Source organism: Mesorhizobium sp. WSM3859 (assembly GCF_002295065.1).
Lineage (GTDB): Bacteria > Pseudomonadota > Alphaproteobacteria > Rhizobiales > Rhizobiaceae > Mesorhizobium.
Window position 1 is genome coordinate 167,637 of the sequence record NZ_NSGG01000008.1, and the last position, 55,251, is coordinate 222,887.

Here is a 55,251-nt window from a genome sequence, read left to right on the forward strand (position 1 = left end):
TGCGGCCAGATTTCTGCGCTTCGAAGAGTGGCAGGCGTCCGCCATGGATGAGGTTGTGGACCAGGGCGGAGATGAACACCGTCTTGCCGGCGCGGGAGAGGCCGGTGACGCCAAGACGCAATGACGGAGAGAAGAGCCCGGCGGCACGGCCCGACAGCGTGTCGAGCGCAATCCTCGCCTCGTCGGTGAAAGTGGTCAGCGATGATGCCAAATCAGCCTCTGGTTGCGCGTCCGCGACCGATATAGGCGTTGAGCCGGGCGTTTGAAATGGCCTCAGAGGTCGGCAGGCGTGAGAAAGGCTTCGAGGTAGCCGTTGCCCTGCGCCGCTTCGGCAAGATTGCCGGGAAAGCGCAGCACGGCGAGGCCGGAGGTTGGAAAACCGTGCTTCATCATCCCGCGCGCTGCCTCGTCGCCGTCGCCCGACACTGCCATCGCCAGATCCTCGGTCATGGGATTGTGGCCGATCACCAGAAGCTGGTCGGCGCCGGCATTCTTGCGGATTATGTCGAGATAGCCGGCCGCATCCTCGCTGTAGAGCGTGTCGAAGAACAGCACCCGGCCGGTGTCGGTGCGCCCCGCCAGGCCTTCCAGCGTCTGCCTTGCCCGTTTGGCATTGGAGCAAAGCGTGACGTCCGGCACGTAGTTGCGGGCACGCATGGCTTCTCCGATCGCCTCGGCGTCCGCCATGCCCGATTCGTCGAGCGGGCGGTCGAAATCGCGCACGCCGGGCAGCGCCCAGCCGGCTTTGGCATGCCGCAACAGATAAAGTCTGCTCAACCGGACCCCCATGGCGCTGCCTTCCTGGCAAAGCGCGATTAGTCACCAGAACCACGTCATGCACAATGGCCGGCGCGAGCAACTGCAACGAATCATGTGCGAACTCGTTTTATGCCATTGAAACAACGTCGTTGCCGGAGCTGCCGATGCGAGACTAACAATTGCGTGAAACTGTCGCCGATAGCGCTTGTGCAGGCTCTTGTCCCCGAATATATAGGCGCCAAATTTGGGGTTGTTGGGTGAGTCGAATGAACGACATCGTTACCGCCGATTACGTACCCTCCGAAGACGAGCCGTTCATGAACGAACGGCAAAAATCGTACTTCCGCCAGAAGCTCATTACCTGGAAGAACGACATCCTTCGCGAAGCGCGTGAAACTCTCGAAATCCTGCAGCAGGAAAACGCCAACCATCCCGACCTGGCCGATCGCGCCTCCTCCGAAACCGACCGCGCCATCGAATTGCGCGCCCGCGATCGCCAGCGCAAGCTCATCTCGAAAATCGACTCCGCGCTCCAGCGCATCGACGAAGGCACCTACGGCTATTGCGAGGAAACCGGGGAGCCGATCGCGCTGAAGCGGCTTGATGCGCGTCCGATCGCGACGTTGTCGATCGAGGCGCAGGAGCGCCATGAGCGCCGCGAGAAGGTCTATCGCGACGACTGACGCGGCTGGAAAGCAAAGAACATCGAAAATGGCCGGGTTTCCGGCCATTTCTGTTTTCAGCTCCTGCGGGGAGGCTCCCTCACGCCATTGCCGTTAGGTCAGCGCTTGTGGCTGCCCAACTCGCCAAGCAGCTTGGTCATCTCGTCATCGAGCGAAGGTTTGGCCGCGGGCTTGCTGGGTGCCGGCTGCGAGTGCGTTTCGTCGAGAGAGGTCTCGAGTTCGTGCATCAGCGTGTCGTCGATGGAATCGTTTGAGGGCGGCGGCGTGTATCTCGTGCTGCCGTTGGTCGTCCCGTAGCCCGGCAGCGGCATGACTTTCGCCGTCGGCTGGCTCGGCGCCGCCGGCTTGGGGGCCGGAGCAGGCGCCGGGGGGCGCGGGCGTGTGGCGGCAACTGGCTGGGCCGCAGGCGGCGGCGCCTGTCTGGCAGGTGCGGGCGCAGGCGCCGGTTGCGGCGCGCGCGGGCGTGCGGCGGCAGTCGCCTGCTGCTGGCCGCTGTCGCCGGTCAGCGCCGGGCGGCGCGGTGCTGCCAGCCTGATATCGCGCTCGACCACGACATCCGTCGGCCCGCCGATCAGGATCAGGTGCTCGATGTCGTCGCGGCGCACCAGCACCAGCCTGCGATGGCTGTCGACGGCGGTGGCGTCCATCACCGCAAGGCGCGTCTTGCGGTTCCTGCCGCCGGCCACGAACGTGCCGAAGGTCAGGTTGCGCACTACCTTGATGACCAGCAGGACGACGACAAGCAAAATGAGCGCTGCAAACGTCCACAGTATTGCAGCGACATAACCCGGACCCGCCACATTATCCAGCCACTGCAGCATCGGTTGCACCCAATCGCCTCTTGAGGTGAGGCGACACTAGACCGCGGTGGCTGCCCGCTGCAAGTTCACATCACCCATCGTGAACAGTTTGAAACATGAATCATTGATTTTATCCGACATTTGCCGCCGGGGCCTTTTCCGTTACAGGAGAATGTGATTCAACCGGCCGTCCGCGCCGTCGGACACCGGAATCACGAGCAGGGGGAACATGGCCAAGGAAGCGCGCGGCGATTTCTATCCGGTACCGATCGTCGACCAGAACACGCGTCCGGGCGCCGTCACCAGGCTCATCGTCTTCATCGTCGTGCTGACCGGTGCCGCGATCGTCTTCGGACTTTTCCGCGAGCGCCTCGGCGACCCTTTCCTGCTCGGCATGCTCGGCGTGCTCGCCATGATCGGCGTCGGCTTCCTGTTCGCGACCGCGATCGGCTTCGTGCAGATCGCGCCACGCTCGACCGGCGACGAATTGTCGAAAGCCTTTGTCGACTCGATGTCGCAGGGCTTGCTGGTGACCGACACCAAGGGCCGCGTCGTCTACGCCAACCGCGCCTATGCCGACATGACGGGTGCAGCCTCGGCGGCCGATCTCAAGACCGTCGAAGGGCTGTTGTCGGATGTTCCCGAGGCCTCGATGACGATCTACAGGCTGGCGTCAGGCCTGCGCGACGGCCAGGCGGGCGACGGCGAGTTCCGGCTGGCGCAGTCGATCAAGCCCGGCGCCGAACCCGGCGCGCGCTGGTACCGGGCGCGCGCCCGCGCCTTCAGCATGCCCGGGCAAAGGCTGCCGATGCTGGCCTGGCAGCTCGCCGACATTTCGCAGGAACGGGCGGAGCAGGAGCGTTTCTTCCTCGACCTCCAGAAAGCCATCGACCATCTCGACCATGCGCCGGCAGGGTTCTTCTCGGCCGATCAAGAAGGCCGCGTGACCTATATCAACGCCACGCTTGCCGAGTGGCTGGGCATCGACCTTGCCTCCTTCACGCCCGGCGCCATCACACTGCCGGAAATCATCGCCGGCGACGGCATGGCGCTGGTCCGGTCGGTCAAGGCCGATCCCGGCACCACCCGCAACGCCGTCATCGACCTCGACCTCACCACCATGAGCGGCCAGGCGCTGCCGGTGCGCTTCATGCACCGGGTTTCGGCAAGCCGCGAAGGCGTGAACGGCCCAACCCGCACGATCGTGCTCAACCGCACCCAGGGCGAGGACGCTTCCGCGGAACTCAGGGCCTCCGAGGTCCGCTTCACCCGCTTCTTCAACTCGACGCCGATGGCCATTGCCGGCGTCGACGCGAGCGGGCGCATCCTGCGCACCAACGCGCCGTTCCTGCAGCTGTTTTCCTCCGTGGTCGACCGCGACGCCGTCGACCGGCGGGTGCGCTTCGAGACCATCATCCACGAGCGCGACCGGCCGGCCTTCGCCGCCGCCTTCGAAAAGGCCCGGCAGCGGCAGGCCGATATCGAGCCGATCGACTCCGTGCTGCCCGGCAATGAGGAGCGCCATATCCGTTTCTACGTGAACGCCGTGGCCGACAGCGCGGGCGGCGAGGGCGCCGAGGAATCGGCCATCGTCTATGCGGTCGAGACCACCGAGCAGAAGGCGCTCGAGGGCCAGATGGCGCAGAGCCAGAAGATGCAGGCGGTCGGCCAGCTTGCCGGCGGCATCGCGCATGACTTCAACAACGTGCTCACCGCCATCATCATGGCGTCTGACCTTCTGTTGACCAACCACCGGCCGTCGGATCCGTCCTTCCCCGACATCATGAACATCAAGCAGAACGCCAACCGGGCGGCCTCGCTCGTGCGGCAATTGCTGGCCTTCTCGCGCAAGCAGACGCTGCGGCCGGAAGTGCTCAACCTGACCGATGTCCTGGCCGATCTCAGGATGCTGCTCGCCCGGCTGGTCGGCAACGACATCAAGCTCAAGATCGACCACGGCCGGGATCTGTGGCCGGTCAAGGTCGATATCGGCCAGTTCGAGCAGGTGGTGGTCAATCTCGCCGTCAATGCGCGCGACGCCATGCCGAGTGGCGGCGACCTCACGGTGCGCACCCGCAACGTCACGGCGGATGAGTGCAAATCCTTCGCCTATCGCGAGCTGACGCCGGCCGATTATGTGCTCGTCGACGTGGAGGACACCGGCAGCGGCATCGCGCCCGACGTGCTGAAGAAGATTTTCGAGCCGTTCTTCACGACCAAGGAAGTGGGCAAGGGCACCGGCCTCGGCCTGTCGATGGTCTATGGCATCATCAAGCAGACCGGCGGCTTCATCTTCTGCGATTCCGAAGTCGGCAAGGGCACGGTGTTCCGCATCTTCCTGCCGCGCCACATCGCCGAGGTGAAGAAGCAGCCTGAGCCCGGCGAGGCGCCGGCAGCCGTGGCGGCGGCGCCGGCCAAGCCGGCTGACACCGCGAAGGACCTTTCCGGCTCGGCCACCGTGCTTCTGGTCGAGGACGAGGACGCTGTGCGCATGAGCGGTGTGCGGGCGCTGACCTCGCGCGGCTATACCGTGCATGAGGCGTCGTCAGGCGTCGAGGCGCTGGAAGTGTTCGAGGCGCTCGGCGGCAAGGTCGACATCGTCGTGTCCGACGTGGTGATGCCGGAGATGGACGGGCCGACATTGCTCGGCGAGCTCCGCAAGCGTCAGCCGGACATCAAGTTCGTGTTCGTTTCGGGCTATGCCGAGGACGCTTTTGCGAAGAACCTGCCGGCCGACGCGCATTTCGGCTTCCTGCCGAAACCGTTCTCGCTCAAGCAACTGGCGACGATCGTCAAGGACGTGCTGGAATCGTAGAGCGGTTTCGTGGTTCACGGTGAACCGCTCCATCTCTTTTGACTACGACGCATTTTCCTGGAATTGCTTTTAAAACAGCTACTGCTTGCACATTGCGGCGGCCCTGCCATGATGGCCACCGGATGGATCTATCATGGGGGTGGTAGCGCGTGACGCCGCATATCGAGGCGGGCAAGGGTGATTATGCCGAAACGGTGCTGTTGCCGGGTGACCCCGAGCGCGCCCGATGGATGGCGGAGACCTTTCTCGAAGCACCACGCTGCGTCAACCGCCGAAGGGGCGCGCTGGGTTTCACCGGCCGGTTCCGCGGCAAGCCGGTCAGCATCCAGGCGACCGGCATTGGCGTTTCATCCTTCCTGATCTACGCCCATGAATTGCTCGACTATCATGGCGTGAAGACACTGATACGCACCGGCACCAGCGGCGGCTTGTCGGAAGATGTGCCCCTGCGCGGGCTCGTCATCTCCAGCGAAGTGCGGGCAGAGAGCGCGATCAGCGGACAGGTGTTCGGCCTTTACCAGCCGGCGGGACCGGATCCGGCGCTCCATGCGCTGGCGCTGCGACGCGCGGCCGATCTCGGCATTACCTGCAGCGCCGGACTGACGATCTGCAGCGACGTGTTCCATCATCCCGACGGTCGCGCGCGGTTCGACGAGCCGATGGCGCTCGGGGCGCTGGCTGTCGATATGGAGACCAGCGCGCTCTATCGGATTGCCGCGCAGTTCGGCGCACGCGCCCTGTCGCTGCTCACCGTGGTCGATCATGTCGCCACCGGCGAACTGACCGACTATTCGGAGCGTCAGGCCCTCTTCACCGACATGACCCAGCTGGCGCTCGAAGTCGCGGCCGAGAGTTAGGGGGCTTCCCGCTTCAACGCGGCGTGCTCATCGGCGTTAGGCCGGTGGCCGCGCTTGAGGAGCTCGCGGCATCCTAAGGCGCGCTTCGGCAACATTGCGAAGACATGGTGAGCGCTGTTGCTGGTGACGGCCCGGGCTAGTGCGTCCGCTACCCGCCGAGAGCTATTTCTTAGTGCAGGTCGAGGCGGTGAAGGCGCCGTCCTGCTGCTTCATGATGATGTCGAAGGAGGGGCCGCTAGGGTCGTCGAGCGTGGCCTGAGTCATCGAGATCGAATTGCCGCCGCTGGTGTAGCCGCCGAGCGGACCAAGCCAGGTGATCTCGCCATTGGGGTTCATCTGGTAGTCGTAGGCTTGCGGCGTGGCGCCGAAGGTCACCGGGCCGCTATACAGGTTGCCCTTGATGGTGATCACGCCGAGGTCGAGGAACAGGCCGAGCAGGTAGACCTCGCAGTGATAGGCGCCGTCGGGCAACTTGCCGTCGGTGAAATCGGCTTGCGCGCCGCCGGCGGCGGACAGGAGAAACAGGAAGCTCAGGATCGTTCGCAAGGCCATGACGTCGCTCGTTTGCGCGGCGACCTTGCCCCATTTTGCCCTGACCCTGCAACAGGGTTGATCAGCCAGACTTTCGCCTATATGATGAAATTTGAGGCATTTTTACCATTTGGGCAGAAACTAGGCAGCGTTGCGTAAACTTTTCTCAATCTGGTCGCGGGCCGGCAGATCGGAAAGTTTCCCGGCTACCTGATAACCGGCTGTAATCTCATCGTTATCCCGCAATTCCGTTGAGCGCATTCCCGTCTGGCACGTCGCTTGCACAGTCTATCCTGCGTTGCAAACAATCACGCTTGGGAGAGTGTCATATGAGGGGTAACTTCGCGAAAATAACAAAAATCCTGTCGGCGGGCGTCGTCGCGGCCGGCCTGCTGGCGTCGGCTTCCGCCAAGGCGGCGGAAGACACGATCAAGGTCGGTATCCTCCATTCGCTGTCGGGGACCATGGCGATTTCGGAGACGACGCTGAAAGACGTCATGCTGATGCTGATCGACGAGCAGAACGCCAAGGGCGGTTTGCTCGGCAAGAAACTGGAAGCCGTGGTCGTCGACCCGGCGTCCAACTGGCCGCTCTTCGCCGAAAAGGCTCGTGAGTTGATTTCCAAGGACAAGGTCGCCGCCGTGTTCGGCTGCTGGACCTCGGTGTCGCGCAAGTCGGTGCTGCCGGTGTTCTCGGAACTCGACAACATCCTGTTCTATCCCGTCCAATATGAGGGCGAGGAGAGCGAGCGCAACGTCTTCTACACCGGTGCGGCGCCGAACCAGCAGGCCATCCCGGCCGTCGACTACCTGATGAGCGCCGATGGCGGTTCCGTGAAGCGCTGGGTGCTCGAAGGCACCGACTATGTCTATCCGCGCACCACCAACAAGATCCTCGAAGCCTACCTGAAGTCGAAGGGTGTGCCGGCCGAGGACATCATGGTCAACTACACGCCGTTCGGCTTCTCCGACTGGCAGACCGAAGTCTCGGCGATCAAGAAATTCGGCTCGGCGGGTAAGAAGACGGCTGTCGTCTCGACCGTCAATGGCGACGCCAACGTGCCGTTCTACAAGGAACTCGGCAACCAGGGCATCAAGGCCGAGGACATCCCGGTCATGGCCTTCTCCGTTGGCGAGGAAGAACTCGCCGGTCTAGACACCAAGCCGCTGGTCGGCCATCTCGCCGCCTGGAACTATTTCGAGAGCGTCAACACGCCCGAGAACAAGAAGTTCATCGCCGACTGGCACAAGTTCATCAAGAACAACAAGCGCACCACCAACGACCCGATGGAAGCTCACTATATCGGCTTCAACATGTGGGTGAAGGCGGTCGAGAAGGCCGGCACCACCGATCCGGACAAGGTCATCGATGCCATGGTCGGCGTTTCGGTGCCGAACCTGACCGGCGGCTATTCGGCGATGATGCCGAACCACCACATCACGAAGCCGGTGCTGATCGGCGAGATCCAGGCCAATGGCCAGTTCCAGACGGTCTCGAAGACGCCCGGCCTGGTGATGGGCGACGAATGGTCCGACTACCTGCCCGATTCCAAGGACCTGATTTCCGATTGGCGCGCGCCGCTCAGCTGCGGCAACTTCAATGTCAAGACCGGCAAGTGCGGCGGCAAGGGCACCAACTGATCCTCCCCGGGCTGGATCATCAGGTCCATGCCCAAGACTGCGCGCGTCCGGACGGTTTCCTCCACCGTCCGGACGTCCATTAAACCCTCAAGGGTCACCAAATACCGATGAAGATCTTTCGTGCGATTGGTCTCACGCTTTTGTTCCTGCTGACGACGCTGTCGTCCTCGGGCGCTGCGGAAGCCGATCTGCGTGCCATCATCGCCAAATTCGCGACAGCTGCGGACTTTTCCGAGACTGGAGTTATCGTTCGCGAGTTGACAGCCACAGGCGATCCGGCTGTCGAACGGCCGCTTGCTGCATTGGCGGAAGGCAATCTTTACATTCGCGCCGCCGACTCGATGGTGTTTGTCGGCAAGGAAGCGAGCGACAGCATCCAGCTTTTCGACCCGCTGAGCGGCGAGGCAGCGGGCGAGGCTTCCGCAGATGACTTAACCCAGATCGGCGTCAACAACACCTTGCGCCGCACCATCCGCGATGCATTGGGCACGTTGACGCTTGGTTCCAAGGATCCGACTGTCCGCATCGCCGCCGCCGACACTATGTTCAAGACACCTGATGCCGCCAACATCGAGCCGCTCGACGCAGCGATCGCCAGTGAAACCGTGGCGAGCGTCAAGGCTTTGCTGGAGCAGGCGCGTGGCGCTTCCATACTGGTTTCGGACAAGCCCGATGCGGACAAGCTCGCCGCAATTGCCTTGATCGGTGCGCGTGGCGACCGCAACGCGGTGTCGCTCCTCACCTCCGTCGAGGCCAACGCCTCCGGAGCGGTCAAGGAAGCGGCGACGGCCGCAATCGCGAGTATCAATTCGACGCTGGCATTCTGGGATGCCGGACAGAACATCTGGTACGGCATTTCGCTGGGCTCGGTCCTGCTGCTCGCGGCAATCGGTCTAGCCATCACCTTCGGCGTCATGGGCGTCATCAACATGGCGCATGGCGAGATGGTGATGCTCGGCGCCTACACCACCTTCGTTGTCCAGCAGGTGATCCGCACCTCGTTTCCCGGCCTGTTCGACTGGTCGCTGGTGATCGCGCTGCCGCTTGCCTTCCTGGTCGCAGCACTTGTCGGGCTCGCGATCGAGCGCGGCATAATCCGCTTCCTCTATGGCCGTCCGTTGGAGACGCTGCTGGCCACCTGGGGCGTTTCGCTGATCCTGCAGCAGGCGGTGCGAACCATCTTTGGGCCGACCAACCAGGAGGTGGGCAATCCGTCCTGGATGTCCGGCTCGTTCGATATCGGCCAACTGGCCATCACCTGGAACCGGCTGTGGATTCTGGTGTTCGCGCTCCTGGTGTTCGGCGTCCTGCTCTACGTCATGAAGCGCACGCCGTGGGGCCTGCAGATGCGCGCCGTGACCGCCAATCGGCGCATGGCCGCCTCGATGGGCATCAAGACGCCCTGGGTCGACGCACTGACCTTCGCTTTGGGCTCCGGCATTGCGGGTATCGCAGGCGTGGCGCTCAGCCAGATCGACAACGTGTCGCCCAATCTTGGTCGCGGCTACATCATCGACAGTTTCATGGTCGTGGTTTTCGGCGGCGTCGGCAATTTGTGGGGCACGCTGGTTGGCGCCTTCTCGCTCGGCATCGTCAACAAGTTCCTCGAGCCCTATGCCGGCGCGGTGCTGGGCAAGATAGTCGTCCTGGTGCTGATTATCCTGTTCATCCAGAAACGCCCGCGCGGCATGTTTGCGCTGAAGGGCAGGGCGGTGGAGGCATGATCACGCAGCGCTTCTTTTCCGCCGACCGCCGCATCGCCGTTACGATCGTCGCGCTGCTCGCGGCGGCCGTCATCGTGCCGCTGTGCAACCTCGCGTTATTGCCGCAAAGCGCCTTCTATATCCCGCCCTACATTGTGGCGCTGGTCGGCAAATATCTCTGCTACGCCCTGCTGGCGCTCGCGCTCGACCTGGTCTGGGGCTATTGCGGCATCCTTTCGCTCGGCCACGGCGCCTTCTTCGCGCTCGGCGGCTATGCGATGGGCATGTATCTGATGCGCCAGATCGGTTCGCGCGGCGTTTACGGCAACCCGATACTGCCCGACTTCATGGTGTTCCTGAACTACAAGGAGCTGCCCTGGTTCTGGTACGGTTTCGACCATTTCTGGTTTGCAGCACTGATGGTGCTGGCAGTGCCCGGACTGCTTGCCTTCGTCTTCGGCTGGTTTGCCTTCCGCAGCCGCGTCACCGGCGTCTATCTGTCGATCATCACCCAGGCGATGACATATGCGCTGCTGCTCGCCTTCTTCCGCAACGACATGGGGTTCGGCGGCAATAACGGCCTGACCGATTTCAAGGACATTCTGGGCTTCAACGTGCAGGCCGACGCGACGCGCTCGGCGGTATTCGCGGCAAGCGCCGTCACGCTGGCGCTCGCGGTCTTCGTCACCGCGGCAATCGTGCGCTCCAAATACGGCAAGCTGCTGATGGCGGTGCGCGACGCCGAGAGCCGCACCCGCTTCCTCGGCTGGCGGGCGGAGAACGTCAAGCTCTTCGCCTTTACCGTCTCGGCAATCATGGCCGGTATCGCCGGGGCGCTCTACGTGCCGCAAGTCGGCATCATCAATCCCGGCGAGTTCGAGCCGGCGAACTCGATCGAGGTGGTGATCTGGACGGCCGTCGGCGGGCGCGGCACCATCGTCGGCCCGATCATCGGCGCGCTGCTCGTCAATGCCGGCAAATCCTGGTTCACCGGCGTGCTGCCGGAATTCTGGCTGTTCGCGCTGGGTGGGCTGTTCGTCGCCGTCACGCTGCTTTTGCCCAAGGGCATCGTCGGCATGTGGGATGCCTGGCGCGGCCAGGCCAAGGCGCTTCGTGCGGCTTCGCTTGCGGCGGAGGCCGGCACCGATCCGCAGGCGCCGGAGCCGAAGATCGTTCGCTCGGCGGCAAGGACGCCCGGCGCCTGGTCGGCCACCGGCCCCGAACCGCAGCCGGCGGAGTGAGCGGTCATGAGCAAGTCGAACACCATCCTCTATCTCGACGGCGTCTCGGTCTCCTTCGACGGTTTTCGCGCCATCAACAATTTGTCGCTGGTGCTCGACAAGGGCGAGATGCGCGCGATCATCGGGCCTAACGGCGCCGGCAAGACGACGATGATGGACATCGTCACCGGCAAGACGCGGCCGGACCAGGGCGAAGTCTTCTTCGACGGCCAGGTGGATCTCACCCGCCATGACGAGGCCGAGATCGCCATGATGGGCATCGGCCGCAAATTCCAGAAACCGACCGTCTTCGAGAGCCACAGCGTCGAGGACAATCTGATGCTGGCGCTGAAGGGGCCGCGCTCGATCTTCCCGGCGCTGTTCCATCGCCGTTCGGCGGCCGAGGCGCGGCGCATCGACGATATACTCGGCATCATCCGTCTCGGCGACAAGCGCGACGAGCTCGCCGCCAATCTCAGCCACGGCCAGAAGCAGTGGCTGGAGATCGGCATGCTCCTGGCGCAGGACCCGAAGCTGCTGCTCGTCGACGAGCCGGTCGCCGGCATGACCGATGCCGAAACCGAGGAGACCGCGCGCCTGCTCAAGGACATTGCCCGCGACCATTCGGTGGTGGTCGTCGAGCACGACATGCATTTCGTGCGCGAGCTCGGCGTCAAGGTTACGTGCCTGCATGAGGGCTCGGTGCTCTCGGAAGGCACGCTCGACTTCGTCTCGGCGGACGAGCGCGTCGTCGAAGTCTATCTGGGGCGCTGAGCATGGTCTGGCGGGTTCCGTTCCATCGTTTCGATTTCGCCTTCCTGAAGCGCTGGAGAAGGGGCTGACCATGCTCGAAGTCTCCAACGCCACGCTTCACTATGGCGCCGCCCAGGCGCTGCGCGGCGTTTCGCTGAAGGCGGGCGCCGGCAAGATCACTTGCGTGCTCGGCCGCAATGGCGTCGGCAAGACCAGTTTGATGAGATCGATCGTCGGCCATCACCGGCTGACGAGCGGAAGCGTTGCCTTCGAGGGGAAGGCGCTCGACCGGAGCGCGGCGTATGACCGCGCCCGGTCGGGCATCGCATTCGTGCCGCAGGGCAGGGAGGTTTTTCCCCTGCTGACGGTGCGCGAGAACTTGGAATCCGGTTTTGCGCCGCTCAGGCGCGCAGACCGCACCATCCCGGCGCATGTCTTCGAGCTGTTTCCGGTGCTGAAGCAGATGCTCGGCCGCCGCGGCGGCGACCTTTCCGGCGGCCAGCAGCAGCAGCTTGCCATCGGCCGCGCGCTGGTGATGCGGCCGAAGCTTTTGGTGCTCGACGAGCCGACCGAAGGCATCCAGCCGTCGATCATCAAAGATATCGGCCGCGCCATCCGCTATCTGCGCGACCAAGCGGGGATCGCCGTGCTTCTGGTCGAGCAATATCTCGACTTCTGTCGCGAGCTTGCCGACGAGGTCAACATCATGGATCGCGGCCAGATCGTGCATACGGGGCCGGCGGAAGACCTCGACAGGGCGGATGTGCGGAAGTTCCTGACAGTTTAAAATAGCTGCTCGACTTCGACCGACACCGCGAACCGATAGTAAGCTCAATATTTCTCCCGCTCGCCCCTGCCCAACTCTGGCGCGGCGCACGCCCCATGCTAGTCTTTTCTTGGCCTTGGTGAGTCGGCCGCTTTCCGTACCAGTCGCGAATGAGGGGGAAGGCGCGGACACCGCTCGCAAGTTCCACGCAAGCAAGTCTGCTTAGCTTTCCCCGCAGTGATTGTCGGTCAATGCGTCCAAAAAGACTCTTGCCAGGGGACGGCGATGGAACGTTTTGTCGAGGACTATCAGAAGCGGCGCCTCACGGAGCGTGTCGATATCATGACCGCGATCAACATCCTGATGTCGCAGGGCTATGACGAGGATGATTTGATCGGCGAAATGACCAAGGTTTTTTACGTCGACCTTGATGCCTTCAACGACGTGATTGCTCACCACTGAGAGTGAGCAGGCGGCCGGAAAAGGTCATCCGGCGAGGCGGAAGTCCAGGACGCGATTGCGGCCGGCGCGCTTGGCGGCATAGAGCGCCTTGTCGGCGGCGCTGAGCACTTTGTCGAAGCTCATGCCCTCGCTGCTGCCGAAGGCGAAGCCGGCGCTGACCGTGCAGCGCAGCGGCCCGGCCTCGGTCTGAACAATGCGCGCGGCGAACGCGGCCCTGACGCGTTCGGCCGTCGCTTCGGCGGTCTCGGGCAGGGTGCGTTTCAGAACCATGGCGAATTCCTCGCCGCCCATGCGGGCGACGGAGTCGGTGGAGCGTAGATCGGCGGAAAGCACCTCGGCAAAGACCTTGAGCACCTCGTCCCCGGCGGCATGACCGAACTCGTCATTGATCGCCTTGAAGCCGTCGAGGTCGAACACGACCACAGCGGTGAAGGCGTTGATGGGCATCCTGCCATGCAGGTCGAACAAAGCGCGGCGGTTAAGAAGGCCGGTCAAGGCATCGGTTTGCGCCTCGCGCTGATGATGGCGGGCAAGACGACCCTGGTTGACTGCCAGCGACAATGCGCCAATACCGGTCATGGAGGCGATCACGATGACGAGGCTCAGATCCTCCGCCCAGTTGCTCGGCGCGTGACCGAGAACCAGTTTGCCATCCCATGCCAGCACGGCCGCGCACAGCACGAAGGATGCCGCGGTCAGTGAATAGAGCAGCGACACACCGATGAGATGGACGGGCGCCTCCGCGCGGCCACGCCAATATTCATAGGCGGTGCCAAACAGGAGCAGCGCGGCCAGAGCGTTTTCCAGCATGAAGCCCAGCCCGTCATAGCCGAAGGCCATGGGCGGCAGCGCGAGAGCATAGGTGACGCCAGTGCCGAGCGCGATAAGCGGCAAAGGCGAGCGCTTGGTCCTGAACTGATGAGCGGCACCCAGCATGACCGAGAACCCTAGCAAAAGCAGCGCCAGCGTCAGCACGCCGAGCACCGCTCCGGGCCTTTTGATATAGGCGTCGTAGGCAAAGACCTCGACCACCACGACCAGCACGCTGACTGCCCAGGTCAAAAGGAACTTGTCGGAACGGGCGGCCATCCAGGTTCCGAACAGGGTGAGGCTGAGGCAAGCGGCGGAGAAGCCGACGGCCAGAAGCAATGAATTGAAGTCGAGCAGCATGCACGCGTCCTTGCCGGCGCCGGGCTTGCAACCTGACGTAGGTCCATTAGTGGAGCAAGGAAGTATCGATTGCGTTACGATCGCCGCGAAGATGCGAGGATTCCTGCGTTATAGGACTATTACCGACAATAGCAGGATAAAGCCGATCGCCATCATCGCCAGACCCGGCCAATTCTGCGACAGGCCGAGGAAACCGAGCCCGCGCCGCCGCGGCTCCAATGTCGGGCCCGATGTTGCCAGGTTCGGCGCCGGACGGTGTGCTGGATCACTCAGCCGTCCGCGCCTCAGAGTGGCGCCCGCCATGTACACGACGCCTGCAATGGTAAGCAAGGCACCGAGGATGACGATCATCTTTCCTCGCTCCTTTCCGACGCCGCAGGACTTGGCAAGCGTTTCGCGAGATGGCTGCGTCCCGTTCCGACCTTCGGCAGCTGTTGCGACTTCGCAGCGGTCTCCTGCGGTCGGCGGCTGAGAAAGAACGGTCAAGACGGTCGGCAGGTTCCGACAAGCCACCGGCCGACCAGCGTCGCATGGCGCGCCGAACAAAACTCTGGCGTTTGATTTATGGCCGCTGTGGAGGTCCGCAGCTCTAGGCTGTCACCCGCTTCATCAGCGCCATGGCGCCGAACGGCGCGCGCACCTTGCCTTCGCTGATAAAGTAGGCGAACACGTCGCGCGGCTTGACCGGCGCATCGGTCTTCGGGTCGGCGCGCGGCAGGTCGGCAGGCTGCTTGCCTCCGGCCCAGGTCTTCACACGTCCCGCCCATTCGTCGAGGCTTTTCGGCGTGTAGCAATCGGGGTTGTCGTCGCTGCCGGTCTGCAGCCGCGCGTAGACGAAATCGCCGGTGACATCGGCGATCGCCGGATACTTCGCGTGGTCGGCATAGACGATCGCGGCGTTGTATTTGCGCGCTAGCGCCGGGAATTCCGGTACGATGAAGCTGTCGTGGCGCACTTCCAGCGCATGGCGCAAAGCCACGCCGTCCTGCTTTTCGGGCAAAAGTTTGAGGAAGGCTTCAAAATCGTCCGCATCGAATTTCTTGGTCGGCGCGAACTGCCACAAAATCGGGCCGAGCTTGTCGCCGAGCGCGGTAATGCCGGAATCGAGGAAGCGCATCATGGATTCGCCGGCTTCGCCGAGCACGCGGCGGTTGGTGACGAAGCGGTTACCCTTGAGCGAGAAGACGAACCCTTCGGGCGCATCGTTGGCCCATTTAACGAAGGTCGGTTCCTTGAAGCTGGAATAATAGGTGCCGTTGACCTCGATGGTCGGCACCTGGCGGCTGGCGTAGTGCAGCTGCTTGGCCTTGGCGAGCTTCTCTGGATAGAAGGAGGTGTCCCAGGGCTCGAAAGTCCAGCCGCCCATGCCGGCGCGGATTTTTCCTTGGGCAGTCATCGTCTTCCTCCTCCGCTTTTCAAGATGTGGTCAGGCCGCTTCGCTGACTGGCTTCACCATATCGACTAGGATCCATCCTGGCCGATACGGATTGGCCCGACGACCCGTTTCGCGATAACCGTTAGCCGAATAGAGCGCGATGTTCCGCTCCATGCGTGAATTGGTGTAGAGCCGCACCTCCGGCACGCCCCATGACCGCGCCTGCTCGTCAGCGAAGTCGAGCAATTTGATGCCAAGCTTTTTGCCCTGGAAGGCCGGCGAAACGGCGACGCTGAAGATCATGGCGTGGTCGGGATGGCGTTCCAGAACGATCAATCCGGCGAGCTTTGAGCCTTCTTCCAGCAGCCAGACTTCGCCGCGCTCGATGCGCGGGGCATAGTTCTCGGTCACCGGGATCGGCGGTCCACCGAAGATGGGCGTGTAAGGCGCATAGGCATCCGTGGTCAGCGCAACGACGGCAGCTAGGTCTTCGGGACGGCCCAGTCTCATGATTGGTCCACTCCAGTAGCGGCCGCGATGACTTTCTGCATCCCAGCGGCTATGGCCGCGACGGCATCGAAGCGGCTTTCAATGGAGATCAGGCCGCTATCTGCCATCACTCCGCCGCTTCGCGTTTGCCTCCAGGGCGCCGCTCCAGAAGTTCCTTCAGGAACTGGCCGGTGTAGCTGCGCTTTTCGCGCACGATCGCTTCCGGCGTGCCTGACGCGACCAACTCGCCGCCGCCGTCGCCGCCTTCGGGACCGAGGTCGAGCACCCAGTCGGCGGTCTTGATCACCTCGAGATTGTGCTCGATGACCACCACCGTGTTGCCCTGGTCGACCAGTTCGTGCAGCACTTCGAGCAGCTTGGCGACGTCGTGGAAATGCAGGCCGGTGGTCGGCTCGTCGAGGATGTAGAGCGTCTTGCCTGTCGCCTTGCGCGACAATTCCTTGGCGAGCTTTATCCGCTGCGCCTCGCCGCCCGACAAAGTCGTCGCCTGCTGGCCGATATGGATGTAGCCCAGCCCGACCTGCTTCAGCGTCTCCAGCTTGTCGCGCACGCCGGGCACCGCCGAGAAGAACTCGACGCCTTCCTCGACCGTCATGTCGAGCACGTCGGCGATCGACTTGCCCTTGAACAGCACGTCCAGCGTCTCGCGGTTGTAGCGCTTGCCGTGACAGACGTCGCAGGTGACGTAGACATCGGGCAGGAAGTGCATCTCGATCTTGATCACGCCGTCGCCCTGGCAGGCTTCGCAGCGGCCGCCCTTGACGTTGAAGGAGAAGCGGCCCGGCTGGTAGCCGCGCGCCTTGGCCTCGGGCAGGCCCGCGAACCAGTCGCGGATCGGCGTGAAGGCGCCGGTATAGGTCGCCGGGTTGGAGCGCGGCGTGCGTCCGATCGGCGACTGGTCGATGTCGATTACCTTGTCGAGGAACTCCAGCCCCTCGATGCGGTCGTGCTCTGCCGGATGCTCGCGCGAGCCCATGATGCGGCGCGAGGCCGCCTTGAACAGCGTCTCGATCAGGAAGGTCGACTTGCCGCCGCCGGACACGCCGGTGACCGCGGTGAAGGTGCCGAGCGGGATTTCGGCCGTGACGTTCTTCAGATTGTTGCCGCGCGCGCCGACCACCTTGATGCGCCGGTTCTTCTTCGCCTCGCGGCGCACCGATGGCGTCGCCACTTCGAGCTCGCCCGACAGGTACTTGCCGGTGATCGAGGCGGGCGTCGCCATGATCTGCTGCGGCGTGCCCTGGGCGATGATCTGGCCGCCATGGATGCCCGCCGCCGGGCCGATGTCGACGACATAGTCGGCATGCAGGATGGCGTCCTCGTCATGCTCGACCACGATCACCGTGTTGCCGATGTCGCGCAGGTGCTTGAGCGTATCGAGCAGGCGCGCATTGTCGCGCTGGTGCAGGCCGATCGACGGCTCGTCCAGCACATAGAGCACGCCGGTGAGGCCGGAGCCGATCTGCGAGGCGAGCCGGATGCGCTGGCTCTCGCCGCCCGACAGCGTGCCGGAATTGCGCGACAGCGTCAGATAGTCGAGGCCGACATCGTTGAGGAAGCGCAGCCGCTCGCGGATCTCCTTGAGCACGCGCACCGCGATCTCGTTCTGCTTCTCGTTGAGCTGCGCCGGCAGGTCGGTGAACCACTGGTCGGCCTTGCGGATCGACAGCTCGGTCACTTCGCCGATGTGTTTTCCCGCGATCTTCACGGCTAGCGCTTCCGGCTTCAGCCTGTAGCCGTTGCAGGCGGGGCAGGGTGTGGCCGACATGAAGCGCTCGATCTCCTCGCGCATCCAGGCCGATTCCGTTTCCTTCCAGCGGCGGTTGAGATTGGGGATCACGCCCTCGAAGGTTTTGGTCGTCTTGTAGGAGCGCAGGCCGTCATCATACTGGAAGGTGATCTCGCGCTCGCCGGTGCCATGCAGCACGGCTTCTTTCGCCTCGGCGCTCAAATCCTTGAACTTGTCGCCGAGCTTGAAGCCATAGGCCTTGCCGAGCGCTTCAAGCGTCTGCGCGTAGTAGGGCGAAGTCGACTTCGCCCAAGGGCTGATGGCGCCGTCGCGCAGCGAGACGTTCTCATCCGGCACGACGAGGTTGGGATCGATGGCGCGCTGGCTGCCGAGGCCATCGCAGGTCGGGCAGGCGCCGAACGGGTTGTTGAACGAGAACAGCCTGGGCTCGATCTCGGGAATGGTGAAGCCGGACACCGGGCAGGCGAATTTTTCCGAGAACAGGATGCGCTCATGCGTCTCGTTCTTGGACTTGTTGACCGAGTCCTCGCCGGTCAGGCTGGCGTCGAGCGGCCGGTCGGCGAACTCGGCCACGGCCAAACCGTCGGCGAGCTTCAGCGCCGTTTCCATTGAGTCCGCGAGCCGCGTCGCCAGATCGCCGCGCACGACGATGCGGTCGACGACGACGTCGATGTCGTGCTTGTACTTCTTGTCCAGCGCCGGCACGTCGGCGATCTCATAGAAGACGCCGTCGACCTTGACGCGCTGAAAACCCTTCTTCTGCAGCTCCAGCAGTTCCTTGCGGTATTCGCCCTTGCGGCCGCGCACGATCGGCGCCAGCAGATAGAGACGCGTGCCTTCGTCCAACGCCAGCACGCGGTCGACCATCTGGCTGACCGTCTGGCTCTCGATCGGCAGGCCGGTGGCCGGCGAATAGGGGATGCCGACACGCGCGAACAGCAGGCGCATATAGTCGTAGATTTCGGTGACGGTGCCGACCGTGGAGCGCGGGTTGCGCGATGTGGTCTTCTGCTCGATCGAGATGGCGGGCGACAGGCCGTCGATCTGGTCGACGTCCGGCTTCTGCATCATCTCCAGGAACTGCCGGGCATAGGCCGACAGGCTCTCGACATAGCGGCGCTGGCCTTCGGCATAGATGGTGTCGAACGCGAGCGACGACTTGCCGGATCCGGACAGGCCGGTCATGACGATCAGGCTGTCGCGCGGCAGGTCGAGATCGATATTCTTGAGATTGTGTTCGCGCGCCCCGCGAATGGAAAGATATTTATGGTCGGCCATCGCCGGTCGCCGCCTCAGATCTGGAATTTGCTGGATTGGGCGGGTTCGTCCCGGCCATCCCCTATGTAGGTATTTTTGCCGCCACGTCGAGAGACACCACAATCTCGACGGAAGACGCCAATCTTGGGTATTAACCGCCTTTCGCGCGAGCGGGCAAGCGGAAAGAACAAAGACCGAACACGCTCCTGACAAAGCGTTGTGGAAACATTCGCGTTGGGCGCTGTGAAAACAATCGCTCGAAGCGTCGTGAAGACAGGTGCCGCCGATGCCCGTCTCGTGGATTCACGGAGCCACTCGACTTACCCGTACGTAACCTCCCGGCGATCACATTTTTCGGTAACCGGCTATTCAACGGTTGACGCCAGCGGCTCACGGGGGCAGTCTCAAAGGCGTCAACGAAGCCGGCCGTCTTTCGATGGCCTCGCCGCCCAACTGGCGACCTGCGAGACGCCGCAGGTGATAGCGATTAGCGCTTCGAACGACATTGTCCAACGGACCCAGGAGCGGAGCATGACGCCACCGGACAGTCCCTTGAGGCTCCACACGGAGATGGAGCCGCGGCGGGCATAAGTGCCAGGGCAGACTTGAAACGCCAGCCCGACAAACCGTGACTTGCCGATTCCCTACAATCAGAGACCATAGTCGGATCGTCGGCCGAACGCCGCGTTGCATCCGAAACAGAACGCCGGCAGTCCACTCCCGGCTAAAGTTGGATTTTCAGATCCATGAAGCCCCATCCGTCTGCTCAGCAGGGATGGGGCTTATATTTTGGGGGAATGCCTGGCGCTCGGCAAGGGCGCTGCGCTTTCGATTAGTGGTTCGGGACCCGGGCGGCGCCCGTCGCCATGTCGATCGTAATGCTCCCGCCGATCCTGACATCGGTGTTGCCGATCTTGAAAGAGCCGTCGCTGCCGGCGGGCTGCGCGTCATCTGGCTCGGGCTGCGGCGCCGGCTTGGCGATGCGGTAGTCGCTGCTGACGCCCGGCAGTTTTTGCGACGGGCTGTCATCGGCAAGCGCGGTGCCGGCCATCAGAGCGCCAGCAAGCGCGGCGAGGGCGGCGCGTAAAAATCTGGGCTGAACGGACCTGATCATGCGTGGACTATAGGGACGCAACTGGAGCGATGCCAGACGCGGGGCGATCAAATGCTGCGCGTCCGGCTCGAGACCGTCAGGCGGCCTTCTTGCGCGTATCGTAGACGTGGTCGACGAGGCCCCATTCCTTCGCCTCCGCGGCGCTCATGAAATAGTCGCGGTCGAGCGTGCGCTCCACTTCCTCATAGGTCCGGCCGCAATGCCTGGCGTAGAGCTCGGTCATATGCTGCTTGGTGCGCACGATGTCTTCGGCGTGGCGCTGAATGTCGGAGGCCTGGCCCTGGAAGCCGCCGAGCGGCTGGTGCAGCACGATCCTGGTGTTGGGCAGGGCAATGCGCCGTCCCGGCATGCCGGCCATCAACAGGAACGAGCCCATCGAGGCGGCAAAGCCCATGCAGACCGTCGACACCGGACAGGAAATGTATTGCATGGTGTCGTAGATGGCGAAGCCGCTGGTGACCATGCCGCCGGGCGAGTTGATGTAGAGCGAGATCTCCTTGTCGGGATGGTCGGATTCCAGCGACAGCAGCTGCGCGCAGACCAGCGCCGAAACGTTGTCGTTGATCTCGCCGTTGATAAAGACGATGCGCTCGCGCAGCAGCCGCGAAAAGATATCGAAGGAACGCTCGCCGCGGCTCGACTGCTCGATGACCATCGGCACCAGATTGGCAATGCTCATGACGGATGTCCTCTTATCAGGCCGCGCGCAACATCATTGAAGGCGCATTGGCCGCGGTTGGGGTCTTGCGGGCATGAAGCGAGAGCCCGCAGCCGGCGCCGGCAATGTGCAGAACAGGCTCCGCCACCGGGACGAAGCCGTCATGGACGATGCGAAGATGCGTGCCTCCGGAAGCTGTGCGGGCCAGCGTGAAGGTGACGATGCTGTCAAAGGCGGGAAGGCGGTCCGCGTCTTTGTCGGCGGGCCGCTCGCGCCAGGAATAGCGCAGCAGCCTGCCGGGCTCGGCCTCGAGCACCTCGCATTCGATCGGCGCATCCGGTCCGGCAAAGGCGAAGCGGCCGCCGGCTTCAGCCTTGATGTCGTTCGGCATCACCCAGGCGGCCAGCAGTTCCGGCTCGGTCAGCGCCCGCCAGACTTTTTCAGGCGGATCGGGAAGATCGCATTCGAAGCTGAGCGGCGCCTCGGCCGCTGCCGGGTTCTCTGCCTTGGTCATTGGTCCATTCCCTTCAGAACCGTCTTCAACTTTTCGATGCGTTCCGGCCAGAAGGCGCGGTAACGTTCGATCCAGCCGAGCAGCGGGTCGAGCCCCTGCGGATCGGCGCGGTAATAGGCGTTGCGGCCAGCGCGCCGCTCGACCACCAGACCGGCGCCACGCAGCACGGCAAGGTGCTGCGAGACCGCCGGCTGCGACACGCTCATGCCGGCGCGCAGCTCGGTCACGTTCATCTCGCTGACGGTCAGGCGCTCGTAAACGGCACGTCGCGTCGGGTCTGCCAGGGCGCGGAAAATCTCTGCTTCGATCATGATCAAAGCATAAGTCGATGCTTATTGGTTTGGCAAGCCTGTTTCTTGGCAGGCTCGTGTTAGGAGACCCAGCGCCTCACCGGCTCCGCCGCGCCGTCGAAACTCGCCTCGAAGATCGGTGAGGCGAGCACGGCGTGGACATGAAGCAAAGCGGTGCCGAGATTGCGGAAGCCGTGCTTGCGATGTGCCGGGATGATTATAGACTGACCGGCGGTCAGCACAGCTCGGTTATTCTCGATCCACATTTCGGCCTCGCCGGCAACGACCGTCAGCACTTCCTCCACCGTATGCGAATGTGTCGGGGCGCCGGTTGCCGGATCGACCCATTGCTCGAAAATGCAGAGGTCGGTCGCGCCGTTTGTGGCGGCAACCTGCATGCGGGTTTCAACTCCGGCCCGCCACAATTCGCGGGGCTGGTCTTGGTGCAAAATGATGCGCATGTGGATGTCCCCTTTTGCCTTTGCCGCCCAAGACACTACCTTTTGCTGACATTCCTTGACAGGTGCAGTTGTCAGGAATAGAACGAAAAGAGAACAAAAACCTTGTGGGAAAAGCCAGCCTTTGCAGGCATGGGTGGCCCGCAAGCTGTAAGGTGAGCGACTTAAAATTTGTTTCGGATGAGCGCGGAGAAGTAAGATGGCGGGTAGCGTCAACAAGGTCATTCTGGTCGGCAATCTCGGGGCGGACCCTGAAATCCGCCGCCTGAATTCCGGCGATCCGGTCGTCAACATCCGCGTCGCCACCTCGGAAAGCTGGCGCGACAAGAACTCGGGCGAGCGCAAGGAAAAGACCGAGTGGCACAATGTCGTGATCTTCAACGACCAGCTCGCCAAGGTGGCCGAGCAGTATTTGAAGAAGGGCATGAAGGTCTATGTCGAGGGCCAGTTGCAGACCCGCAAATGGCAGGACCAGACCGGTAATGATCGCTACACGACCGAGATCGTGCTGCAGAAATTCCGCGGTGAATTGCAGATGCTCGACGCGCGCGGCGAGGGCGGCGGCGGCCAGGTCGGCAATTATTCCGGCGGCGGCAGCAGCCGCGGTTCCGATTTCGGCCAGTCCGGCCCGAACGAAGGTTTCAGCCGCGGTGGCGGTGGCGGTTCCAAGGGCGGCGGTGGCGGCGGTTCGTCGCGCGAGCTGGACGACGAGATCCCGTTCTAAGTTTTGTTTTGCGCAATTCCGGACGGAAAACCGCTACGCACTTTTCCTGGAATTGCTCTAAGCGTCTCGACATGGTCGTTTAGGGGAAGGCGCGATGTCGCTCGGACCGCTTCTGTCGGCGCCGCCTCCCATTCCATGGCATGCCTTCGCGGCCTTCTCCGCTTTAGCCATCGGCGGCGCCCAGCTGGCGCTGCCGAAAGGCACCGTGCGTCACCGCATGCTGGGCTATGCCTGGGTGGCGCTGATGCTGGTAATCGCCATTTCGAGCTTCTGGGTCCAGCAGATCCGGATCATCGGTCCGTTCAGCCCGATCCATCTGTTGTCGATCCTGGTGCTGGTCACCGTGCCGCTGGCGGTCTGGCATGCGCGCAACCACCGTGTGGCGAAGCATCGCAAGGTGATGATCTCGCTCTATGTCTTCGCATTGATCGGCGCGGGCGTCTTCACGCTGCTGCCCGGCCGGATCATGCACGCCGTGGTGTTCGGCCAGTAACCTTGTAAGGAAGATCAACGTGAAAGCACGCGTCAAATGGGTTGAGGAACGCACCTTTGTCGGCGAGTCCGGCACCGGCCATAAGGTCGTGCTGGGCACCGCGCATGGACCGGAAGGCCGGACGCCGGGACCGAGCCCGATGGAGTTGGTGTTGATCGGGACAGGCGGCTGCTCGGCCTATGATGTCGTCCATATCCTCGAAAGAGGCCGCGAGGCGATCGAGGATTGCGTGGTCGAGCTCGACGCCGACCGGGCCGAGACCGACCCGAAAGTGTTCACCCGCATCCATATGCATTTCATCGTCAAGGGTCGCGCGCTGTCGCACGACAAGGTGAAACGGGCGATCGATCTGTCGGTCGAAAAATATTGCTCGGCCTCCGCGATGATGGCCAAGACAGCAACGCTGACGCATGATTTTGTGGTGGTCGAGACGGGGCCAAGTAGGCAGTAGGCAGTAGGCAGTAGGCAGTAGGCAGTAGGCAGTAGGCAGTAGGCAGTAGGCAGTAAGGGTGACGCTCAAGCGGCCATCAACGCCCTGATGCCGTCGGCCACGAACTGTACCGCCAAGGCCGCCAGGATGACGCCGAGCAGGCGCGTCAGGATCGAGCGGCCGGTCTGGCCGAGGATGCGGTCGATGCGCTCCGACAGCACGAACACCAGATAGGTGATGACGAGGCAGAGGAAGATGATGCCGACCAGGGCTGCCTGAGCGGCAAAGCCTTCAAAATGTCCCGATAAGAGCACCGTCGCCGAGATCGCGCCGGGGCCGGCGATCAGCGGGATCGCCAGCGGGAAGGCGGCGATGTTGTGGATCATGTCCTTGGTGATGGCGACGTCGCCAATCTTCTCCTTGCGGTCCTGGCGGCGCTCGAACACCATTTCGAAGGCGATAAAGAACAAGAGAAAGCCGCCGGCGACGCGGAAGGCCGGCAACGTGATGCCGAACACCGACAGGATCGAGGCGCCGGCAATCGCAAACAGCGCCATCACCAGGAAGGCGATCACCGAGGCGCGGACAGAGACCTGCTGGCGCTCCTCGCGGTTCATGCCGCGGGTGACGGCGAGGAAGAGGGGCGCCAGTCCCGGGGGGTCGATGGTCACCAGGATGGTGACGAAGGCGTTGAACAGGCTGTCGAAACTCGGCATCGCTGGTCCCCTCCCCGCCGGGCGAAGCCCAGCCTCCGCAATTGGTAGAGCAAAGCCCGGGCGGTGGGAACAGGCGGGAGGGGAAATGGCGGGCGAAGTTGTGAAAGCAGGCGGGACAGCGCCCCTCTCTGTCCTGCCGGACATCTCCCCCACAAGGGGGGAGATCAGATGTCGCATCGGCCTTCGCCAATCACCAGCGAGCAGGAAGGGCGCCATCGCCGAAACTGCCAATCTCCCCCCAAGTGAGGGAGATGCCCGGCAGGGCAGAGGTGGGCGCGAAGGATCGCTACGGCTCTTGTTTTGTGCCGCTGCGATCTTCGGTGGTCGTCAGCTCTTACCCACCCGCCGCGCTAAAAACTCCACCTCCATGCGCCAGGTCGCGCCGCCGTCGTGCGAGCGCTCGCCGAGCCAGCGGAACGAGTTTTCGGTGATGCGCGAGAAGCTCCAGCGCACCGACGCGCCGGTGCCATCGGAGCCGACCTGGACGATCGTGTCGCCCTCGGCGCGGCCGAGCTGCCTGCTGTAATACTGGTTGCGCGGGTCGCTCCAGAAGATGTGCCAGGCGTCGGCGCCGGGATCGTAGACGCGCAATGTCGTGCCGTAGAAGGTCCATGGCCCGAGCGACGGGGAGGGACCCGCGTCGCGGGCGGGCAGGATCCAGACGTCCTGCACGGCCCGGCCTTCCAGAACCCAGCCGAAATGCACCTCGCCGCGACCGGTGAGCCTGGTGCCATCCTCGAGAATGCGGGTGGCGTCGAATGTCCAGGCGCCGACGAAGCGGCCGTAGAGCTTCAGCTTTTCGGCGTGGTCAGGATTGGGGCCGTCGCTGTGCAGGGATTCGGCGAAGGGATCGGTCATTGTCGCTGCCTCGTTTGTCAGGAGAGGGTAAGCAATAGCGGCGGGACAGGGTTCGTCGCTTGGGAAAAATTGCTATCTTCCGGCCATGGCGACCGCGCAGAAAACTCTGGCTTCCGGGTATGGCTGGTCGGTGTCCGACGTGGTCTGCACGGCGGCCGCGGGCGACAAGCCGTTTGAGGAGGAGCACGGCAACTTTTGCATTGCCGCCGTGAGCAGAGGCACGTTCCGCTATCGCACGCGCCAGGGCACGGCAATGCTGGCCCCAGGCGCCATCCTGCTTGGAAATCCCGGCGCCTGCTATGAATGCGGGCATGAGCATGGCGCCGGCGATCGCTGCCTTTCCTTCCATTTTTCGCCAGCCTATCTGGAGCGCGTCGTGGCCGAACTGCCGCGCGCGAAGCGGCTGGGCTTCGCCGATCCGCGCCTGCCGCCCTTACCGTCGCTGACGCCGGTGCTGGCCGAGGCGGAGGCCGCGCGGGAAAGGGGCGATAACGAGGCGTTCGAGGAACTCGGCCTGCGCATCGCCGGCGCGGTGGTCGCGGCTGCCTCCGGTCCTCCCAGAATGGCGCGGACACCCAGCCGCCGCGACCAGAAACGGGTTGCCGAGGCGGTGCGGCTGATCGAGCTCAATGCCGAATGGCCGCTTTCGCTGGCCGAACTCGCCGTTCAAACGGCGACCAGCCCGTATCATTTCCTGCGCATTTTCCGGCACGTGGCCGGCATGACGCCCTATCAGTTTCTGCTGAGGACCAGACTGCACCGCGCCGCGGTGCGGCTGCTGACATCGGACACGGCGGTATCGACGATCGCCTTCGATGCAGGCTTCAACGACCTGTCGACTTTCAACCGCCGATTCCGGCGCCAGATGGGGGAGGCGCCGGGCGCCTATCGCAGCCGTCGCGCGGGCCGATGAGGTCCTGCCTTCATCGGCCGGATTGCCCTCAGTCCGACGCCGGGGGCGACCGAGCCGGCGACGAAGGTGAAAAAGCCGATCTCCGGCGCGAAACCGCCGAGCCGCGCCGTCGCCGTCTGCTCGGGGATGGCGATCGCCAGCGTTATGCCGGCCGCTGGGTCGCCGTTGAGGTCTTTCGTCGTCCAGCCGCTCAAGGCGCGCAGGGGCAACCAGGAGTTCGCCGCGACTGCCGTGCCCATCTCAGGGTGACGATCCATTGCCGGCCTATACCCCTTCAACCGCGACTTCGGGGCGAAATGCACTGTGGCCATATCGTCGCAATCAGCGGTATCCATTTGAAATTACCATCAAAATTGTCTCTGGAAAAGTCCGCCCGACATTGGAGTTTCGGCAAGGCTTCCTATATAAGCAGGCAGTGATTCCCGACTGGATTGTGACCTGATTTGACCGACCAGAAGACACCGCGCGGGCCGGACGGCGGCCCCACCGGCATCGAGCCGATTTCGATCATCGAGGAGATGCAGCGCTCCTATCTCGATTACGCCATGAGCGTGATCGTCAGCCGCGCGTTGCCCGACGTACGCGACGGCCTGAAGCCGGTGCATCGCCGCATTCTCTACGCCATGCAGGAAGGCGGTTACCACTGGAACCGCAAGCATGTGAAATCGTCGCGCATCGTCGGTGACGTGATGGGTAAATACCATCCGCATGGCGACGCCTCGATCTATGACGCTTTGGTGCGCATGGCGCAGGATTGGTCGCTGCGCGTGCCGCTGATCGACGGGCAGGGCAATTTCGGCTCCATCGACGCCGACCCACCGGCAGCCATGCGCTACACGGAGTCGCGGCTCACCAAGGTCGCGCATGAGCTCCTGGAGGATATCGACAAGGAAACGGTCGATTTTCAGGACAATTATGACGGCGCCGAACAAGAGCCGAAGGTACTGCCGGCGCGCTTCCCCAACCTTCTGGTCAACGGTTCCGGCGGCATCGCGGTCGGCATGGCCACCAACATTCCGCCGCACAACCTGACCGAAGTGTGCAACGGCGCCATCGCCCTCATCGACAACCCGGCGATCGATCTGACCGCGCTAATGGAGATCGTGCCCGGCCCGGATTTCCCGACCGGCGGCATCGTGCTTGGCCGCTCCGGCATCTACAGCGCCTATTCCACCGGCCGCGGCTCGATCGTCATGCGCGGCCGCGTCGAGATCGAACAGCGCGGCAACGACCGCGAATCCATCGTCGTCACCGAAATCCCCTATCAGGTGAACAAGGCGGCAATGATCGAGAAGATGGCCGAACTGGTGCGCGAAAAGCGCATCGACGGCATTTCCGACATCCGCGACGAGAGCGACCGCCAGGGTTATCGCGTCGTCATCGAGCTGAAGCGCGACGCCGTCGCCGACGTCATCCTCAACCAGCTTTACCGCTTCACGCCGCTGCAGACGTCGTTCGGCGCCAACATGGTGGCGCTGAACGGCGGCAAGCCGGAAGTGATGACGCTGATCGACATGCTTAAAGCCTTTGTCGGCTTCCGCGAGGAGGTGATCAGCCGCCGCACCAAATACCTGCTGCGCAAGGCGCGCGAGCGGGCGCATGTGCTGGTCGGCCTGGCGATCGCCGTCGCCAACATCGACGAGGTGATCAAGCTCATCCGCACCGCGCCCGATCCGCAGACGGCGCGCGAGCAGCTGATGGAGCGGCGCTGGCCGTCGCATGACGTCGCGCCGCTGATCAAGCTGATCGACGATCCGCGCCACCGCATCAACGAGGACGGCACCTACAATCTCTCCGAGGAACAGGCTCGCGCCATCCTCGATCTGCGCCTGCAGCGCCTGACCGCGCTCGGCCGCGACGAGATCGCCGACGAGTTGAACAAGATCGGCGCCGAGATCGTTGATTTCCTTGATATTTTGTCCTCTCGCGCGCGCATCCAGCAAATCGTCAAGGACGAGCTGATCGCGGTCCGGGACGAGTTCGGCACGCCGCGCCGCACCGAGCTCTCCGAGGGCGGGGCGGACATGGAAGACGAGGATCTGATCCAGCGCGAGGACATGGTCGTCACCGTCAGCCATTCCGGCTACATCAAGCGCGTGCCGCTGTCGCTGTACCGGGCGCAGCGCCGCGGCGGCAAGGGCCGCTCCGGCATGTCGACCAAGGAAGAGGATTTCGTCACAAGGCTGTTCGTGGCCAACACGCATACGCCTGTGCTGTTCTTCTCCTCGCGCGGCATCGTCTACAAGGAAAAGGTCTGGCGGCTGCCGATCGGCAACCCGCAATCGCGCGGCAAGGCGCTGATCAACATGCTGCCGCTCGAGCAGGGTGAGCGCATCACCACAATCATGCCGCTGCCGGAGGACGAGACCAGTTGGGGCGAGCTCGACGTGATGTTCGCCACCACGCGCGGCACAGTGCGCCGCAACAAGCTGTCCGATTTCGTCCAGGTCAACCGCAACGGCAAGATCGCCATGAAGCTGGAGGAAGAGGGCGACGAGATCCTCGGCGTCGAGACCTGCACCGACAATGACGACGTGCTTTTGACGGCGAATTCCGGCCAGTGCATCCGTTTCCCGGTCTCCGACGTGCGTGTCTTCCAGAGCCGCAATTCCGTCGGCGTGCGCGGCATAAGCATGGCTGAGACCGACCGCATCATCTCGATGTCGATTATCGAGCATGTCGATGCGTCACCCGCCGAGCGCGCAGCCTTCCTGAAGCGTGCGGCGGCCGAGCGCCGGCTTGCCGCCGGCGGAGCGGGCGAGGAAGAGGAGATCGCGCTCACCAATGAGGAGGTCGGCGAGGAAGCCGAGCTTTCCGACGAGCGTTACGAGTTCCTCAAGGCGCACGAGCAGCTCGTGCTGACGGTGACCGAATACGGCTACGGCAAGCGCTCGTCGTCCTATGATTTCCGCCTGACGGGGCGCGGCGGCAAGGGTATCCGCGCCACCGACGTGTCGAAGACGGCCGAGATCGGCCGCTTGGTTGCGACCTTCCCGGTCGGCAATGACGATCAGATCATGCTGGTTTCGGACGGCGGCACGGTGATCCGGGTGCCGGTCAACGGCATACGCTTCGCCAGCCGTGCCACCAAGGGCGTGACGATCTTCAACACGGCCGAAGGCGAAAAGGTTGTCTCGGTGGAGCGGATTTCGGAGCCGCAGTCGGACGAAGAGGCGGAAGACGTGGCTTCGAACGAGGCCGGTGCGGACGATACGGGCGGGAGCGAATAGGATTTCGTCCGGCTCAACCGGCCCGTTTGGCCGGTTCGATCATGTTGGGATCAGTGGCGGCGGTAGAGGTTGCGGTGGGCAAAACCATCGAGGCGCTTGGTGTTGGCCTTGACGCGCACCCGCGCCGCTTCCTGATGCAACCCGAATGCGGTCGCGATGAGCATCACGATGGTCATTGCTGTGGCAAGCATGTAGATCAGCATTTGCGTGTTCTCCTGCGCTTACAACGGATCAAATGGTGATTTGGTTTCACCTCTTGAAGCGGCAACCTAGTGAACGCTGCGTGAGACGTTCGTGATCGTCGCATTCATCTGTCGTTCATGTCCGCGAAATGGTTCACGGATGGCCGCAATTAATCGGATTTGCCTTCCGTACGCCCGCCCGCTAGAAGCCTGCCATGACCGAACGCACCGCCCTTTACGCTGGCTCCTTCGACCCGCTGACCAACGGCCATCTCGATGTGCTGAAAGCCTCGCTGGCGGTGGCCGGCACCGTCTATGCGGCAATCGGCATCCATCCAGGCAAGAAGCCGTTGTTTTCCTTCGAGGAACGCGTGCAACTCATCGAGGCCGCGACCAAGGCCGAATTCGGCAAGGATAGCGGTCGTATCAAGGTCGTTTCCTTCGATGGGCTGGTCATTGACGCGGCCCGCAAGCACGGCGCCTCGATCATCATCCGCGGCCTGCGCGACGGCACCGACCTCGATTACGAGATGCAGATGGCCGGCATGAACGAGACGATGGCGCCGGAACTGCAGACAGTTTTTCTCCCCGCCAGCCCGTCGGTGCGCACCATTACCGCCACACTCGTGCGCCAGATTGCCTCGATGGGCGGCGACATCCGTCCGTTCGTGCCGGCGGCTGTCGCCGGGGCGCTCACCGCCAAGTTCACCAAATAGGTTTTCCCGGAGATCCCCATGCAGCTGAAGAAGCTCGCTTCGTTCCTTGTCGTGCTTGCCGGCCTTTTCGCGGCATCCCTTTTCTCGGCATCCGGGCCGGCCGTCGCCGCCGACAAGGAAAACACCATGGTCATCACGCTCAAGGATGGCGACGTGACCATCGCGCTGCGCCCCGACCTGGCGCCCAAGCACGTCGCGCAAATCAAGAAGCTGGTGCGCGACGGCGCCTACGACAATGTCGCCTTCCACCGCGTCATCGACGGCTTCATGGCGCAGACCGGCGACGTCAAGTTCGGCAATATGAAGAAGGGCTTCAACCCCGAGGCCGTCGGCACTGGCGGTTCCGACCTGCCCGACCTGCCGGCCGAATTCTCGCAGAGCGAGCAGTTCACGCGCGGCGTGGTCGGCATGGCCCGTTCGCAGGACCCGAATTCGGCCAACTCCCAGTTCTTCATCATGTTCGCGCCGGCGCCGAACCTCGATGGCCAGTACACGATCGTCGGCAAGGTGGAGAGCGGCATGGACCTCGTCGACAAGATCAAGAAGGGCGAAGAGGCCGACAACGGCACGGTCACCGACCCCGACCGCATGATCAAGGTTCGCATCGCCGCCGACGGCAAATAAACCCCTCAATTTTCAAAAAGGATTTCTGACATGGCTGAGATCAAGGATCGCGAGAACGCGCTGATCATGGAAACGACCAAGGGTCCGGTCGTCATCGAGATGTATCCCGAACTGGCGCCCGGGCATGTCGCCCGCATCAAGGAGCTGGCGCGTGAGGGCGCCTACGACGGCGTCGTGTTCCATCGCGTCATCGACGGCTTCATGGCGCAGACCGGCGACGTCAAGTTCGGCAACTCCTCGAAGCCCACCTATGCTCCGTCCCGCGCCGGCATGGGCGGTTCCGACAAGCCGGACCTCAAGGCCGAGTTCTCCAACGCCAATCATGGCCGTGGCGCCTGCTCGATGGCGCGCGCGCAGAACCCGAATTCAGCGAATTCGCAGTTCTTCATCTGCTTCGACGACGCCGCCTTCCTCAACCGCCAGTACACGGTGTGGGGCCAGGTCATCGAAGGCATGGAGAATGTCGACAAGATCAAGCGCGGCGAGCCGGTGCAGGATCCCGACAAGATCGTGTCGCTGAAGGTCGCGGCCGACGTCAAGTAAAGGCATAACGATGATGGGCGCAGTCTGGTCCCTGCTTGGCATCCTGTCCGGCGCCTTCATCGCCGTCCAGGCGCCTATCAATTCGCAACTGGCGCGCGGCCTCGGCCTTCCGGTCGCGGCGGCGGCGTTCTCCTTCCTGTCGGGCGCCATCGTGCTTGGCATCATTGCCGTCGCGGTGGTGAGGCTGCAGGGCATCTCGCTCGACTGGAAGGCGCCGGCGCCATGGCTGTTCATCGCCGGCGGCATGCTCGGCGGCTTCTATGTCACGCTCTCCACCATTCTCACGCCGCGCATTGGCGCCGCGGCTCTCATGGCCTTCCTGGTCGCCGGGCAGTTGCTCGCCGGCATGCTGATCGACCGCGTCGGCTTCCTTGGCGTCGCGGTGCGCGAAATCTCGCTTGGCCGCGTCGCCGGCGCGGTAATGCTGCTCGCCGGGGCGCTGCTCATCCGGCTTTTCTGATGCGTGTCGACCTGTTCGACTTCGACCTGCCGGAGGAGCGCATAGCGCTTCGCCCGGCGGAGCCGCGCGACAGCGCCCGGCTGCTGGTCGTCAAACCGGGCGAAACGCTGCAGGATTGCGTCGTCCGCGACCTGCCTTCGCTGCTGCGTGAAGGTGACGTGCTTGTCTTCAACGACACCAAGGTCATCCCGGCGCAGCTGAAAGGCATGCGCAAGCGCGGCGAGGCGGTGGCGCAAGTCGAGGCGACGCTGCATATGCGCGTGGCGCCGGACCGTTGGCAGGCCTTCATGCGGCCGGGCAAGCGCATCGCCGCCGGCGACCGCATCCATTTCGGCCATGACGGCAATTCCTGCTTCCTCGGCCAGCTCGATGCGACGGTCATCGAAAAAGGCGAGGCGGGCGAGGCGCTGCTCGGCTTCGACCTGTCCGGGCCGTTCCTGGACGAGGCGCTGCATGCCGTCGGCCACATTCCGCTGCCGCCTTATATCGCCTCGAAGCGCGATGACGACGAGCGCGACCGGGCCGACTACCAGACCATCTATGCCAGGGAAGAGGGCGCCGTCGCGGCCCCAACCGCCGGGTTGCATTTCACGCCGGAGCTGTTTGCCGCGCTCGACGCGAAAGCTATCGAACGCCGTTTCGTCACGCTGCATGTCGGCGCTGGCACGTTCCTGCCCGTCAAAGCCGACGACACGGCCGATCACAAGATGCATGCCGAGACCGGCTCGGTAAGTGCCGAGACAGCAGCGGCGCTCAACGCGGCCAGGGCGCGGGGAGGGCGGATCATCTGCGTCGGCACGACGTCACTGCGGCTTCTGGAGAGCGCGGCGCGTGACGACGGCAGCATCGAGCCCTGGTCCGGACCTACCGACATCTTCATCACGCCCGGCTATCGCTTCCGCACCGCCGACATGCTGATGACCAATTTCCATCTGCCGCGCTCGACGCTGTTCATGCTGGTCTCGGCCTTCAGCGGGCTTGAGACAATGCGTGCCGCCTATGCGCATGCCATCGAAAATCGCTACAGGTTCTACTCCTATGGCGACGCCAGCCTGCTTTACCGAGCGGAGACGAGCGATGGACGATGATCTCGACGGCATGGACCGCGACACGCTGATCGCGGAAGTGAGGAAGCTGCGCGCCGGCATCCGCGTGCATCGCGATACGACCGGGCATGATCTGTGCTGGCATCATCCCAATCTGTGGGGCCTTTTGCCGGAAAAGACCGAGCCGTCGATCGCTGTGCCGCCCTGGCCGAAATTCATGCGCGGTTGCATCCGCTACCGGCAGTCGCTCGACGAGCAGGCGTCCGATGCGCCGGTGCACGACAAGGAATTCAATGGCTGAAACTTTTTCCTTCAGGGTGCTTGCCACCGACGGCAGGGCCAGGCGCGGTCTTGTCTCGATGCCGCGCGGCGAGATCCGCACGCCGGCCTTCATGCCGGTCGGCACAGGCGGCACCGTCAAGGCCATGTATATGGATCAGGTGCGCGGCGTCGGCGCCGACATCATCCTCGGCAACACCTATCATCTGATGCTGCGGCCGGGCGCCGAGCGCGTGGCCAGGCTCGGCGGATTGCACGAGTTCGCGCGCTGGCCGCATCCGATCCTGACCGACAGCGGCGGCTTCCAGGTCATGTCGCTGTCGAAGCTCCGGAAATTGACCGAACAGGGCGTGACCTTCCGGTCGCATATCGACGGCGCGCCTTACGAAATGTCACCGGAGCGGTCGGTCGAGATCCAGGGGCTGCTCGATTCCGACATCCAGATGCAGCTCGACGAGTGCACCGCGCTTCCGGCCAAGCCCAACGAGATCGAGCGCGCCATGGAATTGTCGCTGCGCTGGGGCGAGCGTTGCAAGATTGCGTTCGGCGATCAGCCGGGCAAGGCGATGTTTGGCATCGTCCAGGGCGGCGACAGCGCGCCGATGCGTGTGCGTTCGGCGCAGGCGCTGAAGGCGATGGACCTCAAAGGCTATGCCGTCGGCGGGCTGGCTGTCGGCGAGCCGCAGTCGGTGATGCTGGAGATGCTCGACATCACCTGCCCGGAGCTGCCGGCCGACAAGCCCCGCTACCTGATGGGTGTCGGCACGCCGGACGATATCTTGAAATCGGTGGCGCGCGGCATCGACATGTTCGACTGCGTGATGCCGACGCGCGCCGGCCGCCATGGCCTGGCCTATACGCGCCGCGGCAAGGTCAACCTCAGGAACGCCCGCCACGCTGACGATCCGCGGCCACTCGACGAGGAGAGCGATTGCCCGGCCGCGCGCGATTATTCGCGCGCCTACCTGCATCATCTGGTCCGCTCGCAGGAAGCGCTCGGAGCGATGCTGCTGACCTGGAACAACCTCTCCTACTATCAGAAGCTGATGCACGACATCCGGACGGCCATCGAGGCGCAAGCTTTTGAAGCGCGCGCCGCCGAGATCACCGAAGGCTGGGCGAGGGGCGATATCCCGGCGATCTAGCCGCTGGTACTGCCGATTGACGGACGTTCTGCCTGGGAGCAGAGTCCTGTCTGAGGGATCAGCCATGGCTGTGACGTTCGACTTCGCCGGCAAGACGGCGATCGTGACCGGCGGATCGAGGGGCATCGGCAAGGCCGTGGCCACGCAACTGGCACGATCGGGATGCGACGTCTGGATATGGGATGCCGATCCAACGCCAATCGACGGAATCCGCAGCCAGACAGTCGATGTGACCAAGGCACGCGATATCGGAAATGCGCTCAGCGAGGTGATCGCCGAGAGCGGCCGGGTCGATATTCTCGTCAACAATGCGGGCTATCTCGGGCCTTATCGCAGCTTCGCGGCTTTCGACCCGGCCGAGTGGCAGCGCATCATCGGAGTCAACCTCATCGGCACGTTCGAGGTCTCGCACCAGGTTTTGCCGTTCATGCGCAAGACCGGCAGCGGCCGCATCGTCAATATGGGCTCGCTGGCCGGCAAGGAGGGATTGCCTAATCTTGCAGCCTATTCGGCGGCGAGCGCAGGTATCATCGCTTTTACCAAAGCCTTGTCGCGTGAAGTCAGTGACACCGATATTCGCGTCAATTGCGTCGCGCCGGGGCCGATCGATACCGAGCTTATTAGGCGACTTGGCAATCAAGTCGTCAGCGACATGATTGGCGCAAGTCCGCTCAAGCGCCTTGGCGCCGTCGAAGAGGTCGCGGAGCTGGTGCTCTGGCTTTGCTCCGATGCCGTCAGCTTCAACACGGGCGCGGTATTCGACATGTCCGGCGGCAGAGCCCGCTACTGAACACTGGTTTATGTGCTGGGGCGAGCCGAGGGCCGCAGGCCTGTGCTTGAGCATGTGCGAACTATTTTGAAACGACTGCGAATATAAAGATTGCCGGATGATCTCAGGCAAAGGCGCAGACCTTGCTCGTCTCGGAACAAGCCTCGGCGTCAGGCGAGGCGCAGACAAATCGCGCCAGCGGCTCTCGCGAGTCTGCAGCCGCCGTTCAGCAATGGGCGGGAGCGGTGCTGCCGGCTGTCGCGGTCATCGGGGTGGCCGGCCTCGTGCTTCGGGCGCTCGGCGCGCGTGGCGACCCCTGGCTGGATGAGATCTGGAGCCTGGTGCAGCTTGAGCCGCTCACCTCGATCGACCAGATATTCTGGCGCATAAATCACGACAACAACCATTTCCTCAATTCGATCTATCTCTACCTGGTCGGCGCCGATGCCTCGCCACTGCTTCAGCGCGGGCTGTCGATAGCGCTGGGGGTCGGCGCGATCGTCGCCGCGGGAGCGGCTGCTCGAGGTCGATGGGCAGCTGTCGCCACGAGCCTGCTGTTCGCCATCAGCTATCCGATGGTTCACTATGGCTCGGAAGCGAGAGGCTATGCCGGCCTGGTGTTGTTCACGCTTCTTGCCGTCATGTTCCTGGAGCGTCGGCTCGACGAAAGAGGTTCGGGCGTCGCGTTCGGGGCGATCGTCCTCCTTGGCTTTCTGTCCCATCTCATCATGGTGGAAACCGTGGCTGTCCTGGTTGCCTGGGCTGCCTGGATCGTCTGGCGGCGCACCGGCAGCCTCGGGCGGGTCAATGTGGAGCTCGGTCAGATCTTCGCGCCGGCCTTCCTGGCCGTGCTGCCGCTTGCCGCCTGCATGCTGATTGGCTCGCTGCTGTTCGGCTTCAGGATCGGTGGCGTCCTACCATTCTCGCTTCACGCCTTCGGACAGGGCTATGGCGGAATGATCCGCTACCTGTTTGGCGTGCCGGATTGGATCGGCGACTGGGTTTCCATCGCTGCCGCCTGCGGGCTCGTCTGCGTCTGCGCCGCCATATGGCGCGATCGGCGAGCCAGCCTCTATGTCATTGGGATCGTCGGGTTGCCCTTTATCATGGCGATGGCACGACCGCCCAATTCCGAATTCCCGCGCTACTTCCTCGTTCCCGCAACATTGATGCTGTTGTGGGCGGGCGAGCTGCTTGGGCGTGGTTTCGCCGCCGGAGGCAAGTACCGTCTGTTCGCGGCGGCCGCAATGGCGGCAATCCTCGCCGGCACGACGACGCTTCTGCTGCCATTCTACGAATATGGGCGGGGGTCCTACGGCGCGATGGTCGACAGGATGACGCGTGACGGCGCAGCCGACTACGCTGCCAACCAGGAGTTCCGGACCGTGATGACCGTCGATTATTTTGCCAAACGGCTCGGGCGTCAGGCCTCGGTTGTCGCCATGGACAAGATATGTGACCGACATCCGTCCTGGCTGATCCTCGAGGGGTCCATCGACCGGCAGCCGCAATATGTAGACCTCGTGCCGGCCTGCAGGTCGGCCTATGAGCGTGTCGATGCCTCGACGAGCTGGGGTCTTTCAGGCCTGGCCTGGACGCTGTATCAGCGCCGGGATTGAGAGCGGGCCCAGCCAAACTCCGGACGTCGCACGCGTTCCCGGAATTGCTCAGGTGCTGACCGAGGTCGAGGCGCGCAGGCTGCAGCCGGTGATCTTGAAACTGCCATCCGCCTGCTGCTGCAGCGTATAGACCGCCTCGTAATCCTTGCCGTCGGGTCCGACGATCAGCACCTGCTGGACGATTGAACCAGGCCCCGTCTCCTCGACCCTGCCGAAGGAATAGGATTGGGGCTTTCGCACCGGCGCGTAGCCGTTCGTCACCATGTTCATGAAGGTGTCGACGGTCGGAAAGATCTGCTTCACGTTCGGCGCGGCGAAACTATAGGCGGTGGCGCCGTCATCGGCGATGAAGGCCTTCAACTGGCTATCGATGACCGTCTGCGCGGCCTTGATCTGCGCATCGCCGGCGAAGGCAAGCGAGGTCATCAACATCGGAACAAGGGCTATTGCGAACAAAGCGCGGCGCATGGGCTGCCTCCCGGGAATTCGCCTGGCGATCGACTCTAACATACGCGTCGCGGCATGGTGTGGTTTCACCGACCCGCGAAGATTTCGCCATTTCGGCGCCGGAGGCGGGGCCGGGTGCTCTTTGAGCCGCGCGGCGCGTGAAGCTTGAAAGCCGGGCGGCAGTCTGCCACAAGGGCCGCTTATTCATGATGCAGGCGGCAGGACCGGGCAATGAAGGCATTTTTCGTGCAGATTAAATGCGATCTGGGCAAGGCCTATGAGGTCGCCAGCGCGCTTGCCGACGCCGAGATCGCCTCCGAAATCTACTCGACCGCCGGCAACTACGACCTGCTTGCCAAATTCTACGTCGACGACGAGGAGGATATCGGCCACTTCGTCAATGAGCGGGTGCAGATCCTGCCCGGAATCAAGGACACCTTCACCATCGTCACCTTTCGGGCGTTCTGACCGGCCTGGCGATGCCCGGCCGGCAAGCAGGGGCTGACCCGACCTTGCCGCCTGTGCCTTAAATTTAGGCAATTTGCATAGAGTGGCCGTTACAGCTTCCTAAATCATCGATTGCCCTTGATTTTCTCCGGCTAGGCCAGTGAAATGGCCTTATAGGGGAGTACACGATTGGCAGCGTTCGACGAAATGCTTCCGGAAGTTTCCGGATTGAGAAGACCTTATGAGGCTTACGATCGCTGGCTGAAGGAGCAGGACCCGGCCAGGCTTACCGAGAAAATGCAGGACGCCGAGCGCGTCTTCCGCAAGACCGGCATCACCTTTGCCGTCTATGGCGAGCAGGAAGCTTCCGAGCGGCTGATCCCTTTCGACATTGTGCCGCGCATCCTCTCCGGCCAGGAATGGCGCCGGCTGACGCAGGGCATCGAGCAGCGCGTGCAGGCGCTGAACGCCTTTCTCGACGACATCTATCACCGCCAGGAGATCCTGCGCGCCGGACGCGTGCCGAGGGAGCTTGTTGCGAAGAACGAGGCCTTCCTGCCCGAGATGATCGGGGTGAAGCCGCCGGCGGGCGTGTACACCCATATCATCGGCGTCGACATCGTCCGCATATCGGAGAACGAGTTCTATGTGCTGGAGGATAATGCCCGCACGCCGTCCGGCGTCTCCTACATGCTGGAGAACCGCGAGACGATGATGCAGCTCTTTCCGGAGCTGTTCCAGAAGATCAAGGTGCGGCCGGTCGAGAACTATCCGCAGCTCCTGCGCCAATCGCTCGCCGCGGTCAGGCCGCAAAGCGCCAAGGGCGCGCCGACCATCGCGGTGCTGACGCCAGGCTCCTACAACTCAGCCTATTTCGAGCATGCCTTCCTCGCCGACCAGATGGGCGTGCAACTGGTCGAGGGGCAGGATCTGCGCGTCGTCGATGGCCATGTCGCAATGCGCACGACCGAAGGCTACAAGCAGATCGATGTGCTTTACCGGCGCGTCGACGACTCCTTCCTCGATCCGCTGACTTTCCGCCCGGACTCCGCGCTCGGCGTGCCGGGCATCATGGATGTCTACCGCGCCGGCAACATCACCATCGCCAATGCGCCGGGCACCGGCATCGCCGACGACAAGGCGATCTATTCCTACATGCCGGAGATCGTCGAGTTCTACACCGGCCGCAAGGCCATTCTCGGCAACATCCCGACCTGGCGCTGCTCGGAGCCGGACAGCCTCAAATATGTGCTCGAGCACATCAGCGAACTGGTGATCAAGGAAGTGCACGGCTCCGGCGGCTACGGCATGCTGGTCGGCCCGGCCGCGACCAAGAAGGAATGCCAGGAGTTCGCCAAGAAGCTGCAGGCGAAGCCCTCGAACTACATCGCCCAGCCGACGCTGGCGCTGTCGACCTGCCCGATCCTGACCGAAAAAGGCCTGTCGCCGCGCCATGTCGATCTGAGGCCTTATGTGCTGGTTTCCGACCGTATCCAGATCGTGCCGGGTGGTCTGACCCGAGTCGCGCTGAAACAGGGCTCGCTGGTGGTCAATTCCTCGCAAGGGGGCGGGACGAAGGACACCTGGGTCCTTGATGATTGAGATGAGTGAGTAGGGAATAGTGAGTAGTGAGTAGTCAGTAGGGGACAGAGCAATGTCATATTCAATCGAAACTCGAATTTTCACTACTCACTACTGGCTATTCCCTACCCACTAGCCCGAAGGGCCTTCCCATGCTTCTCGGCCGCACCGCAAACGGTCTCTACTGGATGAACCGCTATATCGAGCGGGCCGAAAATATGGCGCGCCTCGTCGATGCCGGCCTGCGCATGGCGCTGACGCGCACGCAGAATGCGTCCGAGGAATGGAATTCGGTGCTGCTCAGCGCCGGCTCCGACATCGCCTTCAGCCAGAAGTATCAGGACTATACAGCCGCCAACGTCTCCGACTTTCTGCTGCGCGACACCTCGAACCCGTCGAGCACGATGTCGTCGATCGAGACGGCTCGCAACAATGCCCGCATGGTGCGCACGGCGCTGACGCGCGAGACCTGGGAAAGCATCAACGAGGCCTGGATGTCGCTGAAGCGCATGCTGGCGAGGCCGATCGACGAGCGCGACTTGCCGACGGTGCTCGATGCCATCAAGCGCGAGACGGCGCTGATCCGCGGTTCGTTCTACGGCACGATGCTGCGCAACGAGATTTTCGATTTTTCGCAGCTGGGCACCTATGTCGAGCGCGCCGACAATACGGCGCGCATCCTCGATGTGAAATATTATGTGCTCTTGCCTTCGCTGTCCTGGGTCGGCTCGACGCTGGACAACTACCAGTGGGAGTCCATCCTGCGCTCGGTGTCGGCGCATCGCTCCTATCGCTGGGTTTATGAGGCCGACTACAAGCCGACGAATATTGCGGACTATCTGATCCTCAATGTGCGCATGCCGCGCTCGCTGACCTTCTGCTATCGCTTTCTCGGCGAGCACCTGAAATTCCTCGCCGACGACTATGGCGAGCGCCATGCCTGTCACGCCACCGCCGAGAAGATCCAGGCGTTGCTCAAGAGGGGCTCGATCAAGGATATATTCGATCACGGCCTGCACGAGTTCCTGGCCGAGTTCATTCGCGACAACACCCGGCTGGGCGACGAGATCGCCCAGGATTACCGGTTCAATTGAGCGGGGCTGAGGGCGGGCGTCATGCGGCTCAAGATCACCCATCGCACCGAGTACCACTACGATGCGCCGGTGCAATATCTGCTGCAGCGGCTGCGCCTGCTGCCCCTGAGCGGACGTACGCAGACCGTCGGCTCCTGGGCGATCAAGGTCGAAGGCGCGCGCGAGGAGGTGCGCTTTACCGATCATTTCGGCAACGACACGCGGCTGGTGAGCGCCGAGAGCGGCCAGAGCGCGATCACCGTTGAGGCGGCGGGAGAGGTGACCACGCATGACACGGCGGGCGTGACGGGCCAGCATCAAGGCTTTGCGCCGCTCTGGCTGTTCGGCCAGCACACGCAGCTTACCGCCGCTGGCGAGGGCATACGTGAGGTGGCGGGCGCGGTCGGGCAGGGCACCGAGATCGAGCGACTGCACCGGTTGATGGCCGCTATCGGCGAACGGGTCGCCTACAAGCCCGGCACGACCAGCGTCGTGACGCCGGCGGAGGAGGCGCTCGCGCTGAAGTCCGGCGTCTGCCAGGATCACAGCCATATCTTCATCGCCGCGGCCGTCGCCCTTGGCTTTCCGGCTCGCTATGTCAGCGGTTATCTGATGATGGATGCCGCCGTCGAGCAGGCTGCAAGCCATGCTTGGGCCGAGGCCTATGTGGTAGGGCTCGGATGGGTTGCCTTCGATCCAGCGAACGGTATCTCTCCCGACGAACGCTATGTGCGGGTGGCGACGGGGCGCGACTATCGCGACGCCTCGCCGATGTCGGGGATACTGCTGGGGCAGGCGCAAGAGAAGCTTGCCGTCACCGTCACGGTGGAGCAGTAATTTCCGACGGGATTCGCTGTTAAAGAAGAATCATGACATATTGCGTCGGCCTCAAGATCGATCGCGGGCTCGTGTTCATGTCGGACACGCGCACCAATGCCGGCATGGATTCGATCTCGACCTTCAAGAAGATGCACATCTGGGAAGAGCCGGGCGAGCGCGTCATCGTGCTGATGTCTGCGGGCAACCTTGCCACCACGCAAGCCGTGGTCAGCCTGCTCGACGAACGCAACAAGACCGTTGGCGACCGCCATCCGAAGCTGCTCGAGACGCCGTCCATGTACCAGACGGTGCGGCTGGTCGGCGACACGGTCAAGGAAGTCATCGAACATGCCTCGCCGAACGGCGACAAGGCGGATTCCTACTTCAATGCCTCCTTCATCCTGGGCGGCCAGATCAAGGGCAGCCCGCCCAGGCTGTTCATGATCTACCCGGAAGGCAATTTCATCGAATCGACCGACGACACGCCTTTCTTCCAAATCGGCGAGACGAAATACGGCAAGCCGATCATCATCCGTGCCTATGACCGGACAATGGGCCTGGCCGAAACGGTGAAGCTGCTTCTGGTGTCGTTCGACTCGACGCTGAAATCTAACCTTTCGGTCGGGCTGCCGCTCGATCTGCTGTTCCTGGAGAAGGACAGCTTCAAGGTCGGGCTCAACAGGCGGATCGCCCAGGACGATCCCTATTACCGCACCATCTCCGACGGCTGGTCGAACGCCTTGAAGGCGGCCTTTGCCAGCCTGCCGGATTTCCCCGGTTAGGGTCCGCGCTTCGCGGCCGGTTGGGCATCTGTATTTAACGCGATTAATCAATATCGAAGCTGGCTTACCGGCTGCATTGCGGCTGGGCTCGGAGGATAGATGGACAACAAAACATTCCGCGACTGGTCGAGGCGGGCGGCCGACTGGGGCGTCGATTACCGCGCCGGCCTGCGCGATCATCCGGTTCGGCCGGCCATCGCGCCAGGCGAGATCTTCAGGAGCATCGAGGCTTCGCCACCCGAAATGCCCGAACCGATGGAGAAGATCTTCGCCGATTTCGAAGAAAAGATCGTGCCGGGCATGACGCATTGGCAGCACCCCCGCTTCTTCGCCTATTTCCCGGCCAATGCGGCGCCGGTCTCGGTCGTGGCGGAGTATCTGGTCTCGGCGATGGCAGCGCAATGCATGCTGTGGCAGACCTCGCCGGCGGCGACCGAGCTCGAGACGCGCATCGTCGACTGGATGCGCCAGGCGCTTGGCCTGCCCGAGGGCTTTTCCGGCGTCATCCAGGACTCGGCGTCGTCTGCGACGCTTGCGGCAGTGCTCACCATGCGCGAGCGGACGCTCGACTGGCAGGGCAACAAAAAGGGGCTCGCCGGACACGGCAAGCTGCGCGTCTATTCCTCCGACCAGGTCCATACCTCGATCGACCGCGCCATCTGGGTCTCGGGCATCGGCGAGGAGAACCTCGTCCGCATCCCGGCCTCAGGGCGTTTTCGCGCCATGGACACGGCCGCGCTTGAGGCCGCGATCGTCGCCGATCGCGAGGCCGGCCTGCTGCCCGCGGGCATCATCGCTTGTGTCGGCGGCACCAGCATTGGCGGCACTGACGACATCGCCGCGGTGGCCGCGGTCGCAAAGCGGCACGGGCTTTACCTGCATGTCGACGCCGCCTGGGCCGGATCGGCGATGATCTGCCCGGAATACCGGCATTTCTGGGCGGGCGTCGAAGGCGCGGACTCCATCGTCTTCAATCCGCACAAATGGCTGGGCGCGCAGTTCGATTGCTCGATCCAGTTCGTGCGCCAGCCGGAAGACCTGGTGCGCACGCTGGCGATCAGGCCCGAATTCCTGAAGACACATGGCCATGACGGCATCATCAACTATTCGGAATGGTCGGTCCCGCTCGGACGCCGCTTCCGCGCGCTGAAACTCTGGTTCCTGCTGCGTGCCCACGGCCTCGAAGGCCTGCGCACCATGATCCGCAATCACGTCGCCTGGAGCGAAGGGCTTGCCGCGCGGCTGGCCGGCGAAGCGGATTTCGAGCTCGTCAGCGAGCCGATGCTGTCGCTGTTCTCGTTCCGGCACAAAGCGCCTTCGGGTACCGATCCGGACGAGCATAATTTGCGGCTGGTCGACGCCATCAACACCGATGGCCGCATTTACCTGACGCAAACGCGGGTCGACGGGCGCGTGGCGATCCGCTTTCAGGCGGGGCAGTTCGAGTCGACGGCGGCCGATGTCGACGTGGCGTTCGACGTTATAACCGAGATTGCGCGGCGCTTATCCTGAGACGGCAGACGCATTCGCGCCGGTTTGCCTTTGCAATCAGCTGAGTTTCGTTAGCCGGCTTATACCTTTTCTTCGGTTTCGTTTTCCGATATAGACGGAAAAAACGAAAATGGAGGAACGCCGGATGTTTCTTTCGCCACGCCACGCCGAAATCATCCAGATGGCGAAAGACCACGGCCGGGTTCTGGTCGAGGATCTGGCTACGCATTTCAACGTGACGCCGCAGACCATCCGCAAGGACCTCAACGATCTGTGCGATCAGCGGCTGCTCACCCGCATCCATGGCGGCGCGCTGTTCCCGTCCGGCATCGAGAACATGGAATATGAGGCGCGGCGCAAGATCGCAGCCGACGAGAAGGAGGCGATCGGAGGCGCGGCGGCGCGGTTGATCCCGGACAATGCGTCGCTGTTCATCAATATCGGCACCACCACCGAGGCCGTCAGCAAGGCGTTGCTCGACCATAACGGGCTGATGGTCATCACCAATAACATCAATGTTGCCAATAGGATGCGCGTCTATCCTACGATCGAGGTGGTGATCGCCGGCGGCGTGGTGCGCGGTTCCGACGGCGGTGTTGTCGGCGAGGCGGCCGTCGATTTCATCCGCCAGTTCAAGGTCGATTACGCCGTCATCGGCGCTTCGGCGATCGACCATGACGGCGCGCTGCTCGACTTCGATTTTCGCGAGGTGAAGGTGGCGCAGGCGATCATCGCCAATGCGCGCCACGTCATCCTGGTCTCCGACCGGACCAAGTTCGAGCGTACGGCACCGGTTCGAATCGGCCACCTTTCCCAGGTGAATACCTTTATCACCGATCGTTGCGACATCCCTTCGATCCGCCGGATTTGCGAGGAGGCCGAGGTCCGGCTGATCGAGACGGCGCTCGAATAGGCGTGCATCATGGCAGTTTCACGCAGCGGTGATAATTTCGTTTGACATTCGCTTTGAGTTCGAAATAATTCCGCAACGGTTTCGTAAAACACAAAAATGGTGCAATGCGAAATCGTTGGAGGAAACTTTGGACGCATCACCGATCCATGACATTTTCGTCATCGGCGGCGGCATCAATGGCTGCGGCATCGCCCGCGATGCCGTGGGCCGCGGATTTTCGGTCTACCTCGCCGAGATGAACGATCTGGCGAGCGGGACGTCCTCCGGCTCGACCAAGCTTATCCATGGCGGGCTTCGCTATCTCGAATTCTACGAGTTCCGGCTGGTGCGCGAAGCGCTGATGGAGCGCGAGGTTCTTTGGAAGAACGCGCCACACATCATCTGGCCGATGCGCTTCGTTCTGCCTTACGCCAAGGGCCTCAGGCCCGCCTGGCTGATCCGGCTCGGGCTGTTCCTTTACGATCACATCGGCGGGCGCAAACTGCTGCCTGCGACGAAGACGCTGGACATGGCGAGGGACCCGGCCGGCAAACCGCTGAAACCATTGTTCCGCAAGGCTTTCGAATATTCGGATGGTTGGGTCAACGACGCTCGCCTGGTGGCGCTTAACGCTCGTGATGCCGCCGACCGGGGCGCCATCATCCGTACCCGCACCAAGGTCGTCAGCGCGCGCCGCGACGGTCCGACCTGGACCATCAAGCTGCAGAACGTGCTCACCGGTGATACCGAAGAGGTTCGCGCACGGCTTCTCGTCAACGCCGCCGGCCCCTGGGTCGATCACGTTCTGCAGACAGCCGTCGGCCAGAACGAAGTCCACAATGTCCGCCTCGTGCAGGGCAGCCACATCGTCGTCGCCAAGAAGTTCGACGATCCGCGCGCCTATTTCTTCCAGAACAAGGATGGCCGCATCATCTTCGCCATTCCCTACGAGGATGAATTCACGCTGATCGGGACAACCGACCGCGACTATCCCGGCGACCCGCATGATGTGAAGATCTCCGACGCCGAGATCGACTATCTGTGCGCCGCCGCAAGCGAATATTTCGCGGTCGCCGTGAAGCGCTCCGACATCGTCTGGACCTATTCGGCGGTGCGCCCGCTCTATGACGACGGCGCCTCCAAGGCGCAGGAAGCGACGCGCGATTATGTGCTGAAAGCCGATGGCGGGGAGGGTGTCGCCCCGCTTGTCAACGCCTTCGGCGGCAAGATCACGACCTTCCGCCGGCTGGCGGAATCGATGCTGGAGAAGATCGAAGGTTTTCTCGGCAAGCGCGGCAAGCCGTGGACGCATGACGCGCCTCTGCCTGGCGGCGATTTTCCGGCGACCGGTTTCGATGCCCAGGTCGCCAGGCTGAAGAACACCTATCCGTTCCTCGACCAGCGACTGGCGCGAAAGTTCACCCGGCTCTACGGCACGCGCGCGCAAAAGCTGCTCGGGCTCGCCAAGTCGAATGCCGATCTCGGCCGCAATTTCGGCGCCGATCTTTTCGAGGCGGAAGTCCGCTATCTCGTCGAGAACGAATGGGCGGTCACCGCCGAGGACGTATTGTGGCGCCGAACCAAGCGCGGCCTGCATTTCAGCCGGGAGCAGGCGGCGGCGCTGGAAGAGTTCATGCGCGGACTGAGCAACCGTCACGTCGCGGCGGCGGAATGAAGATCGACCGCTGATGCGCAAGGCCTGGGAGGAGGCGTGATGCTGGAACTGAGGAACGTTACGAAGACGGTCGGCGCGCAGGAGCATATCCGCGACGTGTCGCTGACGCTTCAGCACGGCTCGCTGAACGTTCTGCTGGGGCCGACGCTTTCCGGCAAGACCAGCCTGATGCGGCTGATGGCGGGCCTCGATGCGCCGACGTCCGGTTCGGTCTGGTTCGACGGCAAGGACGTGACCGGACAGCCGGTGCAGAAGCGCAACGTCGCCATGGTCTACCAGCAGTTCATCAATTACCCGGCGATGACCGTCTATGAAAACATCGCCTCGCCGCTTCGCGTGGCCGGCGTCGAGCAGGCCAGGATCGACAAGGAAGTGCGCAACGCGGCGGCGCTTTTGAAGCTGACACCCTATCTCGACCGCACGCCGCTCAATTTGTCCGGCGGTCAGCAGCAGCGCACAGCGCTTGCCCGCGCCATCGTCAAGAATGCCAGCCTGGTGCTGCTCGACGAGCCTTTGGCCAACCTCGACTATAAGCTGCGTGAGGAATTGCGTGCCGAATTGCCGAAGATCTTTGCCGCTGCCGGCACCATCTTCGTCTATGCCACCACCGAACCGCACGAAGCGCTGCTTCTTGGCGGCAACACGGCGACGCTCTCGGAGGGCCGCGTCACCCAGTTCGGCCCGACGGTGGAGGTGTTCCGCAAGCCGGTCGACCTGGTGACGGCAAGGACGTTTGCCGACCCGCCGCTCAACACCATCGTGCTGTCCAAGAAGGGCGCGGATTTCCTGCTCGAAGGCGGCGTCAAGCTGCCGGTGCCGCCGGAGCTCGCCGGCATTGCGGATGCGAGCTACACGATCGGCTTCCAGCCGCATCATCTGTCGCTGGAGCGGCCGAACGCGAGCGCCGTGCCTGTGCGGGCGAAGGTCACCATCACCGAGATCACCGGTTCGGAAAGCTTCGTCCATCTCGACTTCGCCGATGCGCGCTGGGTGATGCTGGCGCACGGCATCCTCGACTTCGAGACCGACGACGAGGTCGAGGTGTTCATCGACCCACGCCACATCATGGTGTTCGACCAGAACGGCCGCGCCGTTACGGCGTCGAAGCTGGCGGCCTGAGGAGGATCAGATGGCGCGCATCGAGGTCAATCACATCCGCCACTCCTACCTGCCCAATCCGCAGAAGGATTCCGATTTCGCGCTGAAGGAGGTGCACCACACCTTCGAGGATGGTGGCGCCTATGCGCTGCTCGGACCGTCCGGTTGCGGCAAGACCACCTTGCTCAACATCATTTCGGGACTGCTGCATCCTTCGCACGGCCAGTTGCTGTTCAACGGCCACGACGTCACCAGGCTGTCGACCCAGGAACGCAACATCGCGCAGGTGTTCCAGTTCCCGGTCATCTACGACACCATGACCGTCTACGACAATCTGGCCTTCCCGCTGCGCAATCGCCGCGTGCCGGAGACGGACGTCGACCGCAAGGTGCGCGAGACGCTCGACATGATCGATCTCGCTTCGCTGGCGAAGAAGAAGGCGCGCGGGCTCACCGCCGACCAGAAGCAGAAGATATCGCTCGGACGCGGCCTGGTGCGCTCCGACGTCAATGCCATCCTGTTCGACGAACCGCTGACCGTCATCGATCCGCATATGAAGTGGGTGCTGCGCTCGCAGTTGAAGCAGCTGCATCGCCGCTTCGGCTACACCATGGTCTATGTCACGCACGACCAGACCGAGGCGTTGACTTTCGCCGACCGCGTCGTGGTCATGTATGACGGGGAGATCGTCCAGATCGGCACGCCGGCGGAGCTCTTCGAGCGACCGCGCCACACTTTCGTCGGTTATTTCATCGGTTCGCCGGGCATGAACGTGCTGCCGGTTGCGCTCGAAGGCAAGACCGCGAAGCTCGGCGCGCAACGCATCGAGCTGCCGGGAGTCCCAAAGGCCGACAAAGGCGCCGTCGAACTCGGTATCCGCCCCGAATATGTGCGGCTCGGCCGCGAAGGCATGGCGGTGCAGGTCAGCAAGGTCGAGGATGTCGGGCGCCACAAGGTCGTGCGCGCCAATCTCGAAGGCAAGGAGATCGCGGCCGTCATCGGCGAGGACGACGAAGTTCCGGCCGAGGCGAAGGTCCGCTTCGATCCCGCGGGCATCAACATCTATGCCGATTCCTGGCGCGTCGAGATGGGGGCATAGATGGAAAAGACCTGGAACAACAAGGCGTGGTTCCTTGTCCTGCCGGTGTTGGTGCTGGTGGCCTTCTCGGCCGTCATCCCGCTGATGACCGTCGTCAACTATTCGGTGCAGGACACGTTCGGCAACAACGTCTTCTTCTGGGCCGGCACCGAATGGTTCGAGGAGTTGCTCGCCTCCGACCGCTTCTGGGAAGCGATGGTGCGCAACCTGATCTTCTCCTTCATCATCCTGGCGATCGAGGTGCCGCTCGGCATCTTCATTGCGCTCAACATGCCGAAGAAGGGCTGGGGCGTGCCAGTCTGCCTGGTCCTGATGGCGCTGCCGCTGCTCATTCCGTGGAACGTCGTAGGCACCATCTGGCAGGTGTTCGGCCGCAACGACATCGGCCTGCTCGGCTACTACATCAACGCGCTCGGCATCGACTACAACTACGTCCAGGATCCGATCGACGCCTGGGTCACCGTGATCATCATGGATGTCTGGCACTGGACCAGCCTCGTCGTGCTGCTCTGCTATGCCGGTCTGGTCTCCATTCCCGATGCCTTCTATCAGGCGGCCAAGATCGACGGCGCGTCGCGCTGGGCGGTGTTCCGCTACATCCAACTGCCGAAGATGCAGCGCGTGCTTTTGATCGCCGTGCTGTTGCGCTTCATGGATAGCTTCATGATCTACACCGAGCCTTTCGTCGTCACGGGCGGCGGCCCCGGCAATTCGACGACCTTCCTGTCGATCGACCTCGTCAAGACGGCGCTCGGCCAGTTCGACCTCGGTCCGGCGGCGGCGATGTCGCTGGTCTATTTCCTGATCATCCTGTTGTTGTCATGGGTGTTCTACACCGTGATGACCAACTACGACGCGGAGCGCTGAGATGGCGGGCGCCAACGAGACGACACGCGTGAGCGAGACGGCGGTCACCGAAGTAGGCAGCACGCTGTCGCAGGACCAGGTGGCGAAGCTGATGCGCCGCCGCGGCGAGGAATCGCGCTGGTGGTGGGTCGTGCCGACCCTCTACATCATCGTGCTTTTGCTGCCGATCTACTGGCTCATCAATATGAGCTTCAAGACCAATGCAGAGATCGTGTCGTCGCTGACGCTGTTCCCGCACAATCCGACATTGGCCAACTACCGCACCATCTTCACCGATCCGTCCTGGTATTCGGGTTATATCAACTCGATCACCTATGTGGTGATGAACATGGTGATCTCGGTCACCGTGGCGCTGCCGGCGGCCTACGCCTTCTCGCGCTATCGCTTCCTCGGCGACAAGCACCTGTTCTTCTGGCTGCTCACCAACCGCATGGCGCCGCCGGCGGTGTTCGCGCTGCCGTTCTTCCAGCTTTATTCGGCCTTCGGCCTCATCGACACCCATATCGCCGTGGCGCTGGCGCACTGCCTGTTCAACGTGCCGCTGGCGGTGTGGATCCTGGAAGGCTTCATGTCCGGGGTGCCGAAGGAGATCGACGAGACCGCCTATATCGACGGCTATTCCTTCCCGCGGTTCTTCGTGAAGATCTTCATGCCGCTGATCGCAAGCGGAATCGGCGTCGCCTGTTTCTTCTGCTTCATGTTCTCATGGGTGGAGCTTCTGATCGCGCGCACGCTGACCACGACGGACGCCAAGCCGATCGCCGCGACCATGACGCGCACGGTCTCGGCCGCGGGCATGGACTGGGGCCTGCTCGCCGCCGCCGGCGTGCTGACGCTGATCCCCGGCGCCGTCGTCATCTGGTTTGTCCGCAACTATATCGCCAAGGGCTTCGCCCTGGGGAGGGTGTGATCATGAACCTCGACCTCTCGTGGATGGCGTGGACCTGGCCAACGGCGGCTTTCTTCGGAACCATCTTGCTGCTGCTTTGCGGCATGGCGGCGTGGGAATACGCCTCGCCCGGCGGCAATCCACGCGTCGGCATCCTGCGCTTCGAGACGACGCGTGGCGATCGCCTCTTTCTTTCGCTGCTCGGCAGCGCCTTCATCCATCTCGCTTGGTTGGGTCTCGTTGGCCCCAACCTGTGGTGGGCTCTCGCTCTCTCCGTGATCTACGCCATTGGCGTGTTCCGATACGTATAGAGGGGGAATAGCCGGAGCGGCCGCGTGCTGGCGGCCGCCCCGGGTCACACTTGAAACCTAAGACTGGAGGAGACACATGCGACGGCAATTTCTTACATCGACGACCGCCCTTGTCCTGTTGCTGGGCGCGGGCCATGCCTACGCCGGAATGGATGAGGCAAAAGCCTTTCTCGACAAGGAGATAGGCCCCCTGTCGACGCTTTCGCGCGCCGACCAGGAAAAGGAAATGCAGTGGTTCATCGACGCAGCCAAGCCGTTTGCCGGCATGGAGATCAAGGTCGTTTCGGAAACCATCGCCACCCATTCCTATGAGTCGCAGGTACTGGCGCCTGCCTTCTCGGCCATCACCGGCATCAAGGTCACGCACGACACGATCCAGGAAGGCGACGTCGTCGAGAAGATTCAGACCCAGATGCAGACCGGTCAGAACCTCTATGACGGCTGGGTCAACGACTCCGATCTCATCGGCACGCACTGGCGCTACCAGCAGGTGCGCAACCTGACCGACTGGATGGAAGGCGACGGCAAGGACGTCACCAACCCGAACCTCGACCTGAAGGACTTCATCGGCACGTCGTTCACGACGGCGCCCGACAAGAAGCTCTACCAGCTGCCCGACCAGCAGTTCGCGAACCTCTACTGGTTCCGCTACGACTGGTTCAACGACGAGAAGAACAAGGCCGATTTCAAGGCCAAGTACGGCTACGACCTCGGCGTGCCGGTCAACTGGTCGGCCTATGAGGACATCGCCGAGTTCTTCACCGGCCGCGAGATCGACGGCAAGAAGGTCTATGGCCACATGGACTACGGCAAGAAGGACCCGTCGCTCGGCTGGCGGTTCACCGATGCCTGGCTCTCGATGGCCGGTAACGGCGACAAGGGCATTCCGAACGGTCTGCCGGTCGACGAATGGGGCATCAAGGTCGACGAAAATTCGCGTCCTGTCGGCTCCTGCACCGCGCGCGGCGGTGACACGAACGGACCGGCGGCGGTCTACTCGATCCAGAAGTATCTCGACTGGCTGAAGGCCTACGCTCCGGCCGAAGCGCAAGGCATGACCTTCTCCGAGTCCGGCCCGGTGCCGGCGCAGGGTGCGGTCGCGCAGCAGATCTTCTGGTATACCGCCTTCACCGCTTCGATGGTCGATGCCGGCGCCAAGGCCGTGATGAACGACGACGGTACGCCGAAATGGCGTATGGCGCCGTCGCCGCACGGCGTCTACTGGAAGGACGGCATGAAGCTCGGCTACCAGGACGTGGGTTCCTGGACGCTGATGAAGTCGACGCCGACCGACCGCGCCAAGGCCGCTTGGCTTTATGCGCAGTTCGTCACCTCGAAGACCGTCGACGTGAAGAAGAGCCATGTCGGCTTGACCTTCATCCGCGAGAGCACGATCCACGACAAGAGCTTCACGGAGCGCGCTCCGAAGCTCGGCGGCCTGATCGAGTTCTACCGCTCGCCGGCCCGTGTGCAGTGGTCGCCGACCGGCACCAACGTGCCTGACTATCCGAAGCTGGCACAGCTCTGGTGGCAGGCGATTGGCGATGCCTCGTCGGGCGCCAAGACCGCGCAGGAAGCGATGGACTCGCTCTGCGCCGAACAGGAAAAGGTCATGAGCCGCATCGAGAAGTCGGGCGTCCAGGGCGATATCGGCCCGAAGATGGCCGAAGAGCATGACCTCGCCTACTGGAACGCCGACGCGGTCAAGAAGGGCAATCTCGCTCCTCAGCTGAAGATCGAGAACGAGAAGGAAAAGCCGATCACCATCAACTACGACGAGCTGGTGAAGAGCTGGCAGAAGTAAGGCTGTCGATGCGGGCGTTCGCGCCCGTGTGAAATAGGGGGAGGCGGCGCATTGCCGTCTCCCCTGTTCGTATCAAGGCGGAGGAAGCCAAATGAGCGGTTTTGTGCTGGCGATCGACCAGGGAACGACCTCGACCCGGGCGATCCTGTTCGACGACAAGATGAAAGTCGCCGGCACCGGCCAGCAGGAATTCGCGCAGCATTATCCGGCCTCCGGCTGGGTCGAGCATGATCCGGAAGACATCTGGACGAGCGTTCTCGCCACGGTGAAGGCAGCGCTGAAAGCGGCCGGCCGCACAGCATCGGATGTGGACGCCATCGGCATCACCAATCAGCGCGAGACCGTCGTGATCTGGGACAAGGCGACCGGCAAGCCGATCCACAATGCGATTGTCTGGCAGGATCGCCGCACGGCGCCACTCTGCCAGAAGCTGAAGAAGCAGGGGCTGGAGAAAAAATTCACCAAGAAGACCGGGCTGCTGCTCGATCCCTATTTCTCCGGCACCAAGATCGCCTGGATGCTGGACAAGGTGAAAGGCGCGCGCAAGCGCGCCGAAAAGGGCGAGTTGCTTGCCGGCACGATCGACAGTTTCCTGATCTGGCGGCTGACGGGCGGCAAGGTGCACGCCACTGACGCCACCAACGCTTCGCGCACGCTGGTCTACAACATCGAGAAGAATGCCTGGGATGAGGAGCTGCTCGCGATCCTGAACATACCTGCCGCGATCCTGCCTGCGGTGAAGAACTGCGCCGACGATTTCGGCGTCACCGAGAAGAGCCTGTTCGGCGCTGAAATGCCCATCCTCGGCGTTGCCGGCGACCAGCACGCGGCGACCATCGGCCAGGCCTGTTTCGAGCCGGGCATGATGAAAGCGACCTATGGCACAGGCTGCTTCGCGCTGCTCAACACCGGCGCCGACCTGGTGCGCTCGAAGAACCGGCTGCTCACCACCATCGCCTATCGTTTGAACGGCAAGACCACCTACGCGCTGGAGGGCTCGATTTTCATCGCGGGCGCCGCTGTGCAGTGGCTGCGCGACGGCATCAAGGTCATCGGCAAGGCCGAGCAGAGCGGCGCGCTCGCGGCGGCCGCCGATCCAGCGCAAGCCGTCTATCTGGTGCCGGCCTTTGTCGGGCTCGGCGCGCCGCATTGGGATGCGGAGGCGCGCGGCGCGATCTTCGGCTTGACGCGCAATTCAGGCCCGGCAGAGTTCGCGCGCGCGGCGCTCGAATCCGTCGCCTTCCAGACGCGCGACCTTCTCGACGCGATGCGCAAGGACTGGAAGGGCGCATCCGTCAAGACGGTGCTTCGGGTCGACGGTGGTATGGTGGCGTCCGACTGGACCATGCAGCGGCTGGCCGACATTCTCGACGCGCCGGTCGATCGTCCCACGATCCTGGAGACGACCGCCCTGGGCGCGGCGTGGCTCGCGGGATCGAAGGCGGGTGTCTGGCCGAAGGCAAAGGAATTCGCGAGGAGCTGGGCGCTGGAACGGCGCTTCAAGCCGGAGATGGATGCGGCCACGCGCGGGGCGAAACTGGCCGGATGGCGCGATGCGGTGCGCAGGACGCTGAGTACGCAGTAGCGATCACTGGACCGGGGGGAGAATGCAACCGGATTGGTATCCTGCCTGGCGCGATGAGGCATTTGAACAGCTTGCCGCCAAGAACGCGCGCCTGGAACAGGATTTCCGCCTCGGCCACTGGATGCGTTACAACTACGACCTGGCGGCCGGGAAGCTGATTTTCTACGACAAAGCGGGCGCCAAGGTTATCTCGGAAATCCAGATTGCGGGCTCTACCAGCGCCAGGGCGGGCAATTGGCTCTGGGCTTGGGCCAATTCGAACTTACCGGGCGACCTCCTCGGCGACGCCCAACTGGTGCGGGCGTTCGGGGAGAAAAAGGGCGTGGACGACCTGGCCCAGGCCTATGTGGGCGATGCCAGCGGCGATTTGGATGCGCTCGGCTGGGAACTAACGGCAGCGATGGTCCGGGTTTGCAACGCGCTTGGAGCCTACCGCTCCTCGCGGGCGGAGGGCGGCGCCCTGTATCTGGTCTTCAAGAACATACGATGGGCGAACTGACACAGTCTTCGCCGCGAGGCATAGCGAGAGAGCCCGTGCCTATCGAGGCACCGGGCTCGGTCAAGGCCAAATTATGTGCGTTCCGCAATTCCGGACGAAAACCGCTACGCACTCTTCCTGGAATTGCTTTGGAGGCCGTCAGTAGGGCGACACGCACTGCCGACGCGGGCCGTTATTGGGCTGGAATGTATTGTCCCAGGCGCGATACGAACGATAGCGGTCATAGCACCACTGCACATGCGCATCGCCGCGATAGACACGGTTGTTCTCGCTGTTGACGATGGCGCCGGTGATCAGAGCGCCGGTAGCGAAAGCGGCAAGCGGGAACCAATAGTCGCCATGACGGCGATAACCGTGGCGGTATTCGCGATAGCCGCGATGGCCGTTCCAATACATGCCGTCATTGCGCGAGAAACGCTGCCCGCCACGCCAATTGCCATTGTGTCTCCAGCGCCAGTCGCGCTCGGCGACGTTCTGGACATCGGGCGACGCCGGCGAAGCCTGCGGGACGAACACCTGCGCGGCATTGGCGGGCACGGCGGCAGCGGCGGCGAACGAAACCGACAAGGTGGCGGCAAGCAAGCCCGATACGATATTTCTCATGGGTCTTCTCCTTGAAACGGTGGTTGGTGTCCCTGTGCCCGAAAAACGGAAAATCGCCGCGACGGTTCCCGTTTGAATCTCAAACTATTGTTATTCAAGGGATTTCTGAAATATGCGGGTGGTCATAGGCAACCGGCTGAGGCTTGCTTGAAGCAAGTGCCCGACCTCCGACAAGGGCGGCCGAAAACCCCGAAAATCTGCGGCGGGAAAGCCATCTTTTTCCGGTTGACCGGCCGCGGCACTCTCCCTATGTTCCGCGCAATTTCGAGGGCGGCGTTTCCAGCCCACGGGAGCGCGTAGCTCAGCCGGTAGAGCAACTGACTTTTAATCAGTAGGTCATGGGTTCGAATCCCATCGCGCTCACCAACAAATTCAAGCGGGATTTGATCCCCGTGTTGCACAATGGCGCTCAAGTGTCATGCTTGGCACCACTGAGCGGGGAGACAAAAGATTTTGG

58 protein-coding genes, 1 tRNA gene and 1 pseudogene (1 of these 60 cut by a window edge) are annotated in these 55,251 nt (G+C 63.1%); 40 read left to right on the forward strand and 20 right to left on the reverse strand.

Annotation, left to right across the window (positions count from 1 at the left end; genetic code table 11):
- Together CK230_RS18725 and CK230_RS18730 are read right to left on the reverse strand one after the other, a co-directional pair.
- Positions 1 to 211, reverse strand: the start of a protein-coding gene (locus CK230_RS18725; protein ID WP_095818608.1) for a YcjX family protein. The gene continues 1,262 nt to the left of window position 1, outside the view; the window shows 211 of its 1,473 coding nt (coding positions 1-211); it begins with the start codon at positions 209 to 211; the stop codon falls past the left edge of the window.
- Between the two features lie 62 nt (positions 212 to 273).
- Positions 274 to 777, reverse strand: a complete 504-nt coding sequence (locus CK230_RS18730; protein WP_095818609.1) for a histidine phosphatase family protein — start codon at positions 775 to 777, stop codon at positions 274 to 276.
- A 248-nt stretch (positions 778 to 1,025) separates the two neighbouring features.
- On the opposite strand from CK230_RS18730, the gene dksA reads away from it, so the two are divergent.
- Positions 1,026 to 1,442 (forward strand): RNA polymerase-binding protein DksA, encoded by a 417-nt coding sequence (gene dksA / locus CK230_RS18735; protein WP_040972254.1) that lies wholly within the window; start codon positions 1,026 to 1,028, stop codon positions 1,440 to 1,442.
- A gap of 98 nt (positions 1,443 to 1,540) precedes the next feature.
- Here dksA and CK230_RS18740 read toward each other — a convergent pair whose 3' ends face one another.
- Positions 1,541 to 2,263, reverse strand: coding sequence for a flagellar biosynthetic protein FliO (locus tag CK230_RS18740; protein WP_176480145.1), 723 nt, complete (start codon positions 2,261 to 2,263; stop codon positions 1,541 to 1,543).
- A 208-nt stretch (positions 2,264 to 2,471) separates the two neighbouring features.
- Between CK230_RS18740 and CK230_RS18745 the strand changes: the two genes are divergently transcribed.
- Together CK230_RS18745 and CK230_RS18750 are read left to right on the forward strand one after the other, a co-directional pair.
- Positions 2,472 to 5,057: an ATP-binding protein gene (locus CK230_RS18745; protein ID WP_095818610.1), complete on the forward strand. Its 2,586-nt coding sequence runs from the start codon at positions 2,472 to 2,474 to the stop codon at positions 5,055 to 5,057.
- A gap of 149 nt (positions 5,058 to 5,206) precedes the next feature.
- On the forward strand, positions 5,207 to 5,914 hold the full coding sequence (locus tag CK230_RS18750; RefSeq protein WP_095818611.1) for a DeoD-type purine-nucleoside phosphorylase: 708 nt from the start codon (positions 5,207 to 5,209) through the stop codon (positions 5,912 to 5,914).
- Between the two features lie 162 nt (positions 5,915 to 6,076).
- Here the strand turns inward: CK230_RS18750 and CK230_RS18755 are convergent, their stop codons facing one another.
- Positions 6,077 to 6,466: a hypothetical protein gene (locus tag CK230_RS18755; protein WP_095818612.1), complete on the reverse strand. Its 390-nt coding sequence runs from the start codon at positions 6,464 to 6,466 to the stop codon at positions 6,077 to 6,079.
- Positions 6,467 to 6,774: 308 nt separating this feature from the next.
- On the opposite strand from CK230_RS18755, the gene urtA reads away from it, so the two are divergent.
- The 6 genes from urtA (at position 6,775) to CK230_RS18785 (ending at position 12,989) form a co-directional block, all read left to right on the forward strand.
- Positions 6,775 to 8,085 (forward strand): urea ABC transporter substrate-binding protein, encoded by a 1,311-nt coding sequence (gene urtA / locus CK230_RS18760; protein ID WP_095818613.1) that lies wholly within the window; start codon positions 6,775 to 6,777, stop codon positions 8,083 to 8,085.
- A gap of 107 nt (positions 8,086 to 8,192) precedes the next feature.
- Entirely contained in the window at positions 8,193 to 9,809 is a 1,617-nt protein-coding gene (urtB, locus tag CK230_RS18765) for an urea ABC transporter permease subunit UrtB (protein ID WP_095818614.1), read from the forward strand.
- A complete protein-coding gene (urtC, locus tag CK230_RS18770) occupies positions 9,806 to 11,029 on the forward strand; it encodes an urea ABC transporter permease subunit UrtC (protein ID WP_095818615.1) in 1,224 nt (407 codons plus the stop codon). The genes urtB and urtC overlap by 4 nt, the downstream gene beginning before the upstream one ends.
- Positions 11,030 to 11,035: 6 nt before the next feature.
- The gene (urtD, locus tag CK230_RS18775; RefSeq protein ID WP_095818616.1) at positions 11,036 to 11,782 is read left to right on the forward strand and encodes an urea ABC transporter ATP-binding protein UrtD; all 747 of its coding nucleotides are present in this window, start codon (positions 11,036 to 11,038) and stop codon (positions 11,780 to 11,782) included.
- Positions 11,783 to 11,852: 70 nt separating this feature from the next.
- Entirely contained in the window at positions 11,853 to 12,548 is a 696-nt protein-coding gene (gene urtE, locus CK230_RS18780; RefSeq protein ID WP_042642765.1) for an urea ABC transporter ATP-binding subunit UrtE, read from the forward strand.
- 264 nt (positions 12,549 to 12,812) lie between these two features.
- Positions 12,813 to 12,989, forward strand: a complete 177-nt coding sequence (locus CK230_RS18785) for a hypothetical protein (RefSeq protein WP_095818617.1) — start codon at positions 12,813 to 12,815, stop codon at positions 12,987 to 12,989.
- Between the two features lie 24 nt (positions 12,990 to 13,013).
- On the opposite strand, the gene CK230_RS18790 is transcribed toward CK230_RS18785, so the two are convergent.
- The 10 genes from CK230_RS18790 to CK230_RS34105 form a co-directional block, all read right to left on the reverse strand.
- Positions 13,014 to 14,159: a GGDEF domain-containing protein gene (locus CK230_RS18790; RefSeq protein WP_095818618.1), complete on the reverse strand. Its 1,146-nt coding sequence runs from the start codon at positions 14,157 to 14,159 to the stop codon at positions 13,014 to 13,016.
- 108 nt (positions 14,160 to 14,267) lie between these two features.
- Entirely contained in the window at positions 14,268 to 14,510 is a 243-nt protein-coding gene (locus tag CK230_RS18795) for a hypothetical protein (RefSeq protein ID WP_095818619.1), read from the reverse strand.
- Positions 14,511 to 14,748: 238 nt separating this feature from the next.
- Positions 14,749 to 15,555, reverse strand: coding sequence for a DUF72 domain-containing protein (locus tag CK230_RS18800; protein ID WP_095818620.1), 807 nt, complete (start codon positions 15,553 to 15,555; stop codon positions 14,749 to 14,751).
- A gap of 30 nt (positions 15,556 to 15,585) precedes the next feature.
- The gene (locus CK230_RS18805; protein WP_095818621.1) at positions 15,586 to 16,044 is read right to left on the reverse strand and encodes a GNAT family N-acetyltransferase; all 459 of its coding nucleotides are present in this window, start codon (positions 16,042 to 16,044) and stop codon (positions 15,586 to 15,588) included.
- Between the two features lie 106 nt (positions 16,045 to 16,150).
- The gene (gene uvrA, locus CK230_RS18810) at positions 16,151 to 19,072 is read right to left on the reverse strand and encodes an excinuclease ABC subunit UvrA (protein WP_095818622.1); all 2,922 of its coding nucleotides are present in this window, start codon (positions 19,070 to 19,072) and stop codon (positions 16,151 to 16,153) included.
- 811 nt (positions 19,073 to 19,883) lie between these two features.
- Complete coding sequence (locus CK230_RS18815; RefSeq protein ID WP_245429971.1) at positions 19,884 to 20,102, reverse strand: hypothetical protein; 219 nt, start codon at positions 20,100 to 20,102, stop codon at positions 19,884 to 19,886.
- A gap of 139 nt (positions 20,103 to 20,241) precedes the next feature.
- Positions 20,242 to 20,844 carry an ATP-dependent Clp protease proteolytic subunit gene (locus CK230_RS18820; protein WP_095818624.1) on the reverse strand — a complete coding sequence of 201 codons (603 nt, stop codon included), beginning with the start codon at positions 20,842 to 20,844 and terminating at the stop codon, positions 20,242 to 20,244.
- Between the two features lie 16 nt (positions 20,845 to 20,860).
- Positions 20,861 to 21,337 (reverse strand): SRPBCC domain-containing protein, encoded by a 477-nt coding sequence (locus CK230_RS18825; RefSeq protein WP_095818625.1) that lies wholly within the window; start codon positions 21,335 to 21,337, stop codon positions 20,861 to 20,863.
- Positions 21,334 to 21,648, reverse strand: coding sequence for a metalloregulator ArsR/SmtB family transcription factor (locus CK230_RS18830; RefSeq protein ID WP_095818744.1), 315 nt, complete (start codon positions 21,646 to 21,648; stop codon positions 21,334 to 21,336). Before CK230_RS18830 ends, CK230_RS18825 begins: the two co-directional genes overlap by 4 nt.
- A 59-nt stretch (positions 21,649 to 21,707) precedes the next feature.
- A complete protein-coding gene (locus tag CK230_RS34105; RefSeq protein ID WP_348629164.1) occupies positions 21,708 to 22,301 on the reverse strand; it encodes a cupin domain-containing protein in 594 nt (197 codons plus the stop codon).
- Here CK230_RS34105 and CK230_RS18840 point away from each other — a divergent pair.
- From CK230_RS18840 to CK230_RS18850, 3 genes are all read left to right on the forward strand, one after another.
- Complete coding sequence (locus CK230_RS18840; protein ID WP_095818627.1) at positions 22,285 to 22,809, forward strand: single-stranded DNA-binding protein; 525 nt, start codon at positions 22,285 to 22,287, stop codon at positions 22,807 to 22,809. The two genes, CK230_RS34105 and CK230_RS18840, sit on opposite strands and share 17 nt — an antisense overlap.
- Positions 22,810 to 22,903: 94 nt before the next feature.
- Entirely contained in the window at positions 22,904 to 23,302 is a 399-nt protein-coding gene (locus tag CK230_RS18845; RefSeq protein WP_095818628.1) for a DUF2306 domain-containing protein, read from the forward strand.
- Between the two features lie 19 nt (positions 23,303 to 23,321).
- Positions 23,322 to 23,753: an OsmC family protein gene (locus tag CK230_RS18850; protein ID WP_095818629.1), complete on the forward strand. Its 432-nt coding sequence runs from the start codon at positions 23,322 to 23,324 to the stop codon at positions 23,751 to 23,753.
- 65 nt (positions 23,754 to 23,818) lie between these two features.
- On the opposite strand, the gene CK230_RS18855 is transcribed toward CK230_RS18850, so the two are convergent.
- Together CK230_RS18855 and CK230_RS18860 are read right to left on the reverse strand one after the other, a co-directional pair.
- Positions 23,819 to 24,448: a MarC family protein gene (locus CK230_RS18855; protein ID WP_095818630.1), complete on the reverse strand. Its 630-nt coding sequence runs from the start codon at positions 24,446 to 24,448 to the stop codon at positions 23,819 to 23,821.
- 327 nt (positions 24,449 to 24,775) lie between these two features.
- On the reverse strand, positions 24,776 to 25,306 hold the full coding sequence (locus CK230_RS18860; RefSeq protein ID WP_095818631.1) for a hypothetical protein: 531 nt from the start codon (positions 25,304 to 25,306) through the stop codon (positions 24,776 to 24,778).
- An 85-nt stretch (positions 25,307 to 25,391) separates the two neighbouring features.
- Here CK230_RS18860 and CK230_RS18865 point away from each other — a divergent pair, with 85 nt between their 5' ends.
- On the forward strand, positions 25,392 to 26,219 hold the full coding sequence (locus CK230_RS18865; protein WP_095818632.1) for an AraC family transcriptional regulator: 828 nt from the start codon (positions 25,392 to 25,394) through the stop codon (positions 26,217 to 26,219).
- A 47-nt stretch (positions 26,220 to 26,266) separates the two neighbouring features.
- Here CK230_RS18865 and CK230_RS18870 read toward each other — a convergent pair.
- Positions 26,267 to 26,476: pseudogene (locus tag CK230_RS18870) on the reverse strand (SulP family inorganic anion transporter); the annotation flags it as partial.
- Positions 26,477 to 26,662: 186 nt separating this feature from the next.
- Here CK230_RS18870 and gyrA point away from each other — a divergent pair.
- Complete coding sequence (gyrA, locus tag CK230_RS18875) at positions 26,663 to 29,449, forward strand: DNA gyrase subunit A (RefSeq protein ID WP_095818633.1); 2,787 nt, start codon at positions 26,663 to 26,665, stop codon at positions 29,447 to 29,449.
- Positions 29,450 to 29,499: 50 nt separating this feature from the next.
- On the opposite strand, the gene CK230_RS18880 is transcribed toward gyrA, so the two are convergent.
- Positions 29,500 to 29,652, reverse strand: a complete 153-nt coding sequence (locus CK230_RS18880) for a hypothetical protein (protein WP_095818634.1) — start codon at positions 29,650 to 29,652, stop codon at positions 29,500 to 29,502.
- A gap of 194 nt (positions 29,653 to 29,846) precedes the next feature.
- Here CK230_RS18880 and coaD point away from each other — a divergent pair, with 194 nt between their 5' ends.
- The 9 genes from coaD to CK230_RS18925 all read left to right on the forward strand — a co-directional run bounded on the left by coaD (position 29,847) and on the right by CK230_RS18925 (position 36,832).
- On the forward strand, positions 29,847 to 30,347 hold the full coding sequence (gene coaD / locus CK230_RS18885) for a pantetheine-phosphate adenylyltransferase (protein WP_095818635.1): 501 nt from the start codon (positions 29,847 to 29,849) through the stop codon (positions 30,345 to 30,347).
- Between the two features lie 126 nt (positions 30,348 to 30,473).
- Positions 30,474 to 30,971 (forward strand): peptidylprolyl isomerase, encoded by a 498-nt coding sequence (locus tag CK230_RS18890; RefSeq protein WP_245429976.1) that lies wholly within the window; start codon positions 30,474 to 30,476, stop codon positions 30,969 to 30,971.
- A 30-nt stretch (positions 30,972 to 31,001) separates the two neighbouring features.
- Positions 31,002 to 31,514 carry a peptidylprolyl isomerase gene (locus tag CK230_RS18895; protein WP_095765300.1) on the forward strand — a complete coding sequence of 171 codons (513 nt, stop codon included), beginning with the start codon at positions 31,002 to 31,004 and terminating at the stop codon, positions 31,512 to 31,514.
- Positions 31,515 to 31,524: 10 nt separating this feature from the next.
- A complete protein-coding gene (locus CK230_RS18900) occupies positions 31,525 to 31,974 on the forward strand; it encodes a DMT family transporter (RefSeq protein WP_095818637.1) in 450 nt (149 codons plus the stop codon).
- The gene (gene queA, locus CK230_RS18905) at positions 31,974 to 33,062 is read left to right on the forward strand and encodes a tRNA preQ1(34) S-adenosylmethionine ribosyltransferase-isomerase QueA (RefSeq protein WP_095818638.1); all 1,089 of its coding nucleotides are present in this window, start codon (positions 31,974 to 31,976) and stop codon (positions 33,060 to 33,062) included. Before CK230_RS18900 ends, queA begins: the two co-directional genes overlap by 1 nt.
- Positions 33,052 to 33,321 carry a hypothetical protein gene (locus tag CK230_RS18910; RefSeq protein ID WP_095818639.1) on the forward strand — a complete coding sequence of 90 codons (270 nt, stop codon included), beginning with the start codon at positions 33,052 to 33,054 and terminating at the stop codon, positions 33,319 to 33,321. The genes queA and CK230_RS18910 overlap by 11 nt, the downstream gene beginning before the upstream one ends.
- Complete coding sequence (gene tgt / locus CK230_RS18915; RefSeq protein WP_095818640.1) at positions 33,314 to 34,444, forward strand: tRNA guanosine(34) transglycosylase Tgt; 1,131 nt, start codon at positions 33,314 to 33,316, stop codon at positions 34,442 to 34,444. The genes CK230_RS18910 and tgt overlap by 8 nt, the downstream gene beginning before the upstream one ends.
- A gap of 64 nt (positions 34,445 to 34,508) precedes the next feature.
- Entirely contained in the window at positions 34,509 to 35,234 is a 726-nt protein-coding gene (locus tag CK230_RS18920) for an SDR family NAD(P)-dependent oxidoreductase (RefSeq protein ID WP_095818641.1), read from the forward strand.
- 224 nt (positions 35,235 to 35,458) lie between these two features.
- A complete protein-coding gene (locus CK230_RS18925; protein WP_141246057.1) occupies positions 35,459 to 36,832 on the forward strand; it encodes a hypothetical protein in 1,374 nt (457 codons plus the stop codon).
- A 48-nt stretch (positions 36,833 to 36,880) separates the two neighbouring features.
- Here the strand turns inward: CK230_RS18925 and CK230_RS18930 are convergent, their stop codons facing one another.
- The gene (locus tag CK230_RS18930; protein ID WP_095818643.1) at positions 36,881 to 37,300 is read right to left on the reverse strand and encodes a DUF4864 domain-containing protein; all 420 of its coding nucleotides are present in this window, start codon (positions 37,298 to 37,300) and stop codon (positions 36,881 to 36,883) included.
- A gap of 210 nt (positions 37,301 to 37,510) precedes the next feature.
- Here CK230_RS18930 and CK230_RS18935 point away from each other — a divergent pair, with 210 nt between their 5' ends.
- The 16 genes from CK230_RS18935 to CK230_RS19010 all read left to right on the forward strand — a co-directional run bounded on the left by CK230_RS18935 (position 37,511) and on the right by CK230_RS19010 (position 54,191).
- Positions 37,511 to 37,747, forward strand: a complete 237-nt coding sequence (locus CK230_RS18935) for an Lrp/AsnC ligand binding domain-containing protein (RefSeq protein ID WP_059185676.1) — start codon at positions 37,511 to 37,513, stop codon at positions 37,745 to 37,747.
- Between the two features lie 168 nt (positions 37,748 to 37,915).
- A complete protein-coding gene (locus tag CK230_RS18940) occupies positions 37,916 to 39,328 on the forward strand; it encodes a circularly permuted type 2 ATP-grasp protein (RefSeq protein ID WP_176480146.1) in 1,413 nt (470 codons plus the stop codon).
- A 131-nt stretch (positions 39,329 to 39,459) separates the two neighbouring features.
- Positions 39,460 to 40,401: an alpha-E domain-containing protein gene (locus tag CK230_RS18945; protein ID WP_095818645.1), complete on the forward strand. Its 942-nt coding sequence runs from the start codon at positions 39,460 to 39,462 to the stop codon at positions 40,399 to 40,401.
- 21 nt (positions 40,402 to 40,422) lie between these two features.
- Entirely contained in the window at positions 40,423 to 41,217 is a 795-nt protein-coding gene (locus CK230_RS18950; RefSeq protein ID WP_095818646.1) for a transglutaminase family protein, read from the forward strand.
- 32 nt (positions 41,218 to 41,249) lie between these two features.
- Positions 41,250 to 41,981, forward strand: coding sequence for a peptidase (locus tag CK230_RS18955; RefSeq protein WP_095818647.1), 732 nt, complete (start codon positions 41,250 to 41,252; stop codon positions 41,979 to 41,981).
- A gap of 99 nt (positions 41,982 to 42,080) precedes the next feature.
- Positions 42,081 to 43,493: a pyridoxal-dependent decarboxylase gene (locus CK230_RS18960; protein ID WP_095818648.1), complete on the forward strand. Its 1,413-nt coding sequence runs from the start codon at positions 42,081 to 42,083 to the stop codon at positions 43,491 to 43,493.
- Positions 43,494 to 43,617: 124 nt separating this feature from the next.
- Complete coding sequence (locus tag CK230_RS18965) at positions 43,618 to 44,385, forward strand: DeoR/GlpR family DNA-binding transcription regulator (protein WP_095818745.1); 768 nt, start codon at positions 43,618 to 43,620, stop codon at positions 44,383 to 44,385.
- 127 nt (positions 44,386 to 44,512) lie between these two features.
- On the forward strand, positions 44,513 to 46,039 hold the full coding sequence (glpD, locus tag CK230_RS18970) for a glycerol-3-phosphate dehydrogenase (protein WP_095818649.1): 1,527 nt from the start codon (positions 44,513 to 44,515) through the stop codon (positions 46,037 to 46,039).
- 39 nt (positions 46,040 to 46,078) lie between these two features.
- A complete protein-coding gene (locus tag CK230_RS18975; protein WP_095818650.1) occupies positions 46,079 to 47,158 on the forward strand; it encodes an ABC transporter ATP-binding protein in 1,080 nt (359 codons plus the stop codon).
- 10 nt (positions 47,159 to 47,168) lie between these two features.
- The gene (locus CK230_RS18980) at positions 47,169 to 48,236 is read left to right on the forward strand and encodes an ABC transporter ATP-binding protein (protein ID WP_095818651.1); all 1,068 of its coding nucleotides are present in this window, start codon (positions 47,169 to 47,171) and stop codon (positions 48,234 to 48,236) included.
- Positions 48,237 to 49,103 carry a sugar ABC transporter permease gene (locus CK230_RS18985; protein ID WP_095818652.1) on the forward strand — a complete coding sequence of 289 codons (867 nt, stop codon included), beginning with the start codon at positions 48,237 to 48,239 and terminating at the stop codon, positions 49,101 to 49,103.
- Position 49,104: 1 nt separating this feature from the next.
- Positions 49,105 to 50,013 carry a carbohydrate ABC transporter permease gene (locus CK230_RS18990; protein ID WP_095818653.1) on the forward strand — a complete coding sequence of 303 codons (909 nt, stop codon included), beginning with the start codon at positions 49,105 to 49,107 and terminating at the stop codon, positions 50,011 to 50,013.
- A 2-nt stretch (positions 50,014 to 50,015) separates the two neighbouring features.
- On the forward strand, positions 50,016 to 50,303 hold the full coding sequence (locus CK230_RS18995; protein WP_095818654.1) for a DUF2160 domain-containing protein: 288 nt from the start codon (positions 50,016 to 50,018) through the stop codon (positions 50,301 to 50,303).
- 76 nt (positions 50,304 to 50,379) lie between these two features.
- Entirely contained in the window at positions 50,380 to 52,107 is a 1,728-nt protein-coding gene (locus CK230_RS19000; protein WP_095818655.1) for an ABC transporter substrate-binding protein, read from the forward strand.
- A gap of 91 nt (positions 52,108 to 52,198) precedes the next feature.
- Positions 52,199 to 53,692: a glycerol kinase GlpK gene (gene glpK / locus CK230_RS19005; RefSeq protein ID WP_095818656.1), complete on the forward strand. Its 1,494-nt coding sequence runs from the start codon at positions 52,199 to 52,201 to the stop codon at positions 53,690 to 53,692.
- Positions 53,693 to 53,714: 22 nt separating this feature from the next.
- Complete coding sequence (locus CK230_RS19010; protein ID WP_095818657.1) at positions 53,715 to 54,191, forward strand: DUF6882 domain-containing protein; 477 nt, start codon at positions 53,715 to 53,717, stop codon at positions 54,189 to 54,191.
- A gap of 138 nt (positions 54,192 to 54,329) precedes the next feature.
- Here the strand turns inward: CK230_RS19010 and CK230_RS19015 are convergent, their stop codons facing one another.
- Entirely contained in the window at positions 54,330 to 54,794 is a 465-nt protein-coding gene (locus CK230_RS19015; protein WP_095818658.1) for a BA14K family protein, read from the reverse strand.
- Between the two features lie 290 nt (positions 54,795 to 55,084).
- On the opposite strand from CK230_RS19015, the gene CK230_RS19020 reads away from it, so the two are divergent.
- A tRNA-Lys gene (locus tag CK230_RS19020) sits at positions 55,085 to 55,160 on the forward strand.
- The last annotated feature ends 91 nt before the right edge of the window (positions 55,161 to 55,251 follow it).

What these genes read in the sequence shown, in the direction of transcription:
- dksA (WP_040972254.1), top strand. Translation starts at nt 1,026, where the DNA reads ATGAACGACATCGTTACCGCCGATTACGTACCCTCCGAAGACGAGCCG.
- CK230_RS18740 (WP_176480145.1), bottom strand. Translation starts at nt 2,263, where the DNA reads ATGCTGCAGTGGCTGGATAATGTGGCGGGTCCGGGTTATGTCGCTGCA.
- CK230_RS18745 (WP_095818610.1), top strand. Translation starts at nt 2,472, where the DNA reads ATGGCCAAGGAAGCGCGCGGCGATTTCTATCCGGTACCGATCGTCGAC.
- CK230_RS18755 (WP_095818612.1), bottom strand. Translation starts at nt 6,466, where the DNA reads ATGGCCTTGCGAACGATCCTGAGCTTCCTGTTTCTCCTGTCCGCCGCC.
- urtA (WP_095818613.1), top strand. Translation starts at nt 6,775, where the DNA reads ATGAGGGGTAACTTCGCGAAAATAACAAAAATCCTGTCGGCGGGCGTC.
- urtB (WP_095818614.1), top strand. Translation starts at nt 8,193, where the DNA reads ATGAAGATCTTTCGTGCGATTGGTCTCACGCTTTTGTTCCTGCTGACG.
- urtC (WP_095818615.1), top strand. Translation starts at nt 9,806, where the DNA reads ATGATCACGCAGCGCTTCTTTTCCGCCGACCGCCGCATCGCCGTTACG.
- urtD (WP_095818616.1), top strand. Translation starts at nt 11,036, where the DNA reads ATGAGCAAGTCGAACACCATCCTCTATCTCGACGGCGTCTCGGTCTCC.
- urtE (WP_042642765.1), top strand. Translation starts at nt 11,853, where the DNA reads ATGCTCGAAGTCTCCAACGCCACGCTTCACTATGGCGCCGCCCAGGCG.
- CK230_RS18785 (WP_095818617.1), top strand. Translation starts at nt 12,813, where the DNA reads ATGGAACGTTTTGTCGAGGACTATCAGAAGCGGCGCCTCACGGAGCGT.
- CK230_RS18790 (WP_095818618.1), bottom strand. Translation starts at nt 14,159, where the DNA reads ATGCTGCTCGACTTCAATTCATTGCTTCTGGCCGTCGGCTTCTCCGCC.
- CK230_RS18795 (WP_095818619.1), bottom strand. Translation starts at nt 14,510, where the DNA reads ATGATCGTCATCCTCGGTGCCTTGCTTACCATTGCAGGCGTCGTGTAC.
- CK230_RS18800 (WP_095818620.1), bottom strand. Translation starts at nt 15,555, where the DNA reads ATGACTGCCCAAGGAAAAATCCGCGCCGGCATGGGCGGCTGGACTTTC.
- CK230_RS18805 (WP_095818621.1), bottom strand. Translation starts at nt 16,044, where the DNA reads ATGAGACTGGGCCGTCCCGAAGACCTAGCTGCCGTCGTTGCGCTGACC.
- uvrA (WP_095818622.1), bottom strand. Translation starts at nt 19,072, where the DNA reads ATGGCCGACCATAAATATCTTTCCATTCGCGGGGCGCGCGAACACAAT.
- CK230_RS18815 (WP_245429971.1), bottom strand. Translation starts at nt 20,102, where the DNA reads ATGGCCGGCACCGCGCTTGCCGATGACAGCCCGTCGCAAAAACTGCCG.
- CK230_RS18820 (WP_095818624.1), bottom strand. Translation starts at nt 20,844, where the DNA reads ATGAGCATTGCCAATCTGGTGCCGATGGTCATCGAGCAGTCGAGCCGC.
- CK230_RS18825 (WP_095818625.1), bottom strand. Translation starts at nt 21,337, where the DNA reads ATGACCAAGGCAGAGAACCCGGCAGCGGCCGAGGCGCCGCTCAGCTTC.
- CK230_RS18830 (WP_095818744.1), bottom strand. Translation starts at nt 21,648, where the DNA reads ATGATCGAAGCAGAGATTTTCCGCGCCCTGGCAGACCCGACGCGACGT.
- CK230_RS18840 (WP_095818627.1), top strand. Translation starts at nt 22,285, where the DNA reads ATGGCGGGTAGCGTCAACAAGGTCATTCTGGTCGGCAATCTCGGGGCG.
- CK230_RS18845 (WP_095818628.1), top strand. Translation starts at nt 22,904, where the DNA reads ATGTCGCTCGGACCGCTTCTGTCGGCGCCGCCTCCCATTCCATGGCAT.
- CK230_RS18855 (WP_095818630.1), bottom strand. Translation starts at nt 24,448, where the DNA reads ATGCCGAGTTTCGACAGCCTGTTCAACGCCTTCGTCACCATCCTGGTG.
- CK230_RS18860 (WP_095818631.1), bottom strand. Translation starts at nt 25,306, where the DNA reads ATGACCGATCCCTTCGCCGAATCCCTGCACAGCGACGGCCCCAATCCT.
- CK230_RS18865 (WP_095818632.1), top strand. Translation starts at nt 25,392, where the DNA reads ATGGCGACCGCGCAGAAAACTCTGGCTTCCGGGTATGGCTGGTCGGTG.
- CK230_RS18880 (WP_095818634.1), bottom strand. Translation starts at nt 29,652, where the DNA reads ATGCTGATCTACATGCTTGCCACAGCAATGACCATCGTGATGCTCATC.
- coaD (WP_095818635.1), top strand. Translation starts at nt 29,847, where the DNA reads ATGACCGAACGCACCGCCCTTTACGCTGGCTCCTTCGACCCGCTGACC.
- CK230_RS18890 (WP_245429976.1), top strand. Translation starts at nt 30,474, where the DNA reads ATGGTCATCACGCTCAAGGATGGCGACGTGACCATCGCGCTGCGCCCC.
- CK230_RS18895 (WP_095765300.1), top strand. Translation starts at nt 31,002, where the DNA reads ATGGCTGAGATCAAGGATCGCGAGAACGCGCTGATCATGGAAACGACC.
- CK230_RS18900 (WP_095818637.1), top strand. Translation starts at nt 31,525, where the DNA reads ATGATGGGCGCAGTCTGGTCCCTGCTTGGCATCCTGTCCGGCGCCTTC.
- queA (WP_095818638.1), top strand. Translation starts at nt 31,974, where the DNA reads ATGCGTGTCGACCTGTTCGACTTCGACCTGCCGGAGGAGCGCATAGCG.
- CK230_RS18910 (WP_095818639.1), top strand. Translation starts at nt 33,052, where the DNA reads ATGGACGATGATCTCGACGGCATGGACCGCGACACGCTGATCGCGGAA.
- tgt (WP_095818640.1), top strand. Translation starts at nt 33,314, where the DNA reads ATGGCTGAAACTTTTTCCTTCAGGGTGCTTGCCACCGACGGCAGGGCC.
- CK230_RS18920 (WP_095818641.1), top strand. Translation starts at nt 34,509, where the DNA reads ATGGCTGTGACGTTCGACTTCGCCGGCAAGACGGCGATCGTGACCGGC.
- CK230_RS18930 (WP_095818643.1), bottom strand. Translation starts at nt 37,300, where the DNA reads ATGCGCCGCGCTTTGTTCGCAATAGCCCTTGTTCCGATGTTGATGACC.
- CK230_RS18935 (WP_059185676.1), top strand. Translation starts at nt 37,511, where the DNA reads ATGAAGGCATTTTTCGTGCAGATTAAATGCGATCTGGGCAAGGCCTAT.
- CK230_RS18945 (WP_095818645.1), top strand. Translation starts at nt 39,460, where the DNA reads ATGCTTCTCGGCCGCACCGCAAACGGTCTCTACTGGATGAACCGCTAT.
- CK230_RS18950 (WP_095818646.1), top strand. Translation starts at nt 40,423, where the DNA reads ATGCGGCTCAAGATCACCCATCGCACCGAGTACCACTACGATGCGCCG.
- CK230_RS18955 (WP_095818647.1), top strand. Translation starts at nt 41,250, where the DNA reads ATGACATATTGCGTCGGCCTCAAGATCGATCGCGGGCTCGTGTTCATG.
- CK230_RS18960 (WP_095818648.1), top strand. Translation starts at nt 42,081, where the DNA reads ATGGACAACAAAACATTCCGCGACTGGTCGAGGCGGGCGGCCGACTGG.
- CK230_RS18965 (WP_095818745.1), top strand. Translation starts at nt 43,618, where the DNA reads ATGTTTCTTTCGCCACGCCACGCCGAAATCATCCAGATGGCGAAAGAC.
- CK230_RS18975 (WP_095818650.1), top strand. Translation starts at nt 46,079, where the DNA reads ATGCTGGAACTGAGGAACGTTACGAAGACGGTCGGCGCGCAGGAGCAT.
- CK230_RS18980 (WP_095818651.1), top strand. Translation starts at nt 47,169, where the DNA reads ATGGCGCGCATCGAGGTCAATCACATCCGCCACTCCTACCTGCCCAAT.
- CK230_RS18985 (WP_095818652.1), top strand. Translation starts at nt 48,237, where the DNA reads ATGGAAAAGACCTGGAACAACAAGGCGTGGTTCCTTGTCCTGCCGGTG.
- CK230_RS18990 (WP_095818653.1), top strand. Translation starts at nt 49,105, where the DNA reads ATGGCGGGCGCCAACGAGACGACACGCGTGAGCGAGACGGCGGTCACC.
- CK230_RS18995 (WP_095818654.1), top strand. Translation starts at nt 50,016, where the DNA reads ATGAACCTCGACCTCTCGTGGATGGCGTGGACCTGGCCAACGGCGGCT.
- CK230_RS19000 (WP_095818655.1), top strand. Translation starts at nt 50,380, where the DNA reads ATGCGACGGCAATTTCTTACATCGACGACCGCCCTTGTCCTGTTGCTG.
- glpK (WP_095818656.1), top strand. Translation starts at nt 52,199, where the DNA reads ATGAGCGGTTTTGTGCTGGCGATCGACCAGGGAACGACCTCGACCCGG.
- CK230_RS19010 (WP_095818657.1), top strand. Translation starts at nt 53,715, where the DNA reads ATGCAACCGGATTGGTATCCTGCCTGGCGCGATGAGGCATTTGAACAG.
- CK230_RS19015 (WP_095818658.1), bottom strand. Translation starts at nt 54,794, where the DNA reads ATGAGAAATATCGTATCGGGCTTGCTTGCCGCCACCTTGTCGGTTTCG.